Here is a 41,803-nt window from a genome sequence, read left to right on the forward strand (position 1 = left end):
CGGCGCTACCGGCTCCGGCGGGGCCCGGGGAGGGCAGTTTTGATATGCTGTCCAACCGGCTGCGCCCGGCGCTGTACCCCCTCCCACTACACGATTCCCGCAGATCCATGAGCGAAGCTACCGATACCCCCCCCGTCGACGAAAACAAGTTGATCGCCGAGCGCCGTGAGAAACTCAAAGCGCTGCGTGGGCAGGGCATCGCGTACCCGAACGACTTCCGTCGCGAGGACTTTGCCGGGCAGTTGCAGGCCGACTTCGCCGATGCCGGAATCTGGACCGCCGAAGCCCTGGAAGCCAACGGCCGCCAGGTGAAGATGGCTGGCCGCCTGATGGCCAAGCGCATCATGGGCAAGGCCAGCTTCGCCCAGATCCAGGATGAATCCGGCCGCATCCAGCTGTTCCTGCAGGGCGGTGCCCTGGGCGATGCCTACACCGCCTTCAAGGGCTGGGACGTGGGCGACATCATCGCCGTCGAAGGCGCCCTGACCCGTACCAAGACCGGCGAGCTGTCGGTCAAGGCCGAATCGATCCGCCTGCTGACCAAGTCGCTGCGGCCGCTGCCGGACAAGTGGCACGGCCTGGCCGACGTCGAGCAGCGCTACCGCCAGCGGTACGTCGACCTGATCGTGACCCCGGAATCGCGCGCGGTCTTCATCAAGCGCTCCAAGATCATCCGCGCCATGCGTGCGTGGCTGGACAACCGCGACTTCCTCGAAGTCGAGACGCCGATGATGCATTACATCCCCGGCGGCGCGGCGGCCAAGCCGTTCACCACCCACCACAACGCGCTGGACCTGGATCTGTACCTGCGCGTGGCGCCGGAGCTGTACCTCAAGCGCCTGACCGTGGGTGGCCTGGAGCGCGTCTACGAGATCAACCGCAACTTCCGTAACGAAGGCGTCAGCACCCGCCACAACCCGGAATTCACCATGATGGAGCTGTACGAGGCCTATGCCACGTACAACGAGATCATGGACCTGACCGAAGGCGTGATCCGTGACGTGGCCACCACCGTCAACGGTGGCACCGAAGTGGAGTGGGACGGCGCGAAGATCGACCTGGGCCCGGCCTTCCGCCGCTGGCGCATGGACGAGGCGGTGCGTCACCACAACCCGGAAATCTCGGCCGCCGACTGCACCGACCGCGAGGCGCTGCTGCGCCATTGCGAGCGCCTGAAGATCCGCGTCAAGCCGTCCTACGGCTGGGGCAAGCTGCTGCTGGAGATCTTCGAGGCGACCGTCGAGCACACCTTGATCCAGCCGACCTTCATCACCGACCACCCGGTGGAGGTCTCGCCGCTGGCCCGTGCCAACGACAACGATCCGGGCTACACCGACCGCTTCGAACTATTCGTCAACGGCAAGGAACTGGCCAACGGCTTCTCCGAGCTGAACGACCCGGAAGACCAGGCGCAGCGCTTCCAGGCCCAGGTGGCCGCGAAGGAAGGCGGCGACGACGAGGCCATGCATTACGACGCCGATTACATCCGTGCGCTGGAGTACGGCATGGCGCCGACCGGCGGCCTGGGCATCGGCGTGGACCGCCTGGTGATGCTGCTGACCGGCAGCAGCTCGATCCGCGACGTCCTGCTGTTCCCCTACATGCGTCCCGAGCAGTAAGACGCAGTTCCGCTCCCGACTGTGCGCGCCGTCCCGGATCCGGGCGGCGCCATTGACGCGATCCGCACTCGGCGTATGGTTGTGGCACGGCCTTGACACCCGCTATGGCTTGATGGGGTCGGGGAGGGTGCGATGTGGAGAACCCGCTTCACATTGTGACGACGATCATGAACCGGGGGAGCTCGTGACGGGAGTCGTACCGATGCAGGGTGCCAGTGTGCACAGCGGCGGGGTATCCTCGCTGGCTGATCTTCCAGCGTGGTCGAGAAGGCAGGCAGAGAACGCCTTGAACATCGTCATCGTCGACGACCAGACGTCCGCAAGGACGATGCTGCGCCATGTCATTGAAGACATCGCGCCCGAATTGAGCGTACACGACTTCGGTGATCCGCTCACCGCGCTTGCGTGGTGCGAGTCGTACCCGGTCGATCTGCTGCTGCTGGATTACCGCATGCCGGAGATGGACGGGCTGGAGTTCGCCCGCCGTTTCCGCCGGCTGCCCAAGCACCGCGACATCCCGGTGATCCTGATCACCGTGGTCGGCGACGAGCCGATCCGGCAGGCCGCGCTGGAAGCGGGCGTGATCGATTTCCTGGTCAAGCCGATCCGGCCGCGCGAACTGCGTGCGCGCTGCTACAACCTGCTGCAGCTGCGCCAGCAGGCCGAGAACGTGAAGCAACGTGCGCTGTCGCTGGAACAGCGGCTGCTGGCCAGCATGCACGAGGTAGAAGAGCGTGAACGCGAGACCCTTTCGCGGCTGGCGCGCGCCATCGAGTTCCGTGATGCCGGCACCAGTGCCTACCTCGAGCGCATGGCGCGCGTGGCCGGTCTGATCGCCGAGCAGCTGGGCCTGCCCGAAGAGGAGGTCAAGCTGATCGAGATGGCCGCCCCGCTGCATGACATGGGCAAGATCGCCATTCCCGATGCGGTCCTGCTCAAGCCGGGCAAGCTCAATGACGAGGAGCTGGCGATCATGCGCCGGCATCCGCGCATCGGCCACGAGCTGCTCAGTGGCAGCCAGAACCGCTTCATCCAGGTCGGCGCGCTGATTGCCCTGCGCCACCACGAACGCTATGACGGCAGCGGCTATCCCGATGGCCTGGTCGGTGACGCGATTCCGCTGGAAGCGCGCATCGTCGCCGTTGCCGATGTCTTCGATGCGCTGATCTCGCCGCGCCCGTACAAGGAAGCATGGACGATGGAAGCGACCCTGGCGTACCTGTACGCCCAGCGCGGCCGCCTGTTCGACCCGCGCTGCGTGGATGCGCTGCTGCGGGGCCGCGAGCAGCTGGAACAGATCTGCGCCGAGCATTCCACCGCCTCGGCGCGGCCGGGGATGGGCGCGTGACATCCCTGCTGTCGCGGATCCGCCTGCGGTTGTCCCAGCGCCACGACAGCGAACACGGGCAGCAGATCGTCCGCATCGTCCTGATCAGCTTCATCCTGGCCTACGTGCTGCTGCCGGCGCCGCGCCACGACCTGCCGCACGACCAGTACGTGGGCGTGCTGGCCATCGTCCTGACCGGCCTGTCGCTGTCGCTGCTGCTGTTCGGCTGGCTGCTGTGGAAGCCGGGGCGCTCCGATCCACGCCGCGTGCTCGGCATGCTGGCCGACTACGGCCTGATCGCCGCGGGCATGGTGCAGATGGGCGAACCGCTGTCGTGGGTCTACATCGTGGTGATGTGGGTGACCGTCGGCAACGGCATGCGCTTCGGCAACAACTACCTCTACGTCGCCGTGGCGATGGCGATGGTCAGCTTCGGCAGCACCGTGCTGCTGACACCTTACTGGGAGCAGAACCTGCGACTGGCGATCGGGCTCTGGCTGGGCCTGGCTGCGGTACCGTTGTATTTCTCGACCCTGCTCAAGCAGTTGACCAAGGCCATGGCCGAGGCGCGGCGTGCCAGTGAAGCTAAGAGTCGCTTCCTGGCCAACATGAGCCACGAATTCCGAACCCCACTCAATGGATTGAATGGCATGACAGAAGTATTGGCGACGACTCGCCTGGACGATGAGCAACGTGAGTGCCTGAACACCATCCAGGCTTCTTCCCGCAGCCTGCTGGCGCTGGTCGAGGAGGTGCTGGACATCTCCGCGATCGAAGCGGGCAAGCTGCGCGTGGTGGCCGAGGATTTCGTGCTGGCCGACGTGGTCCAGGCCATCGGCCTGATCCTGCTGCCGCAGGCCAAGGCCAAGCACCTGGAGTACAAGGTCAAGGTGGCCGCGAACGTGCCCGCCACGCTGCGCGGCGACGTCGGCCACCTGCGGCAGATCCTGCTCAACCTGGCCGGCAACGCGGTGAAGTTCACCGACCACGGCAAGGTGGAAGTGCGCGTGGGCCTCGTCCACGCGGACACCAATGGCTCGGTGCGCCTGCGCTTCGACATCATCGATACCGGTATCGGCGTGCCGGTGGCCATGCGGCCGCGGCTGTTCGAAGCCTTCGAGCAGGCTGACGTCAGCATGGCTCGTCGCCACGAAGGCACCGGCCTTGGCACGACCATCGCCAAGGGCCTGGTTGAGGCCATGCACGGTGAGATCGGTTACCTGGACAGCCCGCCGCAGGGCAGCCACTTCTGGGTGGAGCTGCCGTTCGCGCCGCCGGAGCCGGTGGTGCCGGGCGCGGTCCCCAGTGTGGCCGTCGGCGAGGAAGTCGGCCCAGGCGGCAACGTCATCGCCTTCACCGACCCGTTCCTGCGCCACCGCGCCCGCGTGCGCAGCATGCAGATTCTGGTGGCCGACGACCACGAGGCCAACCGCATGGTGCTGCAGCGCCTGCTGCAGAAGGCCGGGCACAAGGTGATGTGCGTCGATGGCGGCGAGGCCGTGCTCGATGCGCTGGCCGAGAGCGAATTCGACGCCGCCATCGTCGACCTGCACATGCCGGGCATGAGCGGCCTGGACATGTTGAAGGAACTACGCGTGATGCAGTCCGGCGGTGGCCCGCGCACGCCGGTGTTGGTGCTCAGTGCCGATGTCACCCCCGAAGCGATCCAGCGCTGCACCCAGGCCGCCGCGCATGCATTCCTGGCCAAGCCCGTCGTGGCCGTGCGCCTGCTCGATACGCTGGCCGAGATCGCCAACAACGCCCAGCTGAAGGCGTCGGCGCCGCCGATCGTGCGCACCGCCACCAACCTCGATGGCGTGCTCGACACCGGCGTGCTGGATGAGCTGGCCTCGCTGGGCATGGGCGACGGTTTCGAGCGTGAGTTCATCCGCCAGTGCCTGGAGGACGCCGGGAACTGCCTGCGCAAGGCCGAGATCGATGGCGAGGCAGGCCGCTGGGGTGCATTCCGCGAACAATCCCACGCGATCAAGGGCGTGGCCGGCAACCTGGGCCTGGTGCGTGCCGCCAACCGCGCCGGTGAACTGATGCGGATGGCCGACTGGCAGCTCAAGGCCGAATGGCGCCCGCGCCTGGCCGTGCTGCAGGGCGCGATCAAGGAAGGACGGCAGGCCCTGGATGCACGCGCCGAGCGCAAGGCACGCGGCGCGGCCGACGACATGGAACGGTAGCCACGAAAAAAAGCCCGGGGGCCAGCCGGGCTTGAACCCAGAGGGAGAGCAGAGCAATCAGGCGGCGTCGAGGCCGGCGCGACGGGTCTGTGCCTTGATCAGGCGATCCATCGTGCGCAGCGAACGGTCACCCAGGGCCAGAGCGGAGTCGACCCAGACCTTGGTGATTTCCAGCAGCTCGTCGTAGCTGACCGACTGCGCCAGGTTGCGCGCCGCGTTCATCGCCAGGTACGACTGCGGCAAGCGCTGCTGGTGGCGGATCATGTCATCGACGGCGGCGCGGCCTTCCCCCTTCTTCACCAGCACGTCGACCACGCCCAGGGCGTGCATTTCCTCGGACGAATAGATGCGGCCGTCGAGGATGATCTTCTCGGCCAGCTGCGGCGACACCCGGCGGCACAGGAACGAGTACGCGCCCATGCCCGGGAACAGGCCGAACAGCACTTCGGGCAGGCCCATGCCGCAGCCTTCCTCGGCCACAATGGTGTGGCAGGCCAGGGCCATTTCCAGGCCGCCACCCAGTGCATCGCCCTGGATCAGCGCAATCGAACGCACGTCACCGCCGAAGCCGGTGTGCAGATGGTGCACGCCTTCCACGCAGCGCTGCGCATAGGTCAGCAGCAGGTCGCGATTGCCTTCGCGGATCAGGCGGGTGAACAAGTCCAGGTCGCCGCCCAGGTTGTAGGCAGCCGCATCGGAGGCCAGCACGAAATGGCGCAGCCGACCGCTATGGCGCTGGGCCGGTCCACGGGTGATGGCGCTCATGTAGCTCCACATCTCGTCCAGCATGTCCTTCCGGCAGCAGGGACGGATGCCGGTGGCCGCGTCGGCGTGCATGAACAACCAGTGGGCGGAGTCGTCGTCGTTGTCTTCGGTACGGATGGTGGCGAACGGCGAACCGCTGGCAGACAGCTTTTCAATGGTGCTCATGGAAGGGTCCTCGGCATGCGGCCCGCAGAGAGAAGTGGTGGCCGGCGGGCCGAACGGTCCACACACGCGGCGATGCTACACCGGGCGCGGCGCCGCGCACGCGAAAAGGCCCGGGCTGTTTCCAACCCGGGCCCTGAAGGTATTCAAATTCGCCGAAAGCCTTACGTGGCGGGCGTATCGCGAAGCTCGCGTCGGAGGATCTTGCCCACGTTGGTCTTCGGCAGTTCTTTTCGGAATTCTACGATTCTGGGGTGCTTGTAGCCGGTGAGGTTGGCGCGCGCATGGTCTTTGACCATTTCAGCGGTCAGGTTCGGGTCCTTCCTCACGATGACCACCTTCACCACTTCACCGGACTTCTCGTCCGGCACGCCGACAGCGGCCACTTCCAGCACGCCCGGCATCATCGCGATGACGTCCTCGACTTCGTTCGGGTATACGTTGAAGCCGGACACCAGGATCATGTCCTTCTTGCGGTCGACGATGTAGAAGAAACCCTGCTCGTCCATCTTCGCCATGTCGCCGGTGTGCAGCCACTGGTCGGCATCGATGGCGGTGGCGGTTTCGTCGGGGCGCTGCCAGTAGCCCTTCATCACCTGCGGGCCACGGATGCAAAGCTCGCCCACTTCGCCCATGGCCAGCGTGTTGCCGTTGTCGTCCTTGATGCAGGCATCGGTGGACGGGATCGGCAGGCCGATGGCGCCGTTGTATTCCTTCAGGTCCAGCGGGTTGATGCAGGCCGCCGGCGAGGTCTCGGTCAAGCCGTAGGCCTCGACCAGGGTCACCCCGGTCACCTTCTTCCAGCGCTCGGCCACCGCACGCTGCACGGCCATGCCGCCGCCCAGGGTCACCTTCAGCGAGGAGAAGTCGACCGTGTCGAAGCCGGGGGTGTTGAGCAGGCCGTTGAACAGGGTGTTGACGCCGGTGATGGCGGTGAAGCGCACCGACTTGAGCTCCTTGACGAAGCCCTTCATGTCACGCGGATTGGTGATCAGGTGGTTGCAGCCACCGAACTTCATGAAGACCAGTCCGTTCGCCGTCAACGCGAAGATGTGGTACAGCGGCAGGGCGGTGATGATCCACTCCTTGCCCGGCTCGATGCCCGATGCGCCGATCCAGGCCGAGGCCTGCTGCATGTTGGCGATCAGGTTGCGGTTGGTCAGCATCGCGCCCTTGGCCACGCCGGTGGTGCCACCGGTGTACTGCAGGAAGGCGACGTCGTCGTGGTCGATCTCGACCTTGGGCAGGGTGTGGCGGCTGCCGAGCTTGAGTGCCTGGCGGAAGCGCACCGCGCCCTTCAGATGGTAGTTGGGCACCATCTTCTTGACGTACTTGAGCACGAAGTTGACGATCGTGCCCTTCAGCCCGAGCAGGTCGCCCAGACCGGTGGTGACGACGTGCTTGACCGGGGTGTCGGCGATGACCTGCTGGACGGTGTCGCCGAAGTTGTCGACCACCACCAGCGCGCTGACGCCGGCATCGACCAGCTGGTGCTTCAGCTCGCGCGCAGTGTACAGCGGGTTGACGTTGACCACGGTCAGGCCGGCGCGCAGCACGCCGAAAGTGGCGATCGGGTACTGCAGGCAGTTGGGCATCATCAGGGCGACGCGGTCACCCTTCTTGAGCTTGAGCTCACCCAGCAGGTAGGCGGCGAACTGCTCGACAAGGGCGTCGGTTTCGCCGTAGGTGAGGACCTTGCCGAAACTGGAGTAGGCGGGACGGTCGCGGAATTTCGCGACGGAAGCGTCGAAGACCGAAGCTACCGAATGGAACTCGTTGATGTCGATCTCGGCGGGAACGCCTTTCGGATAGCTCTGCAGCCAGGGACGATCCAGACTCATATTCCCCCTCCAGGAATCGTTTTTGATGGGCGCGGCGCGGACAGTATCCGCCGAAACCGCTGCGGCCAGCATACCGTTCCGTAGGGAAAACGCGAAGGGGGCCTTGCGGCGCGGGTTGGTCGGATACGTCAGATGCCGCCGGGCATGGCCCGGCGCTACCGATCAGGGTGCGGAAACCGGTAGCGGCGGGCCGTGCCCGGCGGGTTTTATGCGTCAGCCGCGGCTGCGCGCCGGGGCACCGTTGGCCTTGTAGTAGGGCGCGGTGCTGCGGGCCAGCGGTGTGCGGCCGCGGATCACGTCGGCCAGCTTCTCGGCAATCATGATGGTCGGCGCGTTGAGGTTGCCGGTGACCACCTGCGGCATGATCGAGGCATCGACGATGCGCAGGCCGTCCAGCCCGTGCACGCGGCCCTGGCCATCGACCACCGCCATCGGGTCATCGGCGTGGCCCATCTTGTTGGTGCACGAGGGGTGGTAGGCGGTCTCGGCGTGTTCGCGCACGAAGCCATCGATCTGCGCATCGGTCTGCAGCTCGCGGCCGGGCGAGATCTCGCGGCCGCTGTACGGCGCCAGCGCCGGCTGCGCGAAGATCTCGCGGGTGATGCGGATGGCGGCGCGGAACTCGCGCCAGTCCTGCTCGTGCGACATGTAGTTGAACAGGATGCTGGGGTGCACGCGCGGATCCTTGGACACGACCTGGACGCGGCCGCGGCTGGGTGACCGCATCGAGCCGACGTGCATCTGGAAGCTGTGCGCCTTGATCGGGTTGGAGCCGTTGTAATTGATGGCCACCGGCAGGAAGTGGTACTGCAGGTTGGGCCAGTCGAAGGCCTCGTCGCTGCGGATGAAGCCACCGGCCTCGAACTGGTTGCTGGCGCCGATGCCGGTGCCCAGGAACAGCCATTCGGCGCCGATGGCCGGCTGGTTGTGCAGCTTCAGTGCCGGGGCCAGCGACACCGGCTTCTTGCATTCGTACTGCAGGTACATCTCCAGGTGATCCTGCAGGTTGGCGCCGACACCGGGCAGGTGGTGCACCACATCGATGTCCAGGCTTCGCAGCAGATCGGCCGGGCCGACGCCGGAGCGCTGCAGGATCTGCGGCGAGGCGATGGCGCCGCCACACAGCAGCACTTCGCGGCGGGCGGTTGCGCGCTGCGGCTGGTCGTTGTGCAGCCACTGCACGCCCACCGCACGCTTGCCCGAGAACAGAATGCGGTCGGTGAGGGCGTGGGTGACGATGGTCAGGTTCGGGCGCGGCCTGGCCAGGTCCAGGTAACCGCGGGCGGTGCTGGAGCGACGGCCTTTGGGTGTGACCGTGCGGTCCATCGGACCGAAGCCTTCCTGCTGGTAGCCGTTGAGGTCATCGGTGCGCGGGTAGCCGGCCTGCACGCCGGCTTCGACCATCGCGGCGAACAGTTCGTTGTTGCCTGCCTTGGGCGTGGTCACCCGCAGCGGGCCGTCGCCACCGTGGTAGTCGTTGGCGCCGATGTCGCGGGTCTCGGCCTTGCGGAAGTACGGCAGGCAGTCCAGGTAGGTCCAGTCCTCCAGGCCCGGCATGCTGGCCCAGTTGTCGTAATCCATGGCATTGCCGCGGATGTAGCACATGCCGTTGATCAGCGAGGAACCGCCCAGGCCCTTGCCGCGCCCGCAATCCATGCGGCGGTTGTTCATGAAAGGCTCCGGGTCGGTCTTGTACGCCCAGTTGTAGCGCTTGCCCTGCAGCGGGTAGGCCAGTGCAGCCGGCATCTGGGTGCGGAAGTCGAGGCGGTAGTCCGGTCCACCGGCTTCCAGCAGCAGCACGCTGACATCGGCATCCTCGGTGAGGCGGGTGGCCAGCACGTTGCCGGCCGAACCGGCGCCGATGATGATGTAGTCGTACTCGTTGGGGGTACTCATGATTGTTCTCCTGTTGGCCGGGATGCGCGTTGCGCAGCTCTCCCGGCGGAATGTCGATCCGGCGTTCGCGCCGGGCGGCTGGCTCTGGGCGCGCTGATCAGAACACGCTGATCAGAACACGCTGGCGTAGTCGCCCAGTTCAACCTGCACCGACTTGATGCGGGTGTAGTGGCCCAGCGTGGACAGGCCGTTCTCGCGGCCGACGCCGGACTGCTTGTAGCCTCCGACCGGCATTTCCGCAGGCGATTCGCCCCAGGTGTTGATCCAGCAGATGCCGGCTTCGAGGCGGTGGATGATGCGGTGGGCGCGGCTGATGTCACGGCTGACCACGCCGGCGGCGAGGCCGAACGTGGTGTCGTTGGCGCGGCGCACGGCTTCGTCTTCGTCGTCGTAGGCGAGGATGCTCATGACCGGCCCGAAGATCTCTTCGCGGACGATGGTCATGTCATCGCGGCAGTCGGAGAACACGGTGGGCAGCACGTAGGCGCCATCGGCCAGCGCGCTTTCCTTGGCACGGCCTCCGCCGGTGAGCAGGCGCGCGCCTTCGGTCTTGCCGCTGTCGATGTAGCGCAGCACGTTCTGCATGTGCGGGAAGCTGACCATCGGCCCGAAGTTGGTCTCGGCGGCCTGCGGATCGCCGATGCGGATGCGCTTGACCCGCTCCACCACCGCGGCCTCGAACGCGGCCAGCATGCTGCGCGGCACGAAGACGCGGGTGCCGTTGGTGCAGACCTGGCCGGAGCTGAAGAAGTTGGCCATCACCGCGATGTCGGCGGCGCGGTCGAGGTCTGCGTCATCGCAGATGACCAGCGGCGACTTGCCGCCCAGCTCCATGGTCACTTCCTTCAAGGACGACGATGCGGCGGCGGCCATCACCTTCTTGCCGGTGGCCACGCCGCCGGTGAAGGAGATCTTCTCGATCACCGGGTTCTCGGTGAGCCAGTTGCCGATCTCGCCGCCCGGGCCCTGCACGACGTTGAACACGCCGTCCGGCACCCCGGCTTCGCTGTAGATCTCGGCCAGCTTCAGCGCGGTCAGCGGGGTCACTTCGGAGGGTTTGAACACCATGGCGTTGCCGGCGGCCAGCGCGGGCGCCGACTTCCACAGTGCGATCTGGATCGGGTAGTTCCAGGCACCGATGCCGGCGACCACGCCCAGCGGTTCGCGGCGGGTATAGAAGAAGCTCGACTCACGCAGCGGCAGCTGGATGCCCTCGATGGCCGTGGCCAGGCCGGCGTAGTACTCCAGCACGTCGGCGCCGGTGACGATGTCCACCGTGGTGGTCTCGGCCAGCGCCTTGCCGGTGTCCAGGGTTTCCAGCTGGGCCAGCGCATCATTGCGTTCGCGCAGGAGGTCGACCGCGCGGCGCAGGATGCGCGAGCGCTCCATCGCGGTCATCGCCGCCCAGACCTTCTGGCCTTCGGCCGCGCTCTGGACCGCGCGCTCGACGTCGGCCTTGCTGGCGATCTGCACCTCGGCCAGGACCTGGCCATTGGCCGGGTTGATGGACTGGAAGGTCTTGCCGCTGGTGGCATCGACGCGTTGGCCGTGGATGTAGAGCTGTTGGACGGGCAGGGCGGTCATGGGGGCACTCCTGGAAACAAAAAAAGGGGAAGGGCTTGAGGCTGCTTATACGCCCTCGGGCTGCAGCTGGAAGTCGATGTAGGCGTAGGCCAGTGCGCGGGCGGCGGCGGTATCGAACGGGCCGCCGACCAGGCTGCCGCGCAGCCACAGGCCGTCGATCATTGCGGCCAGGCCACGGGCGGCGTCGCGGGCGCGTTCGGCCGGCAGCGCGCGGTGGAACTGATGGGCCAGGTTGGAATACAGCCGCTGGTCGTTGATGCGCTGCAGGCGGGCCAGTTCCGGCTGGTGCATGCTCGCCGCCCAGAAGGTCAGCCAGACGCGCATGGCCGGGCCGCTGGTCTGGGTCTGGTCGAAGTTGCCATCGACCAGCGCTCGCAATTGGGCCCGCGGGTCGGCATCGGCCTTGGCGCGGTACTGGGCGAAGGCGTCTTTCAGTTCGTTGAGGATCTGCCGCATCGCGGCACTGAGCAGGCCGGCCTTGTCGCCGAAGTAGTGGGCGACGATGCCGGTGGACAGGCCGGCCTGGCGTGCGATGGTCGCCACGGTGGCGTCGGCCAGGCCAATGTCGTGGATTACCTGGAAGGTGGCCTGGATCAGCTGCTCGCGGCGGATCGGTTCGATGCCTTTCTTCGGCACAGTCTCACCTGGGGCATGGGCGTTGGCCCGAGGTGGACAGTATCGCGTTCGTTGATTGAACGTTCAATCAAAAAAAAGTGAAGGGGGTGTATGGGTGGGGGTCAGGGTCAGAGCCCTTTCCTGCGGAAAGGGATCCCACCCCGGGATCCGACCCCTTCAGTTACAGGCGGAGGGCGGCTTCCAGCAGTGGGGTGGCCCAGGCGGGCGTGGCCGCCAGCTGGGCGAGGTCGTCGGGCTCGGGGTACAGCAACTGGCCATCTTCCATCTGCAGCAGCAGCTGTGGGTCGGGCACGGCCTCGCCGGGGGCGGCGTCGGCGCTGTTGTCGTAGACCTGCAGCTGGGCCAGCACCGGCATCAGCCGCACCAGGTTCTGCTGGGCCAGCGGCCAGCGCCTGCGGATATCGGCCTCGTTGATCGGATGCCCACCACTGCGCACCCGCGCCTGCACCCGCGCGATGTGCTGCTCGGGGCTGGACAGCCCGCAGAACCACATCAGGACATCGTGGCTGTGGCTGGCTTCATGCAGCAGGGCGGCGATGGAATTGCCGCCCAGGGTGGTCTCGAAGGCGTGGTTGCGGCCCTGGTCGAGGGCATCGCGTATGCGGTTGACGCCTTCCTGCCAGGCCTGGGCATTGGCTTCGGCCTGCGACAGGCCCGACAGCTCGCGCAGCCCGCGGGCGAAGGTATCCGGGTTGAACCAGTCCAGCCCGGCCTCGCGCAGTACGTGGCCGCCCACCGAACTCTTGCCGGCGCCATTGACGCCGGCAAGGACATACAGGAACGGTCGCGACATCAGTGCCCCGTGCCGGCCTTGACCTGACCCTTCAGGCGGGCCGGGCGGCGCAGCAGGGCGCGCGCGGTGTCACCGGCCTGGGCCTGCTGCAGCACGGCCAGGCGCTGGTCGAAGCCGGCACGCAGTTCGGCCAGGCCCGGAGCCTGCCCGCGCAGTTCCTCCAGCGAGGATTCCAGTGCCTCCACGCGTGCCTGCAGGGCGCGGTACTGCTCGATGGAGACGATGACCGCCTGCGGCTCGTTGTGGTTGGTGACCACCACCATGCGCTGGTCGCGGACCTCCTGCATGACCTTGCGCCAGTGCTCCTTCACCGACGAGGCGGTGGTGTGGGTCAGCTCGTTGATCGGGTCGAAGCGGACGGGGAGGTGAAGCATGGCGAAGCTCCAGCGGGGGTATGGGCCCACCTTACGCCTGTTTCATGCGAATTGCATGAATCGGGAAAAATATGAATATTGCATGGAGGGCCGTAGAGCCGAGCCTGCGCTCGGCTGATGCTGGCAGGTCGCCAACCGCAGCCGAGCATGGGCTCGGCTCTACAACAGCCGGGGCGTTATCTGCTTGCCAGCTGGCGCAGCACGTACTGCAGCAGGCCGCCGTGGCGGAAGTACTCGACTTCCTTCGGGGTCAGCAGCATCACCGACACCTCGAAGGTCTTCTTCGTGCCATCGGCCTTGGTCGCGGTCACCGTGGCGCGCTTGCTGGCGCCGTCGTCCAGACCGGTGATGTCGATCGTCTCCGAGCCGTCCAGGCCCAGCGACTGCGCGTTCTCACCGTTCCGGAACTGCAGCGGCAGTACGCCCATGCCGACCAGGTTGGAGCGGTGGATGCGCTCGAAGCTCTCGGCCACGACCGCCTTCACGCCCAGCAGCAGGGTGCCCTTGGCGGCCCAGTCGCGCGACGAGCCGGTGCCGTATTCCTTGCCGGCCAGCACCACCAGCGGCACGTTGTCGGCCTTGTACTTCATGGCCGCGTCGTAGATCGCCAGCTTTTCCGGCTGGCCACCGTTGGCCGGGTAGTACAGGGTGTTGCCGCCTTCCTCGCCTCCGAACATCAGGTTCTTGATGCGGATGTTGGCGAAGGTGCCGCGGACCATGACGTCATCGTTGCCGCGGCGGCTGCCGTAGCTGTTGAAGTCGGCCTGCTGCACGCCGCGTTCCTGCAGGAAGCGGCCCGCCGGCGAATCCTTCTTGATGTTGCCGGCCGGGGAGATGTGGTCGGTGGTGATCGAATCGCCGAACAGGCCCATCACGCGTGCGCCGTGCACGTCGTCGATGCTGCCGGTCTGCATGGTCATGCCATCGAAGTACGGCGGGTTCTTGATATAGGTGGAGGCGTCGCTCCACTCGTACAGGTTGCCGTCCGGCGAGGCGATGGTGTTCCAGCGGCTGTCACCCTTGAACACTTCGGCGTAGTTCTGCTTGAACATTTCCGGGCCGACGGTCGAGGCGATGACGTCGCCGATTTCCTTGTTGCTCGGCCAGATGTCGCGGAGGTATACCGGCTGGCCATCGCTGCCGGTACCCAGCGGTTCGGTGGTCAGGTCGATGTCGGTGGTGCCGGCGATGGCGTAGGCCACCACCAGCGGCGGGCTGGCCAGGTAGTTCATCTTCACTTCGGGGTGCACGCGGCCCTCGAAGTTGCGGTTGCCCGACAGCACCGAAGTCACCACCAGGTCGCCACTGGCGATGCCGGCACTGACTTCGGTCGGCAGCGGGCCGGAATTGCCGATGCAGGTGGTGCAGCCATAGCCGACCACGTAGAAGCCGATCTTCTCCAGCTCGGTGAGAACGCCGGCCTTTTCAAGATAGTCGGTGACCACGCGCGAGCCTGGGCCGAGCGAGGTCTTGACCCACGGCTTGCGGTCCAGGCCCTTGGCGGCCGCGTTGCGGGCGAGCAGGCCGGCGCCGATCATCACCGCCGGGTTGGAGGTGTTGGTGCACGAGGTGATGGCGGCGATGACCACCGCGCCATCCTTCAGCCTCACCTTCCTGCCGTCCATCTCGATGTCGGCGTAGCCCTTGGCCAGCTGCTCGTTGCCCACTGCGGCGCCACCGCCTTCATTGACGAAGGTGGAGACATCCTCGCTGCGCTTGTCACGGTTGGCAGTCATGCCGACCAGGGCGTCGCGGTAGTTTTTCTGCACGTCTTCCAGCAGCACGCGATCCTGCGGGCGCTTGGGGCCGGCCAGGGAGGGCTTGACCGTGCCCATGTCCAGTTCCAGCGTGGTGCTGTACTGCGCATGCGGGCTGTTGGCGTCGTGCCACAGGCCCTGCGCCTTGGCATAGGCTTCAACCAGTGCGATCTGCTCTTCGCTGCGGCCGGACAGGCGCAGGTAGGTCAGCGATTCGTTGTCGATCGGGAAGATGCCGCAGGTGGCGCCGTATTCCGGGGCCATGTTGCCGATGGTGGCGCGGTCGGCCAGCGGCAGGTGCTGCAGGCCATCGCCGTAGAATTCGACGAACTTGCCGACCACGCCGAGCTTGCGCAGCATCTGGGTGACGGTCAGGACCAGGTCGGTGGCGGTGGCGCCCTCGGGCAGCTTGCCGGTCAGCTTGAAGCCGACGACCTGCGGAATCAGCATCGAGGATGGCTGGCCGAGCATGGCTGCCTCCGCCTCAATGCCGCCCACGCCCCAGCCGAGCACGCCGATGCCGTTGATCATCGTGGTGTGGCTGTCGGTACCGAACACGGTATCGGGGTAGGCCACGGCGCGGCCATCCTTGTCCGCGGTCATCACCACGCGGGCCAGGTTTTCCAGGTTTACCTGGTGGACGATGCCGGTGTTGGGCGGCACCACCTTGAAGTTGTCGAAGGCCTTCTGGCCCCAGCGCAGGAAGCCATAGCGTTCCTGGTTGCGCTGGAATTCGATCTTGCCGTTGAGGTCCAGCGCGTCGGGCTTGCCGAACACATCGACCTGCACTGAGTGGTCGATGACCAGTTCGGAGGGGATCTGCGGGTTGATCTGCTCGGGCTTGCCGCCCAGCTTGACCACCGCATCGCGCATCGCGGCCAGGTCGACCACGCAGGGCACGCCGGTGAAGTCCTGCAGGACCACGCGCGCGGGCATGAAGGCGATTTCGGTATCCGGCTCGGCGCTGGGCTGCCAACGCGCCACCGCTTCGATGTGGTCGGGTCCGACGGTGGCGCCGCCGTCCTCGTGCCGGAGCAGGTTCTCCAGCAGGATCTTCATCGAGTAGGGCAGGTGGGAGATGTCGAAGCGCTTGCCGAGCGTGGGAAGGCTGAAGTAGTCGTAGGTCTTGCCGCCGACGTCCAGCTGGCTGCGGGTGGAGAACGAATCGCTCATTCGGGATGACTCCTCTTGCGGATGGCTTGCACTGGCCCACCGTGGCAGGCCTGCTTGCGTTTGCCGGTGGCGTTGCGGCCGCCGGATCCCCGCCAGTATGGCCGAGCAGGGAGGGGCCGGAACGCTCTTGGCGCAGGACGCAAGGTTACAGGGCTGTATGTAGTGCCGATGTCACGGTTTGCCGCGCCACTGGCTCATCAGCATCTGCAGGAAACGCTCGGCGGTGGGCGAGAGCAGGGCGCCGCGGCGACGCACGATGCCGATGGTGCGCGAGACGACCGGGTTGCCGATCGGGCGGGTCACCAGGATCGGGTGGTCGCCATCGGGGGTGGCCATCTTCGGCAGCACCGACACACCGATGCCCGCTTCGACCATGCCCAGTGACGTGGACAGGTGGGTGACTTCGTAGTGCCAGCTCAGTTTCAGGTTCTCGCGCGCCAGGGCGCCATCGAGCAGGGTGCGGTTGCCGCTGGTACGGTGCACGGTGATCAGCTGGTGCTGGGCCAGGTCCGCCCATTCGACCTTGCGTTTGCGGGCCAGGGGATGGTCGCGGCGGCAGGCGAGCACGAAGGGGTCTTCGGCCAGCACGTCGAAATCCAGGTTGGGGTCGTTGGCACCCATGAAGTTGATGCCGAATTCCACTTCGCCGCGTTCCACCGCCTGCAGCCCTTCGGTGGCCGGAATGTCCAGGATGCGGAAGCGCACGTGGGGATGCGCTTCGTGGAAGCGTGCCATCACGCTGGGCAGGAAGTAGAACGCGGCCGTCGGCAGGCAGGCGATGGTCACCGTGGCGCCACGGGTGTCCTCGCGGCCGCGCAATGAGAACAGCGAGCCGTCGAATTCCTCCAGCATGCGCCGCACCAATGGCAGCAGGTTCTCGCCGACGGCGGTGGTGCTGACGCTGCGCGTGGTGCGTTCCAGCAGCGGTGAGCCCACGGCCTGTTCCAGCTTCTGGATGCGGCGGCTGAGTGCTGGCTGCGACACGTGCAGGCTTTCAGCGGCGCGGTGGAAGCTGCGTGTCTCGGCAACGAGGAGGAAGGCGCGAAGGTCCAGAATCTCGCAATTGATGCTCATTGGGTATCAATCATCAAAAAATCAGCAATTCACAGATCAATCGGGGTCATGCCAGTATCGAATCACAGAGGGGGTATTCATCCCCTGCACGCATCAATCTAGCACACGTATGTCCAACGATCTGCTCAGCATTCCCTGCGTCCTCATGCGCGGTGGTACCTCCAAAGGCCCCTTCTTCCTGGCATCGGACCTGCCGGCGGACAGCGCCCAGCGCGACCGCCTGCTGCTGGAAGTCATGGGCTCGGGCCACCCGCTGCAGATCGACGGCATTGGCGGGGGCAACGCCCTGACCAGCAAGGTGGCGATCATCGACCGGTCCAGCCGCGCCGACGCGGACGTGGAGTATCTGTTCGCCCAGGTGCGGGTGGAGCAGCAGGTGGTCGACACCTCGCCGAACTGCGGCAACATGCTGGCCGCCGTCGGGCCCTACGCCATCGAGCGCGGGCTGGTGCAGGCGCAAGACCCGCAGACCCGGGTACGCATCTTCAACGTCAATACCGGCAAGCTGATCGTGGCCACGGTGGAAACACCGGGCGGTGAGGTGGTCTACCGGGGTGATACGCGGATTGCCGGTGCGCCCGGCTCGGCATCGCCGGTGCGGCTGTCCTTCCTGGATGCGGCCGGCGCCCGTACCGGCAAGCTGCTGCCCAGCGGGCATGCCCAGGAAACCATCGACGGCGTGGTGGTGAGCCTGGTCGACTGTGCGATGCCGATGATGCTGGTGCGCGCCGAGGACATGGGTGTGCGCGGCGATGCCTCGCCGGCCGAACTGAATGCGGATGCGGGCTTCCTCGCCCGTCTTGAAGCGCTGCGCATCGAGGCCGGCGCCCGCATGGGCATCGCCGATGCTGGCAACAAGGTGATCCCCAAGCCGGTGCTGCTTTCTGCACCGCAGCACGGCGGCCACCTGCAGGTGCGCTATTTCATGCCCCACCAGTGCCACACCGCGCTTGCGATCACCGGAGGGGTTGGCCTGGCGACGGCGGCCGTCACCCCGGGCACGCTGGCCAACACTTTTGTCGGATGCTTGGGCCTGCCCGGCAGCATTACCCTCGAACATCCGAGCGGGGCCCTGGACGTGGGCCTGAGCCGAAGCTCGGACGATGCGCCGGTGGTTGCCAGCGTGGTCCGTACCGCCCGCCGCCTGTTCGAAGGCCGCGTGTTCGCGACCTCGCCCGCAACCACCGAGACCTGTTCCACCCAAGCCCGCCAATGGACTTCAGCGGCATGACCTGAAACCGGTCGGGCCCGCGCAGCCGCGCGTGGCCGACCACCACAACGTAGATGCTTCACTCCTGGGAGGGATGATGTACAAGCAGATGTTCATGGCCGCGCTGTGCGCGGCTGGCCTGGCCATGGCCGGGTGCAGCAAGCATGGGGCCGATGCGCAGGGCACGGCCGCCGGCAGCGCCGACACCACGCCGGTGCGGATCAGCGTGGGGTCCTACAACCTCAACAACCTGCCGTTCTTCATTGCCGATTCCAAGGGCTACTTCAAGGACGTCGGCCTGGAGGTGAAGACCGAAAACTTCGCCCAGGGCGGTTCGAAGGTGCTGCAGGCGCTGGTGGCCAATTCCACCGACGTGGCCGTGGGCTTCTATGACCACACCATCCAGATGCAGGCCAAGCGCAAGGACGTGGTGGGCTTTGTGCTGCTGTCGCGCAACTCCGGCCTGGTGATGGCCGGCCGCGACGACGCGACCTTCGACCCGGCACGCCCGGACACGATCAAGGGCCAGAAGGTCGGCATCACCGCGCCGGGCTCCTCGTCCGATTTCTTCGTTCGCCACTTCCTGGCCCAGCATGACATTCCGGTGGACAGCATCTCGCTGATCGGTGTCGGTTCGGGTGCGGCTGCCGTGGCTGCACTGGAGCAGGGCAAGATCGACCTGCTGGTGAACTACGACCCGGCCGCCACCCTGATCACCGAGCGCAAGGTCGGGAAGATCATCATCGATGCACGCAGTGACGAGGGCGCACGCCAGGTCTACGGCGGCCTGTACCCGACCTCGGTGATGTATGCCAACCGCAGCTTCCTGGAGCAGCGCCCGGAAGCGGCCGAGAAGATCGCCCGTGCCGAGCAGATGGCCCTGAAGTTCATCGCCGACAACAGTGCCGAGGACATCGTCGCCGCACTGCCGGACAGCTACGTCTCCGGCGACCGCGCCACCTATGCGCGTGCCGTGGAGAACGCCCGCGCGATCTTCACCACCGACGGCCACTTCACCGCGGCCGATCTGGAGACGCCGCTGAAGGTGCTGCGCGAGTTCAACAAGGATGTCGCCAACGCTGACATCGACCTGTCCAAGACCTACACCAATGCCTTCGTCGAGCGTGCCCACGCTGCGACGCCGGCTGCCCAACCGTAAGCGGAGGTAACCCCATGGCCCTCAACGCCACCGTGCGCCAGCTCAACGGCGCGCCGCAGCTGGAGCCTGCACAGACCATGGTTGCCATCAACAAGGTGACCATGTCCTTCGGCGAATTCACCGCCGTGCGTGATGTCGACATCCAGGTAGGCGACGGCGAGTTCCTTGCCATCGTCGGCCCCACCGGTTGCGGCAAGAGCACCATCCTCAATTCCGTGGCGGGGCTGCTGAAGCCCTCGTCAGGTGACGTAGCCATCGACGGCCGCACGGTCAGCGGCGTGCAGGAGTCGGTCGGCTACCTGTTCCAGCAGGACGCACTGCTGCCGTGGAAGACCGCCTACCAGAACGTCGAACTGGGCCTGCGCTTCCGTGGCGTGCCCGAGGCAGAGCGCAAGACCAAGGCCAATGCGTGGCTGGTCAAGGTCGGCCTGACCGGCTTCGAGCACCGTTACCCGCACCAGCTGTCCGGTGGCCAGCGCAAGCGCGTGCAGATGGCGCAGGCGCTGATTGTCGAGCCGAAGGTGATCCTGATGGACGAGCCGTTTTCGGCGCTGGACATCCACACCCGCCACCTGATGCAGAACGAGCTGCTGCGCCTGTGGCAGGAGGATCGCCGCTCGGTGATTCTGATCACGCACGATCTTGAAGAAGCCATCGCCCTGGGTGACCGCGTGGTGGTGCTGTCCTCCGGTCCGGCCAGCCGCGTCGTGCGCAGCTTCGACGTGGATCTGGAACGGCCGCGCAATGTTGCCGAAATCAAGCTGGACGAACGTTTTACCGACCTGTACCGCGACATCTGGGCCTGCCTGCGCGGCGAAGTGGAGAAGAGTTATGCACGCCAAGACTGACAAATTCATCCAGCTGGCCCTGGTCATCGCTGTGTTCGGGGGCTGGGAAGGCGGCATCGCGCTGGGCGTGATCGATCCGTTTTTCTTCCCCTCGCCGACGGCGATCATGCAGCAGGCCTGGACCTGGTTGTCTGATACCTCGTTCTACCAGCACGTCTACATCACTCTGACCGAGACCGCGCTGGGCTACCTGATCGGTACCGGCCTGGGCGTGGCCGGCGGTGTCTGGCTCGGCCTCAGCCGCCGCTCGGCGCGCATCCTCGATCCCTTCATCAAGGGCTTCAATGCGATCCCGCGCGTGGTGCTGGCACCGATCTTCGTGCTCTGGCTGGGCCTGGGCCTGTGGTCGAAGGTGGCCCTGGCGGTGACCCTGGTGTTCTTCACCACGTTCTTCAACGCCATGCAGGGCGTGCGCGAAGTGAACCCGGTGGTACTGGCCAATGCGCGCATCCTCGGTGCGGGCCGCAGTGACCTGCTGCGCCATGTGTACTTCCCCGCGGCCGCCAGCTGGATCCTGTCCTCGCTGCGTACCTCGGTGGGCTTTGCCGTGGTCGGCGCCATCATCGGCGAATACCTGGGTGCGTCGGCGGGCCTGGGCTACCTGATCGCGCAGGCCGAGGGCAACTTCAATGCCGTGGGTGTGTTTGCCGGCATCATCATCCTGGCCGCCTTCGTGCTGGTCATCGATGCGCTGCTCGACGTGGTCGAGAACAAGCTGATCACCTGGCGTCCCAACGCCCAGGCACAGGCCACCAGCTGACCGCGCTGCGCTGAGCCCGCATGCCGTGCCGCCGGGCTGATCCGGCGGCGCGCGCTGCCTCCCCCGATCTTCCCCCGCACCACCGCAACAGGCCAGCGCCAGGCCAGGGGGCCGGCTGGCCGGAGAGAGAACCCATGAACAAGCACACCGTGCTGCCCCGCGCAGCGCTGTCGGTTGCGCTCGGCCTGCTGTTGGCCAGCGGCCATGCGGGGGCGCAGTCCGCCCCGGCTCCGTTGAGCCAGGTCGAGCTTTCGGCGCTGGTGCAGCAGCAGGCGCTGCAGATCCAGCATCTTGAAGCCCGCCTGCGCGCGGTCGAAGGCGGCCAGGGTGCCGCTGCAGCCCCGGTCGCGGCAGCGGCACCTGCGCTGGAAACCCGGGTGGCCGCGCTGGAGTCGAGCCAGTCCAAGTCGCCCAAGGTGTCGTGGGCCAAGGGCGCTCCGGAATTCAGCAGCGCCGATGGCAAGGTGGCCTTCCGCCCGCGCGGCCGCCTGTTCGTCGATGGCTCCACTACCGACGGCTCGTCGGTGGCCGACCGCAACATCTCCGGTACCGAGATCCGCTCGGTACGCCTGGGGGCCGAGGGCCGCTACGGCATCCTCGGCTGGGCGGTGGAGGGCGACTTCGCCGACAACGCGGTGGCCTGGAAATCGGTCTATGCCACCGTCGATCACCGCCTGTTCGGCTTGCCGGCCGACCTGACCGTGGGCAACCGCCTGAACGACCGCGGCATCGACGGCTCCAGCAGCACCTCCAACACGCCGTTCCCGGACCGCAACGTGGTCGGCACGCTGATGCTGCCGCAGCGCGGCCTGTTCGGCGTTGGCCTGACCGAGCGCGTGTACGGCAAGGGCTGGCACGCCAGCCTGTCGGTGGCGGGCAACGACTTGAACAACGCCGGCAACGACAACGACAGCCAGACCTGGGCGACCCGCGTGCACTGGAACCCGGTGGCCAGCAAGGCCGCTACCGTTCACCTGGGGGCCTGGGCGTTCCATGAGGAGATCGCCGCCGGCGCCAGCGGCGTGCTGCGCAGCTCGGCCATCGCCGGGCACTTCAACGATCTGGTGAAGATCGCCCCGGGCACCTTGGTGGGCGCCGAGCGCAGCACGGCCCATGGCCTGGAAGCGGCCGGATTCTTCGGCCCGGCGTGGGCCACCGGCGAGTGGGGCACGCGCAACCTGCGCGGGGTCGACGCCAGCGGCCGTTACGACCTGGACCACCAGGCCTGGGCGGTTTCGGCCGGCTGGTTCCTGGCGGGCGCGGTGCCGGCTTACTCCGGCAAGGCGGGCACCTGGGGCAAGGTGAAGGTGGCCGACCCGGTGACCGACGGCGGTGCCGGCGCCTGGGAGCTGAAGGCGCGGTATGAGGACGTGGACTACGCCGAGCTGCCCACCGGCGGCACCGGCCACGCCTGGACGCTGGGAACGAACTGGTACCTGAACGACTACAGCCGCGTGATGTTCGAGGCGATCCGCTGGCAGACCCGCAACCGCAGCGGCAGTGGGCAGGGCAGGGACGAGGGCACCACCTTCAATACCCGCCTGCAGGTGGCGTTCTAAGTACGTGGCTGGCGGTATGGCCCTTTCGGTATGTATAATTCGTGCATACCGAAGAGGGCCTACCCATGGAAGCCACCGTTGCAGAGCGCGGACAGATCACCCTGCCCAAGGCAGTGCGTGACGCGCTGGGCCTGACCAAGGGCACCCAGCTGAAGGTCGAGCTGGACGGCAGCCGGATCATTCTGCGCAAGAGTGTTGACGATGCCATTTCACGGGCGCGCGGCAAGTTCGCGCTTGATGGCTTCGATTCGGCCAATGCGGCCGTGCGCTCGGTGCGCGACGAGGAATAAGCCGTGATGATCGCCGTCGATTCCCCGGTCCTGGTCGAGCTGCTCAGCAACGGCCCGCAGGCCGATGCAGTGGAAGCCATCCTGCGGCAGAGCCTGGTTGGCGGCCGCGTGGTGGTCTGCGGCGCGACCCTGGCCGAAGTCTGCGCCTCGCTGCGCGGCGGCGCCGAAGTGCTGGAAGCACTGGAAGAAATGGGCGTGCACTTCAATGCGCTGGAGGCCAAGTCGGCCCTGCGCGCCGGCGAGATGCACCGCCGTCATCGCCAGCGCGGCGGCAGCCGCCGCAGCCTGGACGAATTCATGGTCGGCGCCCATGCACTGCTGCAGTGCGATGGCCTGATCACCTGGAACGATACGTTTTACCGCGACTACTTCAAGGGCCTGAAGCTGATCGTGCCGCACGCCTGAGCCCACTTTTTTTCAACCTACGCATTACCCGGGAGTTGTCATGTTGGAAGCCTACCGCCACCACGTCGCCGAGCGCGCTGCGCTTGGCATCCCGCCGCTGCCGCTGAGCGCGCAGCAGACGGCCGATGTCATCGAACTGCTGAAGAATCCGCCGCAGGGCGAGGCCGAGTTCCTGCTCGACCTGCTGACCCACCGCGTGCCGGCCGGCGTCGACGATGCTGCCAAAGTCAAAGCCTCGTACCTGGCGGCCATCGCCCTGGGCAGCGAGCAGAACCCGCTGATCACCCGCGAGCGCGCCACCGAACTGCTGGGCACCATGCTGGGTGGTTACAACGTTGCGCCGCTGGTACAGCTGCTGGACGACACCAGCGTCGGCACCATCGCCGCTGACGGCCTGAAGAAGACCCTGCTGGTCTTCGATGCCTTCCATGACGTGCAGGAAAAGGCCAAGGCGGGCAACGCCAACGCCCAGTCCGTGCTGCAGAGCTGGGCCGATGCCGAATGGTTCACCAGCAACCCGGAAGTGCCGCAGAGCCTGACCGTCACCGTGTTCAAGGTGCCGGGCGAAACCAACACCGACGACCTGTCGCCGGCGCCGGACGCGACCACCCGCCCTGACATTCCCATGCACGCCCTGGCGATGCTGAAGAACAAGCGCGACGATGCACCGTTCACTCCGGAAGAAGACGGCAAGCGCGGCCCGATCCAGCAGATCCTCGACCTGAAGGACAAGGGTCACCTGGTCGCCTACGTCGGCGACGTGGTCGGCACCGGTTCTTCGCGCAAGTCGGCCACCAACAGCGTGCTGTGGTGGACCGGCGATGACATCCCTTACATCCCGAACAAGCGCGCCGGTGGCGTCTGCCTGGGTTCGAAGATCGCCCCGATCTTCTACAACACCATGGAAGATGCCGGCGCCCTGCCGATCGAGCTGGATGTGTCGAAGATGGAGCACGGCGATGTGGTCGAGCTCCGTCCGTACGAAGGCAAGGCGCTGAAGAACGGCGAAGTGATCGCCGAGTTCCAGGTCAAGTCCGACGTGCTGTTCGACGAAGTGCGTGCCGGTGGCCGCATTCCGCTGATCATCGGCCGCGGCTTGACCGGCAAGGCGCGTGAAGCGCTGGGCCTGGCCCCGACCGATATGTTCCGCCTGCCGGTGCAGCCGGCCGACAACGGCAAGGGCTTCTCGCTGGCGCAGAAGATGGTCGGCCGCGCCTGTGGCCTGGCGGAAGGCCAGGGCATGCGCCCGGGCACCTACTGCGAACCGAAGATGACCTCGGTCGGCTCGCAGGACACCACCGGCCCGATGACCCGTGACGAGCTGAAGGACCTGGCCTGCCTGGGCTTCTCGGCCGACCTGGTGATGCAGTCGTTCTGCCACACCGCTGCGTACCCGAAGCCGGTGGACGTGAAGACCCACCACACCCTGCCGGAGTTCATCTCCACCCGTGGCGGCGTCTCGCTGCGCCCGGGCGACGGCGTGATCCACAGCTGGCTCAACCGCATGCTGCTGCCGGACACCGTCGGTACCGGTGGTGACTCGCACACCCGCTTCCCGGTGGGCATTTCGTTCCCGGCCGGTTCGGGCCTGGTCGCCTTCGCCGCGGCCACCGGCGTCATGCCGCTGGACATGCCGGAATCGGTGCTGGTGCGCTTCAAGGGCCAGATGCAGCCGGGCGTGACCCTGCGTGACCTGGTCAACGCGATCCCGCTGTACGCCATCAAGTCGGGCCTGCTGACCGTGGCCAAGGCCGGCAAGAAGAACATCTTCTCCGGCCGCATCCTGGAAATCGAAGGCCTGCCGGAGCTGAAGGTCGAACAGGCGTTCGAACTGTCCGACGCCTCGGCCGAGCGTTCGGCGGCCGGTTGCTCGGTGCGCCTGAACAAGGAACCGATCATCGAGTACCTGACCAGCAACATCACCCTGCTGAAGTGGATGATTGCCGAGGGTTACCAGGATCCGCGTTCGCTGCAGCGCCGTATCGAGAAGATGGAAGCCTGGCTGGCCAACCCGGAGCTGCTGGAGCCGGATGCCGACGCCGAATATGCCGCCGTCATCGAGATCGACCTGGCCGATATCCACGAGCCGATCGTGGCCTGCCCGAACGACCCGGACGACGTGAAGACGCTGTCTGAAGTCGCTGGCGCCAAGATCGACGAAGTGTTCATCGGTTCGTGCATGACCAACATCGGTCACTTCCGTGCCGCTGCGAAGCTGCTGGAAGGCAAGCGCGACCTGCCGACCCGCCTGTGGGTGGCCCCGCCGACCAAGATGGATGCCTCGGAGCTGACCAAGGAAGGCGTGTACGGCACCTTCGGCGCCACCGGCGCACGCATGGAAATGCCGGGCTGCTCGCTGTGCATGGGCAACCAGGCGCAGATCCGCGAAGGCTCAACCGCGATGTCGACCTCGACCCGCAACTTCCCGAACCGTCTGGGCCGCAACACCAACGTGTACCTGGGTTCGGCCGAACTGGCCGCGATCTGCTCGCGTCTGGGCCGCATCCCGACCAAGGACGAGTACATGGCCGATGTGGGCGTGATCGCCCAGAGCGGCGCGGAGATCTACCGCTACATGAACTTCGACCAGATCGAGGAATACCAGGACGTGGCCAAGACGGTCGCTGCCTGAGGGTTGTGCCAGTCTTTGGCCGGCACTTCATTGAAATAAAAAACCCCCGGTGAAAGCCGGGGGTTTTGTTCTAGTGGAAAAAGAAACTTTTCGGATGGTATGCTCGGTTGCGCTGAGAGCTAAGCTGCTGTGAAAGCCGAGTTCGGTAGAAGAATTATCACAAACAAGCCTAGGGGGATCGAGTGGCAGGTGCAAATGGGAATGAGATGCTGGATGAAATGATTGTTCCGCTCGACCAGGACGAGTCGGAAGAAGATGTTTCTCTGGATGCCCAGGCGACTAACGACGCTGTAATATTCAACACCGACTGGACCGTTGAGACGCTCTTTCGTCAGATTGACAAGGGGAATGTTGATTTGGATCCTCAGTTCCAGAGGCGCGAAGCCTGGAAAATTGATCGTCAAAGCAGGTTCATCGAGTCAATACTTTGTAATTTACCTATCCCCAATGTTGTTCTGGCGGAAAAGAAAGGTCAGCGCGGAAAGTACATTGTAATTGATGGTAAGCAGAGGTTGCATACTATCAAGAGCTTCTTTGATGGAAATTTCGAGCTTAAGGGTCTGACCATCCGAGATGACCTTAATTCCAAGCGCTTCGCTGATATTGAGCTTGCTGGTGACCAGGATGTCGCGTCTCTTGAGAATTATCCGATACGAACGGTGATTATTAGGAGTTGGCCCGATGAGGATTATCTTTACACGGTCTTCTTTAGGCTCAATAGCGGAAGCCTTCCGCTCTCGCCGCAGGAGCTTAGGCGTGCGCTCCATGGTGGGCATCTCCTTAATTTCATCGATGATTTCCTGTTAGGGAGTGCGGAGTTTAAGTCTGTGTTCGGAGATAATCCGGATCCACGAATGCGTGATGTAGAGATGGCTCTCCGATACGTTGGTGTCGATACCAATCTCGATGGTTATGATGGAAACTTGAAGAGGTTCTTGGATAACCTTGTTATTTCTACCGATCGGGCTTGGCCGCGCTCTGAAGCGGCGATAAGGAGTTCGCTTGATGGAATGGCTAGGGCTATCAAGACGACTCGTGAAATTTTTGGTGAAGACAGCTTTAAGAAATGGAACGGGGCGAAGTTTGAACGCCGGACCAATCGTGCGGTGTTTGACGTGATGACTCGTTACTTTTCACAGCCAGAAGTCGCGGCCGCAGCCGAGGCGCTGCCCGACAATGTGAAGAACGCATTTGTTGATCTCTGTGCCAACAATGAAGTTTTTAGAAATTCGATTGAACGCACCACAAAGACGAGGGACGCGACTCTGCAGCGACTTTCGCTTTGGGGGGAGGCGCTCGGTCCAGTAATTGGAATGACTCTGGATAAGTCAACCTTCAGAATGGTCTGAGCATGACCACGAAACATTTCGCACACCTTAAAGACAGGTGTAACCTCCTTCTCGGAAAATATATTGACCCTCAAATAGCGGCGATGGATGCAGCTTTGGCGGATGGGGGTGTGCCTCCTGATCCTGATTTCGATAATATGGCCGCTTGCAGGCTTCTGATTCACTCAGAGTTGGAGTGCTATTTTGAAAATCGTGCTCTCGATGTCATTAAGGCGTGCGAAGGTCAATCGGCACTGACGATGAGGAATGCGTCGCTTATTGCTCTTCGTGCCTGGATGGAGAGGAGAGAGATTGATTGGCAGCGGTGGGATGCGCCACCTTCAGGCGTTGATAAGGCATCCTTCGCATCGCTAACAAGTGAAGCGCACGGGTTCGCCCGTCAATTCATCAAGGCCAATAACGGGATAAAGGAGAAATCAGTTCAAACTCTTTCAGCCATAATGGGTTACTTTCCCGACGAGCTTGATGATGTGTTGGTAGAAGATCTTAATAAATACGGATCGTTGCGTGGAACGGTTGCTCACAATAGTTGGGTTTACGCGACCAATACTTTTGAATCGCCGGAGATTGAGCGCGGTAGAGTTGATAGAATTATTGGTCTGATAGAGCAATTTTACGAGGCATAGGCTTTTTTGGCCGATTCGCGCGTGATCGCCAAGAGCGGTGCGGAGATCTGCCGCTACATGAACTTCGACCAGATCGAGGAATACCAGGACGTGGCCAAGACCGTCGCTGCCTGATCCTGCTGATCGGTTGATGATGTAAACGAAGAACCCCCGGTGAAAGCCGGGGGTTTTTTGTGGGCGGCATCCGCTACTGCACGGTCCAGTCTGCGCTGCCTTGCAGACGACGGCCGTCGATCAGCACGTTGCCGTGCTTGCCGGAGACGTCCATTTCAAACCAGGGCAATCCGTCGTGGCGGAGCGGTCGCACGTAGGCCTGACGGCGGGCGCGATCGAATTCGATGTAATACCGGCGTTGCACGTTGGCAGGCTGCGGAATCGACAGACCTTTCCAGCTGACGTTGACCGCGCCGGGATCCTCACGGCCGACCAGCATCAGCGTGAAGACCACGTCGCCCTGGCCGGCCTCGAAGTAGAACAGATCGCCGCTGGCGCTTGCAGGCACCAGGGGCAGTGACAACAGCATGGACGCGAGCGCGGCGTTCCAGTTCCTTCTGATCATGCGCGGTCTTCCTTGTGCAGAGTTGTCATCAAAGCACACTGTAGAGCCGAGCCGATGCTCGGCGGCTTGTTGGCCCGATCGGGCAGCCGAGCGTGGGCTCGGCTCTACACTGGCGTCCGTCAGATGGCGCCCTGCGCGGGGTCAGCGATAGCGGAACGGCCAGGCATCCGGGCCGTCTCTGCAGCGTTCGGCGCAGACGTCGCGGAAGGTCTGCAGGAACGCCTGCTGCGGACGCGTCGGGTGCCAGTCGGCGCGGGTGGTCAGGCCGATGCGGCGGCGCAGGGCGCGGCCGGCCAGGCCCAGTTCGGCCAGCAGGCCGGCCTGGCGTTCGATCAGGAACTGGTCGCGTGACATCAAGGTCAGCCAGTCATCCTCCAGCAGCAGGCCGCGGGTGATCACCAGCGAGCCGCATTCGATGCGCAGCACAGGTGGCTCGTGGCCGTTGTCGCGGAACATCCGCTCCCAGCGTGCACGCACCGGCGCGCCGGTGGCCGGGATCACCCACGGATAGTCCAGCAGTTGCTCGAAACGCCACGGCAGCTGCGCGGCGAGAGGATGATCGGCGCGGCCGACGATGACCGGATCATCGTCGAACAGGCCTTCCTGCACCACGTCGGGCACCGCGCTGAGGTCGCGCATGGCGCCGACCAGCAGGTCCAGGCTGCCTTCGCGCAGGTCGGACAGCAGCTCCGAGAACGGGCCCTCCACCACGTTCACCGTGGCGCCCGGCCAGGCGCGTGCGAACCGGGCCAGTGCCTGTGGCAGCAGCAAGGCGCGCGCCAGCGGCATCACTCCGATGGCCAGGCGGCCGCCGTGCTGGTCACGGGTGGCGGCCAGTTCGTCCAGACCGGTGGCCAGCTCGGAAAGCGCCAGGCGGACCCAGCGCAGCAGGCGGGTGGCGGCGGGCGTGGCCAGCAGGGCCTTGCCACGCCGTTGCAGCAGGGGCACCTCGATCACCGCTTCCAGTTCGCGCACCGCGCGGTGCATGGCCGGCTGCGAAACCCCGGCGCGCGCTGCCGCAAGCGTGAAGCTGCCCGCGCTGTCCACCGCGTTGAGGGCGCGCAGCTGGCTGAGTGTCAGCCGCCGTTCGATGGTTGCCAGTGCAGGCAGGCGCGCCGCACGCCGGGCCGCGCGTACGCCACGGGCGAGGTAGGCGAGGGTGCGTTCGATGCGCGGTGCCAGCAGGCGCATCGCCTCCGTGGCGACCATGCCGCCGGGCTGGCGGTCGAACAGCGGTGCATCCAGCTGACGTTCCAGCCGCGCGATGGCCTGGGTGAGTGCGGGCTGGGACAGATTGAGGTGCGGCGCGGCCGCGCTGATGCCACCGTGCACGTGTACCGCCACCATCGCGTGCAGGTGTTTCAGGTTCAGCTCGGGCAGTCCATTCATGGCACAACTATAACCAGATTGAATGGGTTGGACGAAAAACGATCTTGAGGGGTCTGCATGACGCGGAACAGACTGCGCCATCGCCAACGAAGGATGGATGGATGTCCCGCGTCATCACCCGCATCGAGCGCGCCGAAACGGCGCTGATCCAGTCACTGGCCGAGGCCGGCGTGGCCACCGTGCATGAGGCACAGGGTCGCAGCGGCCTGCTGCACCCGCGGCTGCGCCCGATCTACAGCGGCGCGCGCATCGCCGGCAGTGCGGTCACCGTTTCGGTGCCGCCGGGCGACAACTGGATGATGCACGTGGCCATCGAGCAGCTCGGCGAGGGCGACATCCTGGTGGTGGCGCCGACCAGCGACTGCACCGATGGCTACTTCGGCGACCTGCTGGCGACCTCGGCGCAGGCTCGTGGCTGCCGCGGCCTGGTCATCGATGCCGGCGTGCGCGATGTGCGCGAGCTGACCGCGATGGGCTTCCCGGTGTGGAGCCGGGAGGTGCACGCGCAGGGCACGGTGAAGGAAACCCTGGGTTCGGTGAACGTGCCGCTGGTCTGTGGCGGCGCCCTTGTGAATCCGGGTGACGTGGTGATCGCCGACGATGACGGCGTGTGCATCGTGCCGCGCGCCGATGCGGCCAGGGTGGCCGCCGAAGCGCAGGCACGCGAAGCACGGGAGGCCGACAAGCGCGAGCGACTGGCGCGTGGCGAACTCGGTCTGGACATCTACGCCATGCGCGAGCGCCTGGCTGCCAAGGGCCTGCGCTATGAGTGAGGGCGTGCGCGCGATGTGGATGCGCGGTGGTACGTCCAAGGGCGGGTTCTTCCTCGCCCGGGACCTGCCGGCCGATGCCGCCGCGCGTGATGCCTTCCTGCTGCGCGCCTATGGTTCGCCGGATGTGCGCCAGATCGACGGCATGGGTGGCGGCGATCCGCTGACCTCCAAGGTCGCCGTGGTTTCGCCCTCGCAGCGCAAGGATGCCGACGTCGATTACCTGTTCCTGCAGGTGTTCGTCGACCAGGCGCTGGTCAGTGACGCGCAGAACTGCGGCAACATGCTGGCGGGTGTGGGGCCGTTCGCCATCGAGCGCGGCCTGGTGGCAGCGCGCGACGGGGTGACCGAGGTACGCATTTTCATGGCCAACACCGACACCCTGGCCACGGCCAGCGTGCAGACACCGGGTGGCGTGGTGAGCTACGCCGGTGACGCGCGCATTGACGGCGTACCGGGTACCGCCGCACCGGTGCCACTGGCCTTCGAGGACACCGCCGGTTCCAGCTGCGGCGCGCTGCTGCCGACCGGCAACACGGTAGACGTGATTGACGGCGTGCAGGCCACCCTGATCGACAACGGCATGCCCTGCGTGGTGCTGCGCGCGTCGGACCTGGGCATCAGCGGGTACGAGGATCGCGCCACGCTGGACGCCGACGAGGCTTTGAAGGCCCGCCTGGAGGCGATCCGCCTGCAGGCGGGGCCGAAGATGAACCTCGGCAACGTGGCGGAAAAGTCGGTGCCCAAGATGATGCTGTTGGCTGCACCGGCCGACGGCGGCGCGATCTGCGTGCGCTCGTTCATTCCGCACCGCTGCCATGCCTCCATCGGCGTGCTGGGCGCGGTGACGGTGGCGACGGCCTGCCTGCTGCCGGGCTCGCCGGCCCGTGCACTGGCCCGGTTGCCGGGCGGGCAGGTACAGACCCTGGCGGTGGAGCACCCCAGCGGGGCCACCACCTGCGTGATTGAACTGGACGAGGACGGCCAGGTGGCCCGCGCGGCCATGCTGCGCACCGCACGGAAGCTGTTCGACGGCGAACTGTTCGACTGAACAGGCAGCGCCTTTCTATTCTCTGCGACCTGGGAGGGTTGTTATGACCGTGGTAGGGAAGCGGCCGGGCCGCTTTGGAATCTTTGGCCAGTTGTGGTTCCAGGTGCTGGCCGGCACCGTGATAGGCGTATTGCTGGGCTGGCTGCAGCCGGACCTGGGTTCGGCGATGAAGCCGCTGGGTGATGGCTTCATCAAGCTGATCCGGATGATGATCGGACCGATCATCTTCGTCACCGTGGTGCACGGTATCGCCGGCATGCGCGACATGCGCAGCGTGGGCCGGCTGGCGCTGAAGTCGCTGATCTACTTTGAGGGGATCACCATCCTCGCGTTGATCGTCGGTCTGGTGGCGGTGGATCTGTGGAAGCCCGGCGCCGGCATGAACATCGACGCGGCGACCATCGACATGGCCAGCATCCAGGGCTATGTGCACACCGCCCATGACCAGTCGATCGTGACCTACATCATGGCCATCATCCCCAACACCCTGGTCAGCGCGTTCACCGAGGCGCACGTGCTGCAGGTGCTGTTCGTGGCCGTGCTGTTCGGCGTGGCCCTGGCTGCCGTTGGCGAGCGCGGCAAGCCGGTGATGGACGTGATCGAGAGCGCCTCTGGCGCGCTGTTCAAGATCATCGGCTACATCATGTACGTGGCACCGATCGGCGCGTTTGGTGCCATCGCCTTCACCGTAGGCCAGTTCGGTGCCGCCTCGCTGCTGTCGCTCGGCGAGCTGATCATCGAGTTCTTCGTGGTCTGCGGGCTGTTCACCGTGCTGGTGCTGGGCAGCGTGTGCTGGTGGACCGGTGCCAGTCTGTGGCGCCTGCTGGGTTACCTGCGCGACGAGATCATCATCGTTGCGGCCACCACCTCCACCGAAACGGTGCTGCCGCGCCTGATCGAGAAGATGAAGAAGCTGGGCTGCGAAGAGGGGGTGGTCGGTTTCGTGATTCCTGCCGGCTACTCGTTCAACCTGGATGGCACCTGCCTGTACCTGACCACGGTGGCGATCTTCCTTGCCCAGGCCACCAATACCGAACTGACCGTGTGGCACCAGCTGGGCCTGATCGCCGTGCTGCTGCTGACCTCCAAGGGTGCTGCGGGCGTGGCCGGTGCGGCGTTCGTGGTGCTGGCGGCGACCCTTGGCACCACCGGCACCATTCCGGTGGCCAGCATCGCCTTGATCCTCGGTATCCACCGCATCCTGGCTGAAGGCCTGACCTTCGTGAACCTGATCGGCAATGCCATCGCCGTGCTGGTGATCGCCAAGTGGGAAGGCAAGCTGGATGAAAAGACCATGGCCGCGCAGATCGGCACCCGCCGAACCCGGCAACGCCTGCTCGGCGTGCAGCCCGCCTGAGGCAATGGCCTGAGTCCTGACGGCCGCTGCGGTGGCCTCCACTGAATGCATCACCTTGGCGCCGGCGGCGCCGGGAAGGGAGAGAACATGTCGCAGTTCCTGCGTACCCCGCTGTACCTGCTGCTTGCCAGCGCACTGGCAACGCCTGCGTTCGCCGCTGAACGCAGCATCCCCGAGGGCATCGACCTGACCCTGGACCTGGTCGGCAACGTGGCCCACAACCCGGTGGGCGGTGTTGAACAGGGCACCGAAGGTTCGTACTGGGTGATGGCCCAGTCGAAGTTCGACCTGGACAAACTGTTCGGCGTGCACGGCACCGAGGTGGATGCACAGTGGGCCTGGTTCGCCGGGCGCAACCTGGCGCGCGAGAAGATCGGCAATTCGATCAGCGCACAGCAGACCTGGCGACCGGTAGCCGGCGGCCGCCTGACCCGGCTGACCCTTCGTCACCGCTTCGACAATGGCCTGAGCATCCTCGCCGGCCGTGCGCCGGTGAACAGCTACTTCAACAACTCGCCGCTCAACTGCGTGTTCATGAGCAACGCGATGTGCCTGACGCCCTATGGCGCGATCACCGACCTGGGCATCACTGCCTACCCGAATTCGTCCTGGGCCGGCCTCGTGCGCTACGACGTGAATGACCGCTGGTATGCGCAGGCGGGCGTGTTCGACTACAACAACGAGCTGAACAAGCCCGGCAAGAACGGCCTGGATTTCTCGGTGGGCGAGGGCACCGGCACCATCAGCGCCTACGAAGTGGGCTACCAGACGTCCTTCGCGAACGATCGCCTGCCGCGTACCTACCGCATCGGCATGTACCGCAACAGTGATGGTGGCAAGAGCTCGTACTTCGATGCCAACGGCAATTCGGCGGCGCTGACCGGCAAGCCGACGGCCGTACAGGACGGTGCGCGCATGGGCGTGTACGCGATGGGCGACCAGACCGTCTGGCGCGGCGAGGGCAAGCGCAACCTGGCCGTGTTTGGCCGGGTCTACGTCAATACCGGCAACGAGGCGCCGGTCGATCATTTCGTGTCGGCGGGCTTCGTCAAGACCGGCACCTTCGCCGGCCGCGACCAGGACACCCTGGCCATGTTCGTCTCCAACACGCATTTCAGCGACGAACAGATCGGCTTCCTGCGTGATCGCCGCAACCGTTACGGCGGTACCGGTGCACCGCATGCCGACGAAATCATCACCGAGCTCAGCTACGGCTGGGCGGTAAAGAAGGGCATCCGCCTGATGCCGAACCTGCAGTACGTCATCAATCCAGACCCGATCTACGCGCCAACGCGCACCACCAACATCCCCGATGCGCTGATTGTCGGTCTGCGCGTGGATGTGCATTTCGCCCAGCTGTTCGGCTGGTGATCCATCGCCCCAGGAGATCCCCCATGATCATCGACTGCCACGGCCACTACACCACGGCCCCCGCCGGCCACGATGCGTTCCGCAAGGCGCAGGTGGCCCGCTTCAACGACCGCTCGCTGCCGGCGGCGGTCTATCCCACGATCAGCGACGATGAGCTGCGCGACAGCGTGGAGGCCAACCAGCTGCGCCTGCTGCGCGAGCGCGGTGCGGACATGACCATCTTCTCGCCGCGCGCCAGCACCATGGCCCACCACATCGGCGACGAGCAGGTGAGCACCGAGTGGACGCGCCACTGCAACGACCTGATCGCGCGGGTGGTGCAGCTGTACCCGGATCAGTTCATCGGCGTGTGCCAGCTGCCGCAGTCGCCAGGCGTACCGATTGCGCGTTCCGTGGCCGAGCTGGAGCGCTGCGTGAACGAGCTTGGTTTCGTCGGCTGCAACCTCAACCCCGATCCCTCCGGCGGCCACTGGGATGGCCTGCCGTTGACCGATCGTTCCTGGTACCCGTTCTTCGAGAAGATGGTGGAACTGGACGTACCGGCCATGGTGCACGTGTCGGGCAGCTGCAATGACAATTTCCACGCCACCGGCGCGCACTACCTGAACGCCGATACCACCGCTTTCATGCAGTTCCTGCAGGGCGATCTGTTCCGTGACTTCCCGGAGCTGCGCTTCATCATCCCGCATGGCGGTGGTGCGGTGCCGTACCATTGGGGCCGCTTCCGGGGCCTGGCGGACATGCTGGGCAAGCCGCCGCTGGCCGAGCACGTGATGAAGAACGTCTACTTCGATACCTGCGTGTACCACCAGCCCGGCATCGACCTGCTGTTCGAGGTGATCGACATCGACAACATCCTGTTTGGTTCGGAAATGGTGGGCGCGGTGCGTGGCATCGACCCGCAGACCGGCCATTTCTTCGATGACACCCGGCGCTACGTGGATGCGCTGCCGTTGTCCGAGGGCGATCGCCATAAGGTGTTCGAAGGCAACGCGCGGCGGGTCTACCCGCGGCTGGACGCACAGCTGAAGGCGAGGGGGCTGTGATGGCCGCGTTCCAGAAGGATGCCGACTGGCTGGACTACTGCGCCAACCCCAGCCGCCCGACGTTCGTACCGCCGCCAGGTGCGGTGGACGCGCACTGCCATGTGTTCGGTCCGGGCGATGTATTCCCGTATGCACCCGAGCGCAAGTACACGCCCTGCGACGCGGGCAAGGCGCAGCTGTTCGCGCTGCGGGATTTTCTCGGGTTCAGTCGCACCGTGATCGTGCAGGCGACGTGCCATGGTGCCGACAACCGCGCCCTGCTCGATGCGCTGCAGGCCAGCGGCGGCCTGGCCCGTGGCGTGGCCACCGTGCGCGATACGGTCAGCGACGAGGAGCTGCAGCAGCTGCATGCAGCGGGCGTGCGCGGCGTGCGCTTCAACTTCGTGCGCCGGCTGGTCGATCCCAAGCCGGATGCCTATTACCGCGCCATCATCGACCGCATCGCGCCGCTGGGCTGGCACGTGGTGGTGTACTTCGAAGCCGCCGACCTGGGCGAGCGCTGGAAGTTCTTCACCTCGTTGCCGACGACGGTGGTGGTCGACCACATGGGCCGGCCGGACGTGAGCCAGCCGGTGGACGGGCCGGAGTTCCAACGCTTCGTGAAGTTGATGGCCGAGCACGGCAACGTGTGGAGCAAGGTCAGCTGCCCGGAGCGGCTGTCGCGGGTGGGGCCGCCGGGGTATGCCGACGTCGTGCCGTTCGCGCGGCACCTGGTGGAGCGTTTCCCCGATCGTGTGCTGTGGGGCACGGATTGGCCGCACCCGAACATGAAGGACCACATGCCCGATGACGGGCGCCTGGTGGATGTGATTCCGCACATCGCGCCGACGCCGGAGCTGCAGCAGAAGCTGCTGGTGGACAACCCGATGCGGTTGTACTGGGGCGGGTAGAGCCGAGCTCACGCTCGGCTGCTTTCTACGGGGTGCATTGAGCCGAGCGTGGGCTTGGCTCTACGTGGGGCAACCGGCGCGGTCTGTCTCTGGCCGTAGAGCCGAGCCTGTGCTCGGCTGCTTTCTGCGGGGGGCCTTGAGCCGAGCATGGGCTCGGCTCTCCAAAGGCATCCACGCATGGCGTGGATCTATTTCAGCCGCGCGCCAGCGCCAGCAGCCGCCCGGCGATCCGCTCCAGCGGAACCTGCTCCTCCGCCGCGCCCAGCTTGAACGCTGAACCGGGCATGCCCCAGACCACGCTGGTGGCTTCGTCCTGCACCAAGGTCGGGGCGCCGGCCTGGCGCATCTCCAGCAGGCCGCGTGCGCCGTCGTCGCCCATGCCGGTGAGGATGGCGCCGATGGCATTGCCACCGGCGGCCTGCGCCACCGAGCGGAACAGCACGTCCACTGCTGGCTTGTGCCGGTTCACTGCAGGGCCGTCATCCACGCGGCAACGCCAGCGCGCACCGTCGCGGATGATGCGCAGGTGCTTGCCGCCGGGCGGCAGGTAGGCATGGCCGGGCAGTACGGCTTCACCGTCGCTCGCCTCGCGAACGGCCATCGCCGAGTGGCGGTCCAGGCGTTCGGCGAAGGCGGTGCTGAAGCTGGCCGGCAGGTGCTGGGTCATCACCACGGCCGGAGCGTCGGCCGGCAGGCCTTCCAGCACCACGCGCAGCGCTTCGGTGCCGCCGGCTGACGAGCCGATCGCAATCAGGCGGTCGGTGGTGCGGAACTGCGGCGCGGCCGGGCGCACGGACGGCGCCGCATCCAAGATGAGTTTGGGTGCGGCGGTGCGCACCAGCGGGCGCACGCGAGAGCGGGCGGCCATCTTGACCTTGGCGATGATCTCATCGGCGTAGGCCTGCAGGCCGCGCGACACATCGAGCTTGGGCTTCGAAACGAAATCGACCGCACCCAGGGCCAGCGCCTGCAGCGTGGTGTCGGCACCGCGCTCGGTCAGCGAGGAGATCATCACCACCGGCAGCGGATGCAGGCGCATCAGGTTTTCCAGGAAGGCCAGACCGTCCATGCGTGGCATTTCCACGTCCAGGGTGATCACGTCCGGGGCCAGGCGCTTGATCTTCTCGCGTGCGAGCAGCGGGTCGGCGGCGGTGCCGACCACGTCGATGCCCGGATCGCTGGACAGGATCTCGGTCAGCATCTGCCGTACGACGGCGGAGTCGTCGACGATCAGGACCCGGCAGGGGGCGTTGCCGGGCAGGCTCATTCGAACAGCTCCACGCCACCGGTGACCGGGGCCTTGGACAGGCGCGCACGCACGGCCGATTCGGTCGCGGCCACCTCGGCTTCGTGCGCATGCGGCAGGCGCTGCACCACCACGCGGCCGGTATCGGCGAAGAACCAGATCTTGCGCGGATGGATGCCGCACAGGTCTTCGGCGATGATCGGGATGTGCTCGGCCTGCAGGTACTGGCGTACGAATTCGGCATTGCGCGTGCCGACCGGATTGCTGGTGAAGCCCTTCAGTACGTTGGCGCCGCCGAACACCTTGGCTTCGATGCGCTTGCGGTGTGCGCCGCGCTTGAGCATGTCGTTGATCAGCAGTTCCATCGCATAGCTGCCGTAGCGCGCGGGCGCGCCGTCGCCGGCGTTGCCTTCGGGCAGGAGGAAGTGGTTCATGCCGCCGATTTTCAGCACCGGATCGCGCAGGCAGGCGGCCACGCAGGAGCCCAGCGTGGTGGTCAGCGCGGTGGTGTCATCGACCACCAGGTACTGGGTCGGCAGCAGCTTGGCGGCGACGGTCTTGAACCGCGCGTCCTGATAACGCATCACCTCGTCGGTGCGCAGGACGGCGCTCATGCGCCGGCCCCCTGTGCGCGGCGGTACAGGGTGCGGCCGCAGGGCTGGATCAGGTCGGCGGCGTGCAGGTAGTTCTCCGAATGGCCGGTGTAGAGCAGGCCGTCATCGTTGAGGTGATGCACCAGGCGGCCGAGGATGGCGCGCTGGGTCGGCTTGTCGAAGTAGATCATCACGTTACGGCAGAACAGTGCGTCGAACGGACCGCCGACGTCGTAGCGTGGGGCTAGCAGGTTCAGCGGACGGAAGTCGATCAGTTCGTGCAGGGCGGGCAGCACCCGGCACTGGCCCTCGTTAGGACCGCTGCCGCGCTGGAAGTACCGGCGACGCAGGTCCGGGTCGAGATTGGTGACGCGGTCGATGTTGTAGACGCCGCGGCTGGCGGTGGCCAGCACCTGGGTGTCGACGTCCGTGGCGACGATGCGCACCGGCGGCTTCAACGTACCGAACGCCTCGCAGGCGGTGATGGCCATGGAGTAGGGCTCCTCACCGGTGGAAGCGGCGCACGACCACAGCAACAGCGGGCTGCGACTGGAGCGCTGCTGCAGTTCCTCGCGCAGCTTGTCGAAGTGGTGCGGCTCGCGGAAGAACGAGGTGAGGTTGGTGGTCAGCGCGTTGGTGAACGCCTGCCACTCATCGCCGCCGTCCTGTTCCAGATGGTCCAGGTACTGCTGGAAGCTGCGCATGCCCAACGTACGCAGGCGGCGCGACAGGCGGCCGTACACCATGTCGCGCTTTGCCGGCGCAAGGGCGATGCCCACGCGCTGGTAGATCAGGTCGCAGACACGGCGGAAATCACGGTCGGCGAACTCGAATTCGCGGGGGCCGGTGACGATGGGGGTGGGACTGTTCACGGGGGACGTGTCCATCGGCGGGGGCGGCGGCACAAGCCGCCGCCGGGATCAGAATTCCTGCCAGTCGCCGTCGCTGGGGGCGACGAAGCTGGAGCTGGAGGACGGGCTGGCACTGGAACGTCGGGCCGGCGTCGGTGCGGTGGACGGCTGCGGGCGACGCGCCACCGCGGCGGGTGCCGGCGCGACGCGGGCGGTGACCGCCTTCACGGCAGCGGCCACCTGGTTGTCGAGGCGGAAGATCGCCACGGCGTCGGCCAGCTGCGCGGCCTGGTCTTCCATCGCGCGTGCGGCGGCGGTGGCTTCTTCGACCAGTGCGGCGTTCTGCTGGGTGGTTTCGTCCATCTGCACCACGGTCTGGTTGACCTGCTCGATGCCGGCGGACTGTTCCTGCGACGCGGCGGAGATCTCGGCCATGATGTCGGTGACGCGCTGCACCGAGGCGACGATCTCGCCCATGGTGCTGCCGGCCTGGTGCACCAGGCTGGAGCCTTCGGCGACCTTGCCGACCGAGTCGTCGATCAGGCCCTTGATCTCCTTGGCTGCGGCGGCCGAGCGCTGGGCGAGCGTGCGCACTTCGCTGGCGACCACGGCGAAGCCGCGGCCCTGTTCACCGGCACGCGCTGCTTCCACCGCGGCATTCAGGGCCAGGATGTTGGTCTGGAACGCAATGCCGTCGATGACGCTGATGATTTCAGCGATCTTCTTCGAGGAGGCTTCGATGGCCGACATGGTGGTGACCACCTGGTTGACCACACTGCCGCCCTGCGACGCCACGCCCTGAGCGCCGATGGCGAGTTGGTTGGCCTGGCGGGCGTGCTCGGCGTTCTGGCGCACGGTGGAGGTCAGTTCCTCCATCGACGCTGCGGTTTCCTCCAGGTTGGCAGCCTGCTGCTCGGTACGGCGCGACAGATCGCTGTTGCCCGAGGCGATTTCGCCGGCGGCGAGGGTGATGCTGGAGGCGCTGGCCTGGATCTGGCCGACGATCTGGGTCAGCTGGCTGACGGTGCTGTTGGCATCGTCGCGCATGCGGGCGAACACGCCCTGATAGTCACCCTGCATGCGCGTGGTCAGGTCGCCTTCGGCGATCGCCGACAGCAGTTGCGAGAGCTTGCCGAGGTTGTCATCGCTGACCGCCATCATCGCGTTGAGGTTTTCCAGCATCAGGCGGAAATCGTGATCGAAGTGCTGCGTATCGCCACGGCGGCTGAAGTCACCGGCGGCGGCTGCAGCGGCCAGCTGCTTGATCTCTGCGTTGATGCGGCCGAGGTTGGCCTTGACCGTGTCCACGGTGGTGGTCATGGCGGCCTTCTCGCCCGGGTAGCGGGCGACGTCGCGGCTGAGGTCGCCGACGGCGTACTGCTTCACCACGTCCAGAACGTCGTGCAGGGTCTGCACGTGGCTGCCGACCAGGGTGTTGGTCTCCTGCACCATGAGGCCGTACTCGCCGGGGAAGGCGCTGGCGTCCATGCGATAGCTCAGTTCACCATCGTCGTGGCGGCGGGCCATCTCGCGCTGGCCGCTGATGACCGCGTGCAGCTGCTGCTGCATGCCGGACATGGCCTCCAGCAGGCGACCGGTTTCGTCATGCGGCTGCGGGCCGATGTGGCTGTCGAGCTTGCCGCGCGCGATGCCTTCGGCAACGGCGGTGGCCTGCTTCAGCGGGCCGGCGATGCGGTTGCCGATGATCCAGCTCAGGGCGAGCACGATCAGCACCAGCACGCCGCCGGCCACGGTCATCACGCCGGTGAAGGCCCAGGCTTCGTGCTGCACGTCGTCCATGTAGACGCCGGTGGTGACCACCCACTGCCACGGTGCGTACATGCCGGCATAGGTGACCTTGTCGATCAGGCCTTCGCTGCCGGGCTTGCCGGTCTTGTAGTAGGTGAAGCCGCCGCCGAGGCGTGCCATGCCGACCTGCAGGTAGTAGATCGGCACGCCGTCATCGGAGGTGTAATCCTTCTGCACGGTGCCGACGCGCTTCGGCGCGAACGGGTGCATCAGCACGCGGTACTGGGTATCCAGCACGTTGTAGTAATCGGCATCGTGGTTGGCGCGCATCACGTTCAGCGCCTGCAGGGCGGAGGCCTTGGCGGCTTCTTCGCTGAGCTCGCCGCTCTCGGCCAGGCGCTTGTAGTGGTCGAGCACGCCGTAGGTGAGTTCGACCTGGGTCTTCAGGGCGTCCTTGCGGGTCTTGGTGAGGTCCAGGTACTGCATGCGGGCGGCGATCACCGACAGCGCGATCACGCCGATCGCGATGAGCAGCGTCAGCAGGTTGAGCTTGCGCCGGACGGAGAGGTTGCTGAAGTAGTGTTGCCAGCGATGCAGGAGGTTCATGAAGCAGACCAGGTCGAGACGGGCGGGCGGCGCCAGTACCGGTCAGGGCGCGGCAGGCCGTGACAGAACGGTTATCGGCCGGGAGCGGGGAGATTTGAGGGTTACGCACTTTGGGTATTCAGGGTTCCTTGCAGCGGCGGCGGCTGCGGCGCTGCCTGCGGCAGGCTCTTTGAAGCCACGGCGAAAGCAACGGCAACAGCGGTCTGTCGGCGTTTCGCTATGTCGAGGGAGGCGGGCCGGGGTGGGCAGGCGGGACACGCGGTGAATACGTCCATGTAGCTCGTAGGCGCCTTCCGT

34 protein-coding genes are annotated in these 41,803 nt (G+C 65.8%); 19 read left to right on the plus strand and 15 right to left on the minus strand.

Going from position 1 to position 41,803, the window contains the following annotated elements; genetic code table 11:
- Positions 1 to 107: 107 nt before the first annotated feature.
- The 3 genes from lysS (at position 108) to DCO49_RS08220 (ending at position 5,135) form a co-directional block, all read left to right on the plus strand.
- Positions 108 to 1,619, plus strand: a complete 1,512-nt coding sequence (gene lysS / locus DCO49_RS08210) for a lysine--tRNA ligase (protein ID WP_116863617.1) — start codon at positions 108 to 110, stop codon at positions 1,617 to 1,619.
- A 202-nt stretch (positions 1,620 to 1,821) separates the two neighbouring features.
- Positions 1,822 to 2,967, plus strand: coding sequence for a two-component system response regulator (locus DCO49_RS08215; protein ID WP_116863618.1), 1,146 nt, complete (start codon positions 1,822 to 1,824; stop codon positions 2,965 to 2,967).
- On the plus strand, positions 2,964 to 5,135 hold the full coding sequence (locus tag DCO49_RS08220) for an ATP-binding protein (RefSeq protein WP_116863619.1): 2,172 nt from the start codon (positions 2,964 to 2,966) through the stop codon (positions 5,133 to 5,135). Before DCO49_RS08215 ends, DCO49_RS08220 begins: the two co-directional genes overlap by 4 nt.
- 57 nt (positions 5,136 to 5,192) lie before the next feature.
- Here DCO49_RS08220 and DCO49_RS08225 read toward each other — a convergent pair whose 3' ends face one another.
- From DCO49_RS08225 to DCO49_RS08265, 9 genes are all read right to left on the minus strand, one after another.
- The gene (locus DCO49_RS08225; protein WP_108768755.1) at positions 5,193 to 6,065 is read right to left on the minus strand and encodes a crotonase/enoyl-CoA hydratase family protein; all 873 of its coding nucleotides are present in this window, start codon (positions 6,063 to 6,065) and stop codon (positions 5,193 to 5,195) included.
- 161 nt (positions 6,066 to 6,226) lie between these two features.
- A complete protein-coding gene (locus DCO49_RS08230; RefSeq protein ID WP_116863620.1) occupies positions 6,227 to 7,903 on the minus strand; it encodes a long-chain fatty acid--CoA ligase in 1,677 nt (558 codons plus the stop codon).
- 213 nt (positions 7,904 to 8,116) lie between these two features.
- Positions 8,117 to 9,799 carry a choline dehydrogenase gene (gene betA / locus DCO49_RS08235; RefSeq protein ID WP_116863621.1) on the minus strand — a complete coding sequence of 561 codons (1,683 nt, stop codon included), beginning with the start codon at positions 9,797 to 9,799 and terminating at the stop codon, positions 8,117 to 8,119.
- Between the two features lie 111 nt (positions 9,800 to 9,910).
- Complete coding sequence (gene betB, locus DCO49_RS08240) at positions 9,911 to 11,383, minus strand: betaine-aldehyde dehydrogenase (RefSeq protein ID WP_116863622.1); 1,473 nt, start codon at positions 11,381 to 11,383, stop codon at positions 9,911 to 9,913.
- A gap of 45 nt (positions 11,384 to 11,428) precedes the next feature.
- Entirely contained in the window at positions 11,429 to 12,019 is a 591-nt protein-coding gene (gene betI / locus DCO49_RS08245; protein WP_116863623.1) for a transcriptional regulator BetI, read from the minus strand.
- 160 nt (positions 12,020 to 12,179) lie between these two features.
- The gene (locus DCO49_RS08250; protein ID WP_116863624.1) at positions 12,180 to 12,812 is read right to left on the minus strand and encodes an AAA family ATPase; all 633 of its coding nucleotides are present in this window, start codon (positions 12,810 to 12,812) and stop codon (positions 12,180 to 12,182) included.
- The gene (locus tag DCO49_RS08255; protein WP_116863625.1) at positions 12,812 to 13,186 is read right to left on the minus strand and encodes a type II toxin-antitoxin system Phd/YefM family antitoxin; all 375 of its coding nucleotides are present in this window, start codon (positions 13,184 to 13,186) and stop codon (positions 12,812 to 12,814) included. The genes DCO49_RS08250 and DCO49_RS08255 overlap by 1 nt, the downstream gene beginning before the upstream one ends.
- A 176-nt stretch (positions 13,187 to 13,362) precedes the next feature.
- On the minus strand, positions 13,363 to 16,116 hold the full coding sequence (gene acnA / locus DCO49_RS08260) for an aconitate hydratase AcnA (protein ID WP_116863626.1): 2,754 nt from the start codon (positions 16,114 to 16,116) through the stop codon (positions 13,363 to 13,365).
- A 171-nt stretch (positions 16,117 to 16,287) separates the two neighbouring features.
- Positions 16,288 to 17,190, minus strand: coding sequence for a LysR family transcriptional regulator (locus DCO49_RS08265; protein WP_116863627.1), 903 nt, complete (start codon positions 17,188 to 17,190; stop codon positions 16,288 to 16,290).
- 109 nt (positions 17,191 to 17,299) lie between these two features.
- Between DCO49_RS08265 and DCO49_RS08270 the strand changes: the two genes are divergently transcribed.
- From DCO49_RS08270 to DCO49_RS20165, 10 genes are all read left to right on the plus strand, one after another.
- Positions 17,300 to 18,421 (plus strand): 4-oxalomesaconate tautomerase, encoded by a 1,122-nt coding sequence (locus tag DCO49_RS08270; RefSeq protein WP_116863628.1) that lies wholly within the window; start codon positions 17,300 to 17,302, stop codon positions 18,419 to 18,421.
- A 76-nt stretch (positions 18,422 to 18,497) separates the two neighbouring features.
- Complete coding sequence (locus tag DCO49_RS08275) at positions 18,498 to 19,559, plus strand: ABC transporter substrate-binding protein (RefSeq protein ID WP_116863647.1); 1,062 nt, start codon at positions 18,498 to 18,500, stop codon at positions 19,557 to 19,559.
- A gap of 14 nt (positions 19,560 to 19,573) precedes the next feature.
- Positions 19,574 to 20,407 carry an ABC transporter ATP-binding protein gene (locus DCO49_RS08280; RefSeq protein WP_116863629.1) on the plus strand — a complete coding sequence of 278 codons (834 nt, stop codon included), beginning with the start codon at positions 19,574 to 19,576 and terminating at the stop codon, positions 20,405 to 20,407.
- Positions 20,391 to 21,167 (plus strand): ABC transporter permease, encoded by a 777-nt coding sequence (locus DCO49_RS08285; RefSeq protein ID WP_116863630.1) that lies wholly within the window; start codon positions 20,391 to 20,393, stop codon positions 21,165 to 21,167. The genes DCO49_RS08280 and DCO49_RS08285 overlap by 17 nt, the downstream gene beginning before the upstream one ends.
- A 134-nt stretch (positions 21,168 to 21,301) precedes the next feature.
- Positions 21,302 to 22,726: a porin gene (locus tag DCO49_RS08290; RefSeq protein WP_116863631.1), complete on the plus strand. Its 1,425-nt coding sequence runs from the start codon at positions 21,302 to 21,304 to the stop codon at positions 22,724 to 22,726.
- A 65-nt stretch (positions 22,727 to 22,791) separates the two neighbouring features.
- Positions 22,792 to 23,016 (plus strand): AbrB/MazE/SpoVT family DNA-binding domain-containing protein, encoded by a 225-nt coding sequence (locus DCO49_RS08295; protein WP_116863632.1) that lies wholly within the window; start codon positions 22,792 to 22,794, stop codon positions 23,014 to 23,016.
- 6 nt (positions 23,017 to 23,022) lie between these two features.
- On the plus strand, positions 23,023 to 23,421 hold the full coding sequence (locus DCO49_RS08300) for a type II toxin-antitoxin system VapC family toxin (RefSeq protein WP_116863633.1): 399 nt from the start codon (positions 23,023 to 23,025) through the stop codon (positions 23,419 to 23,421).
- A gap of 40 nt (positions 23,422 to 23,461) precedes the next feature.
- The gene (gene acnB, locus DCO49_RS08305; protein WP_116863634.1) at positions 23,462 to 26,053 is read left to right on the plus strand and encodes a bifunctional aconitate hydratase 2/2-methylisocitrate dehydratase; all 2,592 of its coding nucleotides are present in this window, start codon (positions 23,462 to 23,464) and stop codon (positions 26,051 to 26,053) included.
- Positions 26,054 to 26,259: 206 nt separating this feature from the next.
- Positions 26,260 to 27,402 carry a DUF262 domain-containing protein gene (locus DCO49_RS08310; RefSeq protein ID WP_116863635.1) on the plus strand — a complete coding sequence of 381 codons (1,143 nt, stop codon included), beginning with the start codon at positions 26,260 to 26,262 and terminating at the stop codon, positions 27,400 to 27,402.
- Positions 27,403 to 27,404: 2 nt separating this feature from the next.
- Positions 27,405 to 28,028 (plus strand): hypothetical protein, encoded by a 624-nt coding sequence (locus tag DCO49_RS20165; protein WP_133249413.1) that lies wholly within the window; start codon positions 27,405 to 27,407, stop codon positions 28,026 to 28,028.
- A 187-nt stretch (positions 28,029 to 28,215) separates the two neighbouring features.
- On the opposite strand, the gene DCO49_RS08315 is transcribed toward DCO49_RS20165, so the two are convergent.
- Positions 28,216 to 28,587: a hypothetical protein gene (locus tag DCO49_RS08315; RefSeq protein WP_133249414.1), complete on the minus strand. Its 372-nt coding sequence runs from the start codon at positions 28,585 to 28,587 to the stop codon at positions 28,216 to 28,218.
- 141 nt (positions 28,588 to 28,728) lie between these two features.
- Positions 28,729 to 29,976 (minus strand): LysR family transcriptional regulator, encoded by a 1,248-nt coding sequence (locus tag DCO49_RS08320; protein ID WP_116863637.1) that lies wholly within the window; start codon positions 29,974 to 29,976, stop codon positions 28,729 to 28,731.
- A gap of 101 nt (positions 29,977 to 30,077) precedes the next feature.
- Between DCO49_RS08320 and DCO49_RS08325 the strand changes: the two genes are divergently transcribed.
- The 6 genes from DCO49_RS08325 (at position 30,078) to DCO49_RS08350 (ending at position 36,461) form a co-directional block, all read left to right on the plus strand.
- Positions 30,078 to 30,749: a 4-carboxy-4-hydroxy-2-oxoadipate aldolase/oxaloacetate decarboxylase gene (locus DCO49_RS08325; protein WP_116863638.1), complete on the plus strand. Its 672-nt coding sequence runs from the start codon at positions 30,078 to 30,080 to the stop codon at positions 30,747 to 30,749.
- Complete coding sequence (locus DCO49_RS08330) at positions 30,742 to 31,797, plus strand: 4-oxalomesaconate tautomerase (protein ID WP_116863639.1); 1,056 nt, start codon at positions 30,742 to 30,744, stop codon at positions 31,795 to 31,797. The genes DCO49_RS08325 and DCO49_RS08330 overlap by 8 nt, the downstream gene beginning before the upstream one ends.
- Positions 31,798 to 31,840: 43 nt before the next feature.
- Positions 31,841 to 33,154, plus strand: coding sequence for a C4-dicarboxylate transporter DctA (gene dctA / locus DCO49_RS08335; RefSeq protein WP_116863640.1), 1,314 nt, complete (start codon positions 31,841 to 31,843; stop codon positions 33,152 to 33,154).
- Positions 33,155 to 33,241: 87 nt separating this feature from the next.
- A complete protein-coding gene (locus DCO49_RS08340) occupies positions 33,242 to 34,525 on the plus strand; it encodes a carbohydrate porin (protein ID WP_165835705.1) in 1,284 nt (427 codons plus the stop codon).
- Between the two features lie 23 nt (positions 34,526 to 34,548).
- A complete protein-coding gene (locus DCO49_RS08345) occupies positions 34,549 to 35,571 on the plus strand; it encodes an amidohydrolase family protein (RefSeq protein ID WP_116863642.1) in 1,023 nt (340 codons plus the stop codon).
- Entirely contained in the window at positions 35,571 to 36,461 is an 891-nt protein-coding gene (locus tag DCO49_RS08350; RefSeq protein ID WP_116863643.1) for an amidohydrolase family protein, read from the plus strand. Before DCO49_RS08345 ends, DCO49_RS08350 begins: the two co-directional genes overlap by 1 nt.
- A gap of 193 nt (positions 36,462 to 36,654) precedes the next feature.
- Here the strand turns inward: DCO49_RS08350 and DCO49_RS08355 are convergent, their stop codons facing one another.
- From DCO49_RS08355 to DCO49_RS08370, 4 genes are read right to left on the minus strand one after another with little or no spacing between them, the layout of a single operon-like run.
- Entirely contained in the window at positions 36,655 to 37,728 is a 1,074-nt protein-coding gene (locus DCO49_RS08355) for a chemotaxis response regulator protein-glutamate methylesterase (RefSeq protein WP_116863644.1), read from the minus strand.
- A complete protein-coding gene (gene cheD, locus DCO49_RS08360; protein ID WP_116863645.1) occupies positions 37,725 to 38,321 on the minus strand; it encodes a chemoreceptor glutamine deamidase CheD in 597 nt (198 codons plus the stop codon). Before cheD ends, DCO49_RS08355 begins: the two co-directional genes overlap by 4 nt.
- The gene (locus tag DCO49_RS08365; protein ID WP_116863648.1) at positions 38,318 to 39,187 is read right to left on the minus strand and encodes a CheR family methyltransferase; all 870 of its coding nucleotides are present in this window, start codon (positions 39,185 to 39,187) and stop codon (positions 38,318 to 38,320) included. The genes cheD and DCO49_RS08365 overlap by 4 nt, the downstream gene beginning before the upstream one ends.
- 33 nt (positions 39,188 to 39,220) lie before the next feature.
- Positions 39,221 to 41,506 (minus strand): methyl-accepting chemotaxis protein, encoded by a 2,286-nt coding sequence (locus DCO49_RS08370; RefSeq protein WP_116863646.1) that lies wholly within the window; start codon positions 41,504 to 41,506, stop codon positions 39,221 to 39,223.
- Positions 41,507 to 41,803: the final 297 nt, after the last annotated feature.

This window comes from Stenotrophomonas sp. SPM (assembly GCF_003105135.1).
Lineage (GTDB): Bacteria > Pseudomonadota > Gammaproteobacteria > Xanthomonadales > Xanthomonadaceae > Stenotrophomonas.

What these genes read in the sequence shown, in the direction of transcription:
- lysS (WP_116863617.1), top strand. Translation starts at nt 108, where the DNA reads ATGAGCGAAGCTACCGATACCCCCCCCGTCGACGAAAACAAGTTGATC.
- DCO49_RS08215 (WP_116863618.1), top strand. Translation starts at nt 1,822, where the DNA reads ATGCAGGGTGCCAGTGTGCACAGCGGCGGGGTATCCTCGCTGGCTGAT.
- DCO49_RS08225 (WP_108768755.1), bottom strand. Translation starts at nt 6,065, where the DNA reads ATGAGCACCATTGAAAAGCTGTCTGCCAGCGGTTCGCCGTTCGCCACC.
- DCO49_RS08230 (WP_116863620.1), bottom strand. Translation starts at nt 7,903, where the DNA reads ATGAGTCTGGATCGTCCCTGGCTGCAGAGCTATCCGAAAGGCGTTCCC.
- betA (WP_116863621.1), bottom strand. Translation starts at nt 9,799, where the DNA reads ATGAGTACCCCCAACGAGTACGACTACATCATCATCGGCGCCGGTTCG.
- betB (WP_116863622.1), bottom strand. Translation starts at nt 11,383, where the DNA reads ATGACCGCCCTGCCCGTCCAACAGCTCTACATCCACGGCCAACGCGTC.
- DCO49_RS08250 (WP_116863624.1), bottom strand. Translation starts at nt 12,812, where the DNA reads ATGTCGCGACCGTTCCTGTATGTCCTTGCCGGCGTCAATGGCGCCGGC.
- DCO49_RS08255 (WP_116863625.1), bottom strand. Translation starts at nt 13,186, where the DNA reads ATGCTTCACCTCCCCGTCCGCTTCGACCCGATCAACGAGCTGACCCAC.
- acnA (WP_116863626.1), bottom strand. Translation starts at nt 16,116, where the DNA reads ATGAGCGATTCGTTCTCCACCCGCAGCCAGCTGGACGTCGGCGGCAAG.
- DCO49_RS08265 (WP_116863627.1), bottom strand. Translation starts at nt 17,190, where the DNA reads ATGAGCATCAATTGCGAGATTCTGGACCTTCGCGCCTTCCTCCTCGTT.
- DCO49_RS08270 (WP_116863628.1), top strand. Translation starts at nt 17,300, where the DNA reads ATGTCCAACGATCTGCTCAGCATTCCCTGCGTCCTCATGCGCGGTGGT.
- DCO49_RS08275 (WP_116863647.1), top strand. Translation starts at nt 18,498, where the DNA reads ATGTACAAGCAGATGTTCATGGCCGCGCTGTGCGCGGCTGGCCTGGCC.
- DCO49_RS08280 (WP_116863629.1), top strand. Translation starts at nt 19,574, where the DNA reads ATGGCCCTCAACGCCACCGTGCGCCAGCTCAACGGCGCGCCGCAGCTG.
- DCO49_RS08285 (WP_116863630.1), top strand. Translation starts at nt 20,391, where the DNA reads ATGCACGCCAAGACTGACAAATTCATCCAGCTGGCCCTGGTCATCGCT.
- DCO49_RS08290 (WP_116863631.1), top strand. Translation starts at nt 21,302, where the DNA reads ATGAACAAGCACACCGTGCTGCCCCGCGCAGCGCTGTCGGTTGCGCTC.
- DCO49_RS08295 (WP_116863632.1), top strand. Translation starts at nt 22,792, where the DNA reads ATGGAAGCCACCGTTGCAGAGCGCGGACAGATCACCCTGCCCAAGGCA.
- DCO49_RS08300 (WP_116863633.1), top strand. Translation starts at nt 23,023, where the DNA reads ATGATCGCCGTCGATTCCCCGGTCCTGGTCGAGCTGCTCAGCAACGGC.
- acnB (WP_116863634.1), top strand. Translation starts at nt 23,462, where the DNA reads ATGTTGGAAGCCTACCGCCACCACGTCGCCGAGCGCGCTGCGCTTGGC.
- DCO49_RS08310 (WP_116863635.1), top strand. Translation starts at nt 26,260, where the DNA reads ATGCTGGATGAAATGATTGTTCCGCTCGACCAGGACGAGTCGGAAGAA.
- DCO49_RS20165 (WP_133249413.1), top strand. Translation starts at nt 27,405, where the DNA reads ATGACCACGAAACATTTCGCACACCTTAAAGACAGGTGTAACCTCCTT.
- DCO49_RS08315 (WP_133249414.1), bottom strand. Translation starts at nt 28,587, where the DNA reads ATGATCAGAAGGAACTGGAACGCCGCGCTCGCGTCCATGCTGTTGTCA.
- DCO49_RS08320 (WP_116863637.1), bottom strand. Translation starts at nt 29,976, where the DNA reads ATGAATGGACTGCCCGAGCTGAACCTGAAACACCTGCACGCGATGGTG.
- DCO49_RS08325 (WP_116863638.1), top strand. Translation starts at nt 30,078, where the DNA reads ATGTCCCGCGTCATCACCCGCATCGAGCGCGCCGAAACGGCGCTGATC.
- DCO49_RS08330 (WP_116863639.1), top strand. Translation starts at nt 30,742, where the DNA reads ATGAGTGAGGGCGTGCGCGCGATGTGGATGCGCGGTGGTACGTCCAAG.
- dctA (WP_116863640.1), top strand. Translation starts at nt 31,841, where the DNA reads ATGACCGTGGTAGGGAAGCGGCCGGGCCGCTTTGGAATCTTTGGCCAG.
- DCO49_RS08340 (WP_165835705.1), top strand. Translation starts at nt 33,242, where the DNA reads ATGTCGCAGTTCCTGCGTACCCCGCTGTACCTGCTGCTTGCCAGCGCA.
- DCO49_RS08345 (WP_116863642.1), top strand. Translation starts at nt 34,549, where the DNA reads ATGATCATCGACTGCCACGGCCACTACACCACGGCCCCCGCCGGCCAC.
- DCO49_RS08350 (WP_116863643.1), top strand. Translation starts at nt 35,571, where the DNA reads ATGGCCGCGTTCCAGAAGGATGCCGACTGGCTGGACTACTGCGCCAAC.
- DCO49_RS08355 (WP_116863644.1), bottom strand. Translation starts at nt 37,728, where the DNA reads ATGAGCCTGCCCGGCAACGCCCCCTGCCGGGTCCTGATCGTCGACGAC.
- cheD (WP_116863645.1), bottom strand. Translation starts at nt 38,321, where the DNA reads ATGAGCGCCGTCCTGCGCACCGACGAGGTGATGCGTTATCAGGACGCG.
- DCO49_RS08365 (WP_116863648.1), bottom strand. Translation starts at nt 39,187, where the DNA reads ATGGACACGTCCCCCGTGAACAGTCCCACCCCCATCGTCACCGGCCCC.
- DCO49_RS08370 (WP_116863646.1), bottom strand. Translation starts at nt 41,506, where the DNA reads ATGAACCTCCTGCATCGCTGGCAACACTACTTCAGCAACCTCTCCGTC.